This window comes from Dyella sp., assembly GCF_035277725.1.
GTDB lineage: Bacteria > Pseudomonadota > Gammaproteobacteria > Xanthomonadales > Rhodanobacteraceae > Dyella_B.
The window spans coordinates 1-47,511 of the sequence record NZ_DATEJY010000102.1 but is presented as its reverse complement, the minus strand read 5'-3'; the positions used below and the strand labels follow the sequence as shown (position 1 = coordinate 47,511).

Below are 47,511 nucleotides of genomic sequence, written 5' to 3'. Positions count from 1 at the left end.
AGCCTCCAATTTCATCCCAGCCCACGGGATATGACCCGGCTTGTTACAACCGGCCTTCGCTGGCGTTATCCTTGCCGGCCGTAGCCCTCCTGGGCATCCGTACTCCGCAGAACCCTCAAGGAATACCCATGGCCATCAATGTCACGATCACCACCAACCGCGGCCCCATCCACCTGCGCCTGCACGAAGACAAGACGCCGGTGACGGTGGCGAGTTTCGTCAACCTGGCGCGTCGCGGTTATTACGATGGCCTGTCGTTTCACCGCGTGATCCCCGACTTCATGATCCAGGGTGGTTGCCCCGAAGGCAGTGGCCGCGGCGGCCCGGGTTACCGCTTCGAAGACGAGTTCCATGCCAGCCTGAAGCACGACAAGCCGGGCATCCTGTCCATGGCCAACGCCGGTCCGCGCACCAATGGCAGCCAGTTCTTCATCACCCACGGTGCCACGCCCTGGCTGGACGGCAAGCACAGCGTGTTCGGCGAAGTGCTTGGCGGCGACGACCAGAAAGTGGTGGATGCGATCAAGCAGGGCGACACCATCGAGAAGGTGACGGTGGAAGGCGACGTGGACGCCCTACTGGCCGCGCAGGCCGAGCGCGTGAAAGAGTGGAATGCGGTGCTTGACCAGCGCGGCTGAGTGGCGCCCTTTGACCCTCTCCCGCAAGGGAGGGGGTTGGCTGCCCATGGCGTACTTTCACGCCACTGTTACGTTCGTGTAGCGCATGTCCACATAGAATTCGCGGACTTGGATTCATTCCCAAAGGAGAACAGCCATGTCGTTACTCGACAGCTTGGGTAGTTTGTTAGGTGGCAATCAGGGTGAGGGTGCCGGTTCGCTGATTTCGGTGGCCGGGCAGTTGATCCAGCAGGCCGGTGGCGTGCAGGGTCTGGCCGACAAGCTGCAGCAGCATGGCTTGGGTGATGCAGTGCAGTCCTGGATCGGCAGCGGTGCCAACCAGGCGATCTCCGGCGATCAGCTCAATCAGGTGTTGCAGAAGACCGGCCTGGATTCGGTGGTCAACAATGCGGCCGGCAAGCTTGGTGTCGACCCGGGCCAGTTGATCGGCCAGTTGGCGCAGGTGTTGCCGCATGCCGTGGATCACGCCACGCCGGATGGCCAGGTGCCTGCGAGCGGTGGCGGTTTCGACCTCTCGATGCTGGGTGGCCTCGCCGAAAAACTGCTCGCCCCGCGTACCGCCTGAGCGTTACGCACGGAACAAAAAAGCACGGCGGAAAACCGCCGTGCTTTTTTGTTGCCTGCAAGAAGTTGCCGGCCTTAGTGCTGAATGAAGCGCAGCAGATACAGCAGGATGATCGCGCCGATGATCGACATGATGAAGCCCGCCGTGTGGAATTTCTGACCCGGCTCCGGCTTCTTGAACAAGGTGCCGATAAAGCCGCCGATGATGGAGCCGACGATACCCACGATCGTGGTCATGATGAAGCCGTAATGCTCGGCGCCCGGCACGATCCAGCGTGCGATGAGGCCGACGATGAAGCCGACGATGATGGACCAGATGATATGGAACATGGACATCCCCTTGTCTTGAGCCGTGGTTGATTGCGACACCCCTCCGCCCGGTTCTGCAGCGGCCCGGCGACATGATGCCAGGGGAACAAGTCAGGGCAAAGGAAATTTCCGGCTACGCTCCCCGTCCCCGCGGGATGACGCATCGCCACATGCTAAAATCCGCTGGTTTGCTGTCCCGCACCCCACCGAGGAAAGCCATGCCCCAGCTCGCCCAGCGCATCGGCCGCGCCAAACCCAGCGCGATCATGGTCATCGCCGAAACGGCCAGGCAGCTGAAGGCCGCCGGCCGCGACATCATCAGCTTCTCGATCGGCGTGCCGAATTTTCTGCCTGGCGAACACGTGTACGCAGCAGCCCGCGAGGCGCTCTCGCATGACAGCGGCCAGTACGGCAGCAACCGCGGTTCGGATGCCTTGCTGGATGCTTTCCTGAAGCACATCGAGGCGCTGGGTTTTACCGGCTACGGGCGTTTGAACCTGTCGGTGGGCATCGGCGCCAAGCAGGTGCTGTACAACCTGGCCGAAGCGCTGCTCAACGACGGCGACGAGATCTGCTTCCCCGCACCGTACTGGACCACCTATCGCGACATCGCCGACATCGTCGGTGCGAAGGCCAACGTACTGCATTGTGGTCCCGACCAGAACTACAAGCTCACGCCGCAGCAGCTGGAAACAGCGCTGGCGCGCAAGCCGAAAGTGTTCCTGTTCAACAACCCGTCCAATCCAACCGGCATGGTGTATACGCGCGAGGAAATCGCCGCACTGGCGGACGTGCTGGTGAAATACCCGGATACATGGATCGTCACCGACGACATCTACAACTCGATGGTGTTCGATGGCATCGGCTATCACAACTTCGTGTTTGCGCGTCCCGAATTGCGCGATCGCTTGATCTTCGTCGATTCGATTTCCAAGACGTACGGCATGCCGGGTTGGCGCGTCGGCTTGATTGCCGGGCCGGAAAATGTGGCCAAGGCCGTCACCACACTCAATTCCAATCACATCACCAGCGTGCCGGAAGTGATCGCGGCTGCAGCCATTGCTGCCTTCAGCGGTCCGCAGGATGTGCCGCAAGCCAAGTGCAGGGAGTTCGCGCAGAAGCGCGACGTGGTGCTGGCGGCGCTGGCGAAGATTCCTGGGGTGGTGTGTCCGCGTCCGCAGGGTGCGTTCTATGCGTTCCCGGATATCTCGGTCGCGTTCGGCAAGAGCCACAACGGTACGCGCATCGAAACCGATGTGGATTTCTGTGCTGCATTGCTGGGCGCAAAAGGCGTAGCGTGCGTACCGGGCTCGGCCTTTGGCGAGCCGCGCGCCATGCGCATTTCCTACACCTGTCCCACGGCACAGTTGGAACCCGGCCTTGCACGTATTGCCGAGTTCTTCGCTGAGCTGAGTTGATCTCTTTTTACGGCCCGCGTCGTTACGATGCGGGCTTTGTCGTTTTATGCACCTGAAGGAGTTGCCACGATGAAAGCCCCCGTTCGTGTTGCCGTGACCGGCGCAGCCGGCCAGATCGGTTACGCCCTGCTGTTCCGTATTGCCGCCGGCGACATGCTCGGTCCGGATCAGCCGGTGATTCTGCACTTGCTCGAAATTACGCCCGCGCTGCCTGCGCTGCAAGGCGTGGTGATGGAGCTCAACGATTGCGCGTTCCCGCTGCTGGCCGGCGTGGTCGCCACCGACGACGTCAACGTGGCTTTCAAGGATGTCGACTATGCCCTGCTGGTTGGCGCGCGTCCGCGTGGCCCGGGCATGGAGCGCAAGGATCTGCTGGAAGCCAACGGCGCCATCTTTGCGCCGCAGGGCAAGGCGCTGAACGATCACGCCAAGCGCGACGTGCGCGTGCTGGTGGTCGGCAACCCGGCCAACACCAATTCGCTGATCGCGCAGCAGAACGCTCCTGATCTCGATCCGAAGTGCTTCACCGCGATGGTGCGCCTGGACCATAACCGTGCGTTGTCGCAGCTGGCCGAGAAGACCGGCAAGCACACCACCGACATCAAGAAGGTCACCATCTGGGGCAACCACAGCTCCACCCAGTATCCCGATCTGCATCACGCCACCGTCGGCGGCAAGCCGGCGCTGAGCCTGGTCGACCAGGCGTGGTACGAAAAGGAATTCATCCCCACCGTGCAGCAGCGCGGCGCGGCGATCATCAAGGCGCGTGGCGCTTCCTCGGCAGCTTCAGCCGCGTCCGCCGCGATCGATCACATGCGCACCTGGGCGCTCGGCACCGCGGAAGGTGACTGGGTGTCGATGGGCATTCCGTCCGATGGTTCCTATGGCATCAAGCCGGGCGTGATCTACGGCTATCCGGTGACGGTGAAGGGCGGCAAATACGAGATCGTGCAGGGCCTGGAGGTCAACGACTTCTCGCGTGCGCGCATGGATGCCACCGACAAGGAGCTGCGCGAGGAGCGTGCGGGTGTCGAGCATTTGTTTGCGAAGAAGTGAGCGCAGCTTACAGTGCTGAAGGAAAACGGCCATCCGTGAGGATGGCCGTTTTTATTTGGAGTGCACGAAATGCTCGGTGTGAATCATGCGCGCTTACGAAAACGGCATTCGACAAGTCATGCCGTGGTCGTCAATCCGAGCAAAGGGATGAAGGGTTCTGAAAACGGGTAGTGGGCACCCGCTTTTGTCGGCTTGCTTTATGGCGCCAACCCCTGCAGGGTGCGTTCGTGCGGCGTCACCCGCAGCACCGAACCCTGATCGTACCAATCGCCCAGCACGATGCGTTCGGCCGTCTGGCCGTCCAGATCGAAATGATGGATGGCGGGGCGGTGCGTGTGCCCGTGGATCAGGTGCAGCACGCCGGCGTGGCGCATCGCCTGGGCGACCGCATCGGCGTTGACGTCCATCAGCGCTTCGTCGGCGCCGCTGGTGTAGCTGCGGCTTTCGGCGCGCGCTTTCGCGGCGAGGGCGCGGCGTGCGTCCAGCGGCATCGCCAGCACCTGGGCTTTCCACTCCGGTGAACGCAGTTGGCGGCGCAATTGCTGATACGCCACGTCATCGGTACAGAGCACGTCGCCGTGCATCAATAGCGTGGGTGTGCCGTACAGGTCGTGCACGGCGCCGTCTTCGATCAGCGTCATGCCGGCGCGGGCGGCGTAGGTCTCGCCGAGCAGGAAATCACGATTGCCGACGATGAAATACACCGGCACGGCGGCATCGCGTACAGCGGTGGTGGCGCGGGCAATGCGATTGGGCAGCTCGGCATCATCATCGTCGCCGACCCATGCCTCGACCAGGTCGCCGAGGATGTACAGCGCGTCGGCGTGGCGGACTTCGTCGCTTGCGAGATATTGCTCAAACAGCGAGGTGATGTGCGGACGGCTATCGTCCAGGTGCAGGTCGGAAATGAACAGCGTGGTCATTTTTTCGATTTGCGCGGTGCCGGCGCCGGTGTCACCGGGGCCGGCTTGGCCACCGTGCCGGGTGCGGCCGGTGCTTCTTCGCCGACCACGTTCGCACTTTCGATCACCACCAGCGGGGTGGGCACGTCGGCGGCGAACGGCCCTTGAGCATGCGTGGGCAGCGCGGCGATCTTGTCGACCACATCCATGCCCTTGATCACCTTGCCGAACACGGTGTAGCCCCAGGTGAGACCGCTCTGGTTGCCGACGTAATCGAGGCGGCGGTCATCCACCAGGTTGACGAAGAACTGTGACGTGCCCGAATTCGGATCCGCGCCGCGCGCGACCGCCACGGTGCCGCGCAAGTTGGAAAGACCGTTGTCCGCTTCGCTAGGTACCGGTGAATGCGTGCGTCGCGGTTGCAACTCGGCGGTGTAGAGGCCGCCTTGAACGAGGTAGCCGGGGATGACGCGGTGGAACACCGTGCCGGCGTAAAAGCCTTCGTGCACGTAGCGCAGGAAATTCGCCACGCTCTTGGGCGATTTGTCCGCATACAGCTCCAGGGTGATGTCGCCTTGCGAGGTATGCAGCGTCACCTGCGGATTGGCCACGACGGGCGCCGGCGTGGCGGGAGCGGTAGCAGGTGGCTTGGCCGTCTGCGCAACAGCAAGCGGAGCAGCAAGCAGGAAGAGGGCGGTCAGCAGGTACTTGGGCATGATGGGGGCGGTACGGCTGAAATATCCGCGCATGATACGCGGGACAACGGGCTGGAACGAAATCCCGGTGTGGCGAGGCATGCGAAAGCTGGGATTTCACCCCCGCCTACGTGATCCTTCCTTATTCGTTTGCCGATATCGACAGCGCCAACCCAAGTTCCGCCATCGGCGTGATTTCCTGCTCCAGGTCCGCCTGCGTCAGCGGATGCTGTTCCACCCATGCGGCCGGCAAGCTCAGGCCCAGGCGCTGGGCGGTGGCCGACAGGCGCAGCGGCGGCAGCGATTCGGGGCGACGCGCGCGGCGGAACAACACCGCCAGGCGCAACAGGGCCGTGATGTAGCGGGCAAGCTGGCGATAGCGTTGCGGCAACGTGGAGAAGCTGGCCTTGTCCGGTTTGCGCCGGTGCGCCTGCACGATGGTGGCGAGCAGATGCTGTTCCTGCTTGGAGAAACCGGCCAGGTCGGCGTTGCGCAGGATGTAGGCACCATGCTGGTGATGCTGGCTGTGCGCGATGGCCAGGCCGATTTCGTGCACGCGTGCGATCCACGACAGCCATTCGCGTGCCTCGCCATCCAGTTTCCAGCTGGGCGCCACCTGATCGAACAGCATCAGGGCCGTGGACTCCACGCGTCGCGCCTGCGCACGATCGACGCCATAGCGATTGGCCAGTGCATCGATGCTGGAGGTACGCGGATCGGTGCCCCCGGCGCGGCCGATCAGGTCCCACAGCAGCCCTTCGCGCATCGAGCTTTCGCATACCTGCAAGCGTTCGATGCCGAGTGCGGCGAAGGCGGCTTCGAAAATCACCACCGCGCCGGCAAATACCGGCGCACGGTCTTCCGAAAGGCCCGGCAACTTCAGTGCGTTGATCTGGCCTTGCTCCAGCAGCGCATCGCGCAAGGTGGCGAGTGAAGCGGGGGTGACGCCGTGGTCGGAGAACTTCATCGCTTGCACCACCGCACCGATGGCCTTGGCGCTGCCGGACGAGCCGAACGCATCGGTCCAGCCGGACTCCAGGTATTCCTCCGCGAACTGCTGCAGCAGCACGCCGATCTCGCCACGCGCGCGCTGCCAACGCTTGCGCGTGAGCTTGCCGCCGGGAAAGAAGCGCTGCGTGGAGGCAATGCAGCCGACCTGCACGCTTTCGGTATGGAGCGGGGCAAGGCCGCGGCCGATGATGAACTCGGTACTGCCGCCGCCGATGTCGATCACCAGCCGGGGTTCGCGCGAGGTGGGCAAGTCATGCGACACGCCGAGGAAGATCAGGCGGCCTTCCTCGCGGCCGGATACCACTTCCACCGGATGCCCGAGCGCGGCTTCCGCCGCGGTGAGAAACGCCTGCGGCGAAGCAAGGCGGCGCACCGTATTGGTAGCCACCGCGCGCACGCGGGCAGTGGGAATGCCGGCGATGCGCTGGCCGAAGCGGGCAAGGCAGTTGAGCGCGCGGGCGCGGTGCTCGGCATCCAGGGTGCCGTCGGCACGCAGGCCGGCGGCCATGCGCACGGTTTCGCGCAGACGGTCGATCACCCGCGGCTCGCCATGCTCCATGCGCGCGACCACCATGTGAAAACTGTTTGAGCCGATGTCGACGGCGGCCATAAGCTCGCCATCCTTGATTTGCATCTGGTCACCGAGGCTCATATAGGTGCTCTGTCCAAACTGCGGGGATTCTCGCATGGATGCCAGCATCATCAACCCTGCGTTTGCAGGTTGGGGTGAGGCGCAGCCGAACCCCAATGTGGCGTGCAAGTAACGGAGACGTTGGGGTTCGCGTTCCGCTCACCCCAACCCACGCCATGGCAATTCGCTGGGATGACAATCCCAGCATCATCAACCCTGATAGGTTGAGGTGCGAACCCCAACATGGCCATCGACACGGGCATGGCGATGTTGGGGTTCGCACCCCAACCTACGTGTTAATGATCTTCCCGCAAGGTAGTGGGCAAGGAAGGGCGAACCGGCGCCACCACCGCGCTGCACAGCTTCGCCAGCAATGCCTCCTGCGCCGAATGCGGCGTGCCCTCGCCGGGCGTGGCGCGCGTGTAATGGCCGTTGCTGTCCAGCAACCACGCATGCGTGTTGTCGGCGAGGTAATTGGCCAGCGTTTCCTCATACACGCGTGCGGCAAGCTGTGGATCAAGGATGGGAAAGGCAACTTCGATGCGCCGCATCAGGTTGCGCTCCATCCAATCCGCACTGGCGCAATAAAGCTCCGGTTCGCCGTTGTTGCCGAACCAGTACACGCGGCTGTGTTCGAGAAAGCGCCCCACGATCGAGCGCACGCGGATGCGTTCGGATACGCCCGGCAGGCCAGGACGCAGCGTGCAGGCGCCGCGCACGATCAGATCGATTTCCACGCCTGCTTGTGCGGCAGCGTAGAGCGCCTCGATCACGTGCGGCTCGTTCATCGCGTTGAGCTTGGCGACGATGCGCGCCGGCTTGCCGTTGCGTGCATGGGCCGTTTCGCGCTCGATCTTCTCCACCACGTTCCTGTACAGCGTAAACGGCGAGTGCAGCAGGCGCTTGAGGTTGATCATCGGCCCCAAGCCAGAGAGCTGCTGGAAGATCTTGTGCAGGTCGTCGCCGAATTCCGGATTGGCGGTCATTAGCCCGATGTCGGTATACAGCCGGCTGTTGGCTTGATGGTAGTTGCCGGTGGACAGATGCACATAGCGGCGCAAGTGGCCATTCTCGCGCCGCACGATCAGCATCATCTTGGCGTGCGTCTTGAAGCCCACCACGCCATAGACCACCTGCACGCCGGCCTCCTGCAGCTGCGTGGCGAAGCGGATGTTGGCTTCTTCGTCGAAGCGTGCGCGCAGCTCGATCACCACCGTGACGTCCTTGCCGTTGCGCGCCGCTTCGATCAGCAGATCCACCAGCGGCGTGTCCTTGCCGGCGCGGTACAGCGTCTGCTTGATCGCCAGCACATCGGGATCCTGCACCGCTTCGCGCAGCAGGTCGACCACCGCGTTGAAGGACTCATACGGGTGATGCAGCAGGATGTCGCGCTGGTTGAGCACGTCGAAGATTTTCCGGCCGCCATTCAGCGCTGCCGGCAAGGAGGAGGTGAAGCGCGGGAATTTCAGTGCCGGATGATCGAGTTCGTCATACACCGATCCGGCGCGAATGATGTTGACCGGCCCGTTGCAACGATAGACGTCGCTCTCTTCCAGCTCGAAGTTGCTGATCAGCATCGACACGATCGATTGCGGACAATCGGCGCCGATTTCCAGGCGTACCGGCCGCGCATAGCCGCGGCCATGCAGTTCTTCTGCCAGGGCGCGGGCGAGGTTGTCGACTTCTTCCTCTTCCACGATCAGCTCGCTGTTGCGCGTGACGCGGAACTGATACGAACCGGCCACCTTGAAGCCGGGGAACATCATGTCGACGAAGGCCTGCAGCAACTCGGCCAGGAACACGTAGTGATCGCCGGGGCCGCACACCTCGTTGGGAATGCGGATGATGCGCGGCAAAGAACGTGGTGCGCGCACCAGCGCCATATGCCCCTCGTGGCCGAATGCATCGCGGCCTTGCAGTACGACGGCGATGTTGAGCGTCTTGTTGAGGATGCGCGGGAACGGATGCGCGGGATCAAGCCCCAGCGGCGACAGCACCGGCAGCACTTCGTTTTCGAAGTAGCCATGCAGCCAGCGGCGCTGACGCGGTGTCCACTGCGCACGCGTGAGGAAGTGGATGTTTTCGGCGGCGAGCGCGGGACCCAGTTCGTCCTGCCAGGTGGTGTATTGCGCGCTGACCAGGTCGAGCACGCGTTCGCGGATGCGTGCGAGCAGTTCACCGGATGGGATGCCATCCGGGCCCGGCGCGGCCGAACCGAACTGATGATGATGCTTGAGCATCGCTACGCGCACCTCGAAGAATTCATCGAGGTTGTTGGCGACGATGCTGAGGTAGCGCAGGCGTTCCAGCAGCGGAATGCGCACGTCGCGCGCTTGCGCCAGTACGCGGAAATTGAACTCGAGCGTGGCCAACTCGCGGCTCAGGAACAGCTCGGGCTGGGATGTTTCGGCGATGGCCGATTGAGTAGCAGGGCGGCGTGGCATCCGTGCATTCTTACTCATGAGGCGGCGTTGCGCCTATGCGTTTGTAAGAAGGCGTTCAACGTTCTGTAATGGGTGCGAACCCCAACGCAAAAATCGGCATCGTGATGTTGGGGTCGCACCCCAACCTACGTCAGTCGGGGCGGGGTTCGTGCGTTTCTGGCCCCATCAGGCGCTCGCGGCCGAAGCAGCAAGTGAAGGTGGAACCCTGGCCGGGCATGCTGCGGATATCCAGGCGTGCCTGATGCAAGCCGAGCACGTGCTTGACGATGGATAGTCCCAGGCCCGTGCCGCCGCTGTCGCGCGAGCGGCTGGAGGAGACGCGATAGAAGCGCTCGGTAAGGCGCGACAAATGGTCGGCGGGAATGCCGTAGCCGGTGTCGGTGACCGAATAGTTGGCGCCTTCCGCGGTGCGTTCCCAGCGAATGGTGATGCGGCCGCCGGTGGGCGTGTAGCGCACGGCATTGCTGACCAGGTTGGATAGCGCGCTGTGCAAGTCTTTCGGCGAGCCGAGCAGGTCGATGTTCGCCATGTTTTCCACGGTGATGCTGTGGCGCCCCTGGCTCAGCGCCTCGGCTTCCTTGCGCAGCGTGGCGAGCAGCGGTGCCATCGGCACGCGCTCTTCGTTGACGTGGTCCTGCGTTTCCAGGCGCGACAACGTGAGCAGGTCTTCCACGATCTGGCCCATACGCTTGGATTGCGCGCGCATCTCGTTGAGCACCGGCGCCAGGTGCGGCACGTCTTCCGGATCGAGCAATTCCAGGTAGCCGTGAATTACGGTGAGTGGCGTGCGCAGTTCGTGCGACACGTTGGCCACGAAGTCGCGGCGAATCTGTTCCAGCCGCGACATGTGGCTGATGTCGCGCGCCAGCAGCAGGCGCTGGCGTGTCCCGAACGGCAGCAAGGTCACGTTGATGTGGCGGCTGGGTGCGCCCGGGGCGCTCACGTCGTTGAGCGGCTCGGGCGAGGGCTCTTCCAGCCAGCCGGCCAGCTCGGAGTTGTGCAGGCGCTCTCTCAGCACCACGCCGCGGTCTTGCGGGCGGCGCAGGCCGAGCAGGCTTTCGGCAGCGTGGTTGAACCAGCGCACGTGCTGCTCCTGGTCGAGCAGCACGATCGCGTCCGGCAGGCTGCCTGCGGCACGGCGTAGATCATGCAGGTTGGCGGCTAGGCGTCGGGAGCGCATCATGAATCGGTCATGGCGGGAGGAGTCCGTGGTACCCACCGGGGAATCGGACGGTAAGCTCATGATGGGCTTAGGAATGTGACGCAAATGCGTCAACAACAAGACAATCTCTGCTACCGCGATGAGCGCCACACCGGTCGCGACGTGACCGCCCACTAGCCAGCCGCCCACACCGCCCACACACCATCCCCCGGCCAGCGCGAGCGGAAGTTTCCAGGCGCTTGCGACCGGGGTTGTCATGGGGATGCTTGCCTCAAGGGCTCGCCGAGAAGCGATAGCCGGCACCGCGGACGGTCTGCACCATGTCCTCCAGCTTCCATGGCTCGAGCGTCTTGCGCAGGCGGCGGATGTGCACGTCGACGGTGCGCTCCTCCACGTACACGCTGCCGCCCCACACATGATCGAGTAACTGCGCACGCGAGTAGACGCGTTCCGGATGGGTCATGAAGAAGTACAGCAGGCGGTATTCGGTGGGACCGATCGGCACCGGCTCGTCACCGGCAAAGACGCGGTGCGCGGGGCCGTCGATGCGCAGCCGGCCCAGTTCCACCATGCCCGAGCCGTCATCGCCCTGGCTGCGGCGCAGCACGGCCTTGATGCGGGCGATCAGCTCGCGGGTGGAGAAGGGTTTGACGACGTAGTCGTCCACACCGGCTTCCAGGCCGTTGACGCGATCCATTTCCTCGCCGCGCGCGGTGAGCATGATGATCGGGATCTCGCGGCTCAGTTCTTCCTTGCGCAGGCGGCGGGCCAGATCCAGGCCGCTGGTGCCGGGCAGCATCCAGTCGAGCAGGATCAGGTCGGGCACCTGTTCGGCAATGGACATTTGCGCGGTGCGTGCGTCGGCCGCTTGGGCGGTATCCATGCCAGCCTTGCGCAGGGCGAAGGCGACCATGTCGCGGATGGAGGCTTCGTCTTCAACAATCAGGATGCGTTTGTGCACGCTAAGGTCCGGAGGGGTGGCCTATGACGCAAATATTGCAGCGGTGCAATGTTACGAGCCAATGACAGCCTGTGAAAACAGTGCCTTGGCGAGGTAGGTTGGGGTGCGAACCCCACCATTGCATGTTCGGCGGCCAACATGTTGGGGTTCGCACCCCAACCTACGGCTTGGTGGCCCGGAGGGACATCCGCGGCGATCCGAACTGCTGCTGGCTGGTGCCATCCGGATTGTCATCCGTGGAGATTCGCCGTTTGCGCAGCTCCATCACCAGCGGGGTGAGTTCGGCAATGTGGGCCTGGATGCGGGCGCGGGCGTAGTAGTCCAGATCGTTGCGCTTGAGCAGGCCCTTCAGCTGTTCCATGGCGTCGAACGGCCGCCCGGACAGGTAACTGGCCTGGGCGTAGGCCTCGCCTGCGCGCACCTTGTCGCCGGCTCTTTCCGCCGCGCGGGCATAGGCGGTGAACAGGCTGGGCTCGTCCGTGTCTTCCAGCATCGGGCGCAGCAATTCGGCGGCGTGGGCAGCCTGTTCCTTGCTACCGCCGAAGTTGAGCGCATTGGCGTAGGCCAGGCCAATGGCCTTGTTGCGCGGAGACTCTGTGTTGAGGGCGGCGTAGATGCCGAGCGCGGCGGCGCGTTCACCGGCCTGCAGGCGCGCATCGGCCATTGCCAGCCGCACGATGAGGTTGTCCGGTGATTTGTCCAGCAGCGGCTGCAATTGCCCGACGGCCTTGGCGCCCTGGCCGCTGCGCGTGAGCGCCAGTGCGTAACCGTAGTGATTCTCCGGCGTGTTGTAGCGGCCATCCTGGCGACCAAGCAGGCCGGCGTAATAATTGCTCATGCGATAGGCATCATCGGACAGCACGCGCACGCGTTCGCGCATCAGCAGAAAAGTGCTTGGGCCTGGACCTGCGCTTCGCTTTGCGGGAAGGAGAGTGGTCGGGTCTTTGACGTAGGCGATCGGAGCGGTTTGCTGTACCCAGCGATTCTTGTCGAGCAGGTTGCCGCCGGGCTGCAATTTTTGCGCAGCAATCAGCGCACTGGCACGTGATTTGGCGTCGCTGATGCGCTCGGCGGTAACCGGGTGGTCCAGCAGCAGGGAGGGCACCTGGTAGCCGCCGGAGTCGGCGCTCATTTCGTCTTCCATGCGCTGGAAAAAGCCGGCCAGTGCGTTGGGGTCATAGCCGGACTTGGCCAGCGTTTCGATGCCGGTGCGATCGGCTTCGGCTTCGTCCTTGCGGGTGAAGTTGATCTGCTTCTGCATCAGCACGCCCTGGCCACCCAGCAACGCGGCTGCCGCGGCCTGGCCGCCGGCGGCGCCGCCCGCGGCGATCGCGCCGAGGGCAACCAGCGCCATCAGCGGCGTGTCCTTCTTGGCCGCCTCATAGGCGCGTTGCAGATGGTTTTGCGTGATGTGGCCGATTTCGTGCGCCATCACGCCAGCCAGTTCATCTTCGTTGCGCGTGATGACGATCAGGCCCGAATCGATGCCGATGTAGCCGCCCGGCGCCGAGAACGCATTGATGACCGGATCTTTGGCAATAAAGAACGCGAAGTGATCTTTGGGCTTGGCCGAGTTGGCGACCAGGCGGAAGCCGAGGTTGTTGATGTAGTCGTCCAACAGCGGGTCGTCCACCACCATGTCCAGCGCACGCATCTGCTGCAGCATCATGGCGCCGTAATCCTGCGCTTCCTGCGGCGAGATCAATGCGTTGGCCGAACTGCCAAGGTCGGGCAGGCGGACGTCGTCGGGCTTGTCCTGCGCGCCTGCGCCAAAGGCGACGCCAGCGGCGGCCAGCGTCATTAGCAAGCGGTAGCGGAAGGGTGAATGCGGCATGGTCATAGATGAACGACAATATCACTCAGACCGTTCGGCAGTGTGGCAGTTCAGCTTGCTTTCGACACCGCTGCCGCCATTTTATGGCGCAAGTTATTCCGGAGTTTTCGCGATGCCCAAGATCGAAGTTTATTCCACTGCGGTATGCCCGTACTGCGTGGCCGCCAAGAACCTGCTGAAGGCCAAGGGTCTGTCGTGGGAAGAGGTGCGGGTGGACACCGATCCGGCCCAGCGCGACCTGATGCTCCAGCGCAGCGGTGGCCGCCGCACGGTGCCGCAGATCTTCGTCAACAACCAGCACGTGGGCGGTTACGACGACCTGGTCGCCGCCGACCGTAGTGGCAAGCTCGCCCAGTTGCTGGGAGCGGCCGCATGAGCGCCGAGAAGGATCGCCTCGCCGAATTCACCGCTTTTCGCCAACGCATGAACGAACGCATCCTGGCCGAGGACAACCAGGTGGTTCGCCGTTTCTTCGCACTGGATACGCAGACCTACAAGCCCGGCGCGCTGGATGTGAAGACCAAGGAAATGCTTGGCCTGGTCGCTTCGATGGTGCTGCGTTGCGACGACTGCATCAGCTATCACGTGGCACAGTGCAAGGAAGCAGGCGTGACGCGCGATGAATTCTTTGAAGTGTTCAGCGTGGGCCTGGTGGTGGGCGGGTCGATTGTGATTCCGCATTTGCGCCGCGCGGTGGATTTTCTGGATCAGTTGGAAGCGGGTGCGGCAGCCGGGCAGGCGGAGGGCTGCGGCGAACACGCGTAGGTTGGGGTGCGAACCCCAACATGGCGCGGGAATGGGATGACGATGTTGGGGTTCGCACCCCAGCCTACGCGGCTGCGCTAGACCTTGAATCGTCGTTCCGGCTTTCGCCGGGACGACGGGTTTTGATTCGTTGCATTCGAATTGAAGCAACGCTCCATACGAGCATTTGCAACACCTCCCAGCCGCACCCAGGCTGTTCGCCGACAAGCCCATCAGGGATAATTACGCGGTTTTCAGCCAGGCGCCTCCCCTCAGCGCGCCGGCATCCCCGCTTCATTCCCCCAAGGAGTTTCCCCCATGAGCAAGACCATTGCGGTGATCCCGGGCGATGGCATTGGCCCGGAGATCATGGCCGCCACGCTGCACGTGCTCGACGCGCTCGATTGCGGTCTCACCTATGACACCGTCGAGGCCGGCATGATCGCGCTCGAAAAGCACGGCGATCTGCTGCCCAAGCCCACGATCGATGCCATCGCCAGGCACAAGGTGGCGCTGAAGGGGCCGCTGACCACGCCGGTCGGCGGCGGCTTCACCTCGATCAACGTGACGCTGCGCCGTCATTTCGATCTCTACGCCAACGTGCGTCCGGCGATCAGCTTTCCCGGCACCAAGGCGCGCTACGACAACATCGACATCATCACGGTCCGCGAGAACACCGAAGGCGCGTATCTCTCCGAAGGACAGACGTTGTCGGAAGACGGCGAACTGGCTACCTCGATGATCCGCGTCACGCGCAAGGGCTGCGCGCGCATTGTGCGCTATGCCTTCGACATGGCAGTGAAGAAAGGCCGCAAGAAAGTCACGGCGGTGCACAAGGCCAACATCATCAAGACTGCGTCGGGCCTGTTCCTCAATGTGGCGCGCGAGATTGCGAAGGATTTCCCGCAGATCGAGTTCAACGAGATGATCGTGGACAACGCCTGCATGCAGCTGGTGATGCGTCCGGAGCAGTTCGACGTGATCGTCACCACCAATCTGTTCGGTGACATCCTTTCCGACCTGTGTGCCGGCCTGGTTGGCGGTCTCGGTCTTGCCCCGGGCGACAACATCGGCGAGCACGCGGCGATCTTCGAAGCGGTGCATGGTTCCGCGCCGGACATCGCCGGCAAGGGCATTGCCAATCCGTGCGCGTTGCTGCTTGCCGCTGCCGATATGATCGATCACCTCGGCATGGTGGAGAAGGGCACCAAGCTGCGCGAGGCGATCCGCGACACCATGGCGAACGATCGTGACCACGTCACGCCGGATATCGGCGGCAAGGGTTCGACGCAGAGCTTTGGCGAGGCGATTGCGAAGCGGGTGAAGGCTGCTTGATGGCTTTCCGTTCCCTCTCTCGTTTGAGAGAGGGAACCCGTAGGCTGGGATGACAATCCCAGCGTTCCGGCGGCGGGCAGATGCTGGGATTGCATCCCAGCCTACAATCAAGCGACCTTGCGCTCCGGCAATTGATAATTCGGCTCCGTCTTCGACGGTATCGCGATGCGATTCCAGCCGTTGATCATGATCACCAGCAGATTCAGATCCATCAGTTCCTTCTCGCTGAACTGCGCACGTGCCTGCTCGTAGACCTCATCCGGCACGCCGTGCACGGGATCGAGCCGCGTCACGGCTTCGCACCATGCCAGGGCTGCGCGTTCGCGGTCGCTGTAGAACGGCGCTTCGCGCCATGCCTGCAATACATACAGGCGCTGCTCGATTTCACCCTCGGCGCGGGCTTCCTTGCTGTGCATGTCCATGCAATAGGCGCAGCCGTTGAGTTGCGAGGCGCGCATCATCACCAAGTGCGTGAGGCTCTTTTCGAGGCCGGATTTGTCGATGTGCGCCTTCATCGCAAACAGCGGCTTCAAGGCTTCGGGATAGGTGTAATAGGAAAAACGTGACATGGCTTGAGTCCTCATGTGGACGGCCGTTATGGGCCGTTTCAATGCAAGGACGAAGCACCGGGTGATTTCGTGACATAGGAGCCTATCCAATACCTCCACGCAGCCCGCGTTGCGCCCAAGCGGCTGCCAGGCGGCAACGCGCGGCTTGACTTGACCACCAGTCAAGCGCTGCGCCACGCGCTACCGCCTGGCAGCCGCTTGAACACAACGCGAACTACGCTGAGGCATTGGAGAGGCTCCAGGCCAACCGCGCCAGTTTTTCCGGGTTGCGCAAGGCATGCACGGCGACGATGCGCTCGCCATCGCACTCGATCCAGCATGCCGTGACCAGCTGTCCGTCCGCCCAGGTCAGCAGCACCGGGGCACCGTTCAAGGTGCGCAGCTGACGGCGTACCGCATGGCCGTCTTCGTGCTTGGCCACTTGCAGATACAGGCGGGCAATGCGTTCGCTGCCCAGCAGCGGGCGCAATGCCGCCGTCACGATGCCGCCGCCGTCGGAAATATGCACGGCATCTTCGGCAAACAGCGCCCGCAGGTTTTCTTCCGTCGGCTGTTGCAAGGCTTGTGCAAATCGCTCGAGCAGGCGCCGTTGCGTTTCCAGATTGGTGGTGAAGCGAGCACGCTCATCGTGCAGGCGCTGCTTGGCGCGATGCGCGCGCTGACGGCAGGATTCTTCGGTAATGCCCAGGATGGAGGCGGCTTCCGCGTGGCTATAGTCGAACACCTCGCGCAGCAGGAAGGCAGCGCGCTCTTCCGGGTTCAACCGTTCAAGCAGCATCAGGAACGACAGGGTGAGCGTTTCGGCTTGCTCAGCCTGTGTGTCGGGCTGTTCCTGCGTTTCGATCAGCGGCTCGGGCAGCCAAGGGCCGGTGTAATGCGCGCGCTCGACCTTGGCGCGGCGCAGCCGGTCCAGCGCCAGGCGCGTGGTGACGGTGACCAGCCAGGCTTCCGGATCGTCGAGGCTGGCTTTGTCCTGTACGTGCCAGCGCAGCCAGGCATCGTGCAAGACGTCTTCGGCATCCGCTTGCGTACCAAGCATGCGATAAGCCAAGCCCAACAGGCGCGGGCGGTATTTCTGGAAGAGTTCGGTAGATGCGTCCATGGTCGTTTCCGATGAAGGCCTAGAGCCAGGACGCGCGTGCCACCGAAAACGTGACAGCCTCAGTGCACGAACGGCCAGGGGGCGAGAAACACCAGCCAGATGAAGATCAGCATGCCGATGTACTTCACCGTGCGGAACAGTCGCGGGAACTTCTTTTTGAACGCACGGCTGCGTTCGCGGCTGCGCGCATTGAGTGCGAACACGCGATTGACGAAACCGGTTTTTTCTTCCGGCGATTCGGTATTTGGTGAGGCGGTGATCTTGCCCATAAAGGCCCCCACGCGATGGTTGATGGCGCCCATCGCCCGTGTGCGCAGCGGGCGCTCGACGTCGGCAAACAGGATCACGCGCGTCTGGTCGGTCTTGTTTTCCACCCAGTGCACATAAGTTTCGTCGAACACCACATCTTTGCCATCGCCCCAGGCGTGTTCTTCGCCGTCGACGAAGATGCGGCAGTCGCGCGAGTTCGGCGTGATCAGGCCCAGGTGATAGCGCAGCGAGCCGGCGAAGGGATCGCGATGTGGATTGAGCTTGCTGTTCGGGGCGAGCGTGGCGAACATCGCCGCCTTGATGGTGGGGATCGAATTGAGCAAGGCCACGGTTTTCGGGCACAGCGTTTCGGCCGAGGCCAGCGGCTCGCCGTACCACTTCAGATAAAAGCGCTTCCAACCCTGCTTGAAGAAGCTGTTGAAGCTGGCGTCGTTGTGTTTTTCGGCCGCGCGGATATGGCCGTCGTCGAACAACTGCAGCGCTTCATCGCGAATGGTTTGCCAGTTGTCTTTCAGCAGATCCAATTGCGGAAAGCCGTTGCGATCCAGGATCGGCCGCGCCGGTACCGCCGAGAAGGCGTACATCAGCAAGTTGTACGGCGCGAAGATCGCGGAGTGATCCACCAGCTGGCGGTCAAAACGCAGGCGCGTACGGCCGCGCAGATGGACCAGCAGCACGCACAGCACGAAGGCCAGCAGCACGTAGAGGATGATGAAGCGGGGGCTGAGGAAATCCATCGTGAAGGCGGCTTAGGGGATGGCCTGGATATGGGGCCGGATGGCCGCCAGGCAATTTTACGGCAAATCCGTTCAGTGCCGGAGCACGTAGGCCGAGCCGCCACCCGGCTGATAGCCGTTTTTCAGCGCGCGTTGCACATAGGCGATGGCGCGACGCACCGCCGGGCGCGGCGTGGCGCCTTTGGCCAGCTCCGCGGCGATGGCTGATGCCAGCGTGCAGCCGGTGCCATGGCCTTCGCGTGCAAGACGAGGGTGGCGGATGTCCATGATTCCGCGCGCATCGACATAGCGATCGATCACGTCGTTGCCACGGCCGTGACCGCCTTTGAGTAATACTCCGCGCGCGCCGAGTGCGCGCAGGGCTTGCCCGGCTTCCGCAAGTTGTTTCGCAGTACGCAGTGGATAGCCGAGCAGGGCTTCGGCTTCGGGCAGGTTCGGCGTGAGTACGTCGGCTAGCGGAATGAGGTGTTCGATCACCGCTGCGATTGCGTCTTCATCCAGCAAGCGCGATCCAGTGGTCGAGATCATCACCGGATCGATCACCACCCACTTCGGCTTATGTTGGCGCAGTGCTTTGGCTACAAGGCGCACAGTGGCCGCATTGCCCAGCATGCCGGTCTTTACCGCGGCGATGGGGAAATCACCGAACACTGCATCGAGCTGGCTGCGGATATGCGCGAGCGGTACCGGATGCACGGCGGTGACACCACGCGTGTTTTGCGAGGTGATGGCGGCGATGGCGGACAAACCATGCACGCCGTACGCGTGGAAGGTTTTCAGATCGGCCTGGATGCCCGCACCGCCGCCGGAGTCGGAGCCGGCGATGGTGAGGGCGATGGGGATGATTTGGTTCTTCATGTTGGCGTAGGTTGGGGTGCGAACCCCAACATTGTCGTGCACGCGGTGGGCGGTGTTGGGGTTCGCACCCCAACCTACAACGCCTCCGATGCAAAATCAGCCAACCGCGAGCGCTCGCCGCGCCGCAGCGTGATATGCGCCGAATGCGCCCAATGCTTGAAGCGATCGACCGCATACGTCAAGCCGGAGGTTGTTTCGGTGAGGTAAGGCGTGTCGATCTGCTCCACGTTGCCCAGGCACACGATCTTGGTGCCGGGGCCCGCGCGCGTGATCAGGGTTTTCATCTGCTTGGGCGTGAGGTTCTGCGCTTCGTCGATGATCAGATAGCGCGACAGGAAGGTGCGTCCACGCATGAAGTTGAGCGAGCGGATCTTGATGCGCGAGGCCAACAGATCATTGGTGGCCTGGCGTCCCCAGCTGCCGCCTTCTTCCGGATTGGCCAGCACCTCCAGATTATCGGTAAGCGCACCCATCCACGGCGTCATCTTTTCTTCTTCGGTGCCAGGCAGGAAACCGATGTCTTCGCCGACCGACACCGTCGCACGCGTCATGATGATTTCGCGATAGCGCTGTTGATCCATCACCTGCGCCAAGCCAGCCGCCAGCGCCAGCAGCGTCTTGCCGGTGCCGGCGGTGCCGAGCAGGGTGACGAAATCCACGTCCGGATCCATCAGCACGTTCAGTGCGAAATTCTGTTCCCGATTGCGCGAAGCGATGCCCCATACGCTGTGATTGGTGTGGCTGTGATCGTCGAGCAGTACCAGCGTGGCGCGTACTTCATCAACATGCAGCACGCGCAATTCCACGCTGTTGTCGCCGGGCAGGAACAAGCATTGTTGCGGATGCCAGTCTTCGTCTTCGCGGCGATCGACTTTGTAGAACGTGCGACCACGTTCGTTCCACGATTGCACTTCCGGATGGCGGTCCCAGAAATCCTCCGGCAGTTCGGTCGAGCCGGTGTAGAGCAGGGCGAAATCGTCCAGTGCGCGGTCGTTTTCATAGTCTTCTGCATCGATGCCGTAGATCTTGGCCTTGATGCGCAGGTTGATGTCCTTGGTGACAAGGATTACCGAACGACCCGGGTTTTCTTCCTTCAGCTCGATCACCGCCGAAAGAATCAGGTTGTCGGCCTTGCCATGCCCGTTGGTGGTGCGCTGCTGAAAATACAGCCGGCCAACCGCGGCGCCGCGCCGCAGCGAAATGCCTTCGGGGCTTTGCAATTCCAGGCCGTTGCTGATGCCGTGGCCGTTGCCGCGTTCGATCAATTCATTGAGAAAACGGCTGACCTGGCGGCCATTGCGCGAGACTTCCGAGGCGCCTTTCTTTTTTTCGTCCAGTTCCTCCAGAACGGTCATCGGGATGAAGACGTCGTGCTCCTCGAAGCGGAACAGCGAGGTCGGGTCATGCAACAGCACGTTGGTGTCGAGAGCGTAGATGCGCTTGCTTCCGGTCATGCGGAAGTAACCTCACGAGGCAGGAAGTGGGAGGAACGTGTCACGTTGGCGAGAGCGTGCGACGTGGAAATCACCGAGTTGGAATGGCGCCGAGCACCGCCTGCGCATGGCCGGGCACTTTCACGCCCCGCCATTGTGCGGCGAGCTTGCCGTCGGGATCGATCAGGAAAGTACTGCGCACCACGCCCATGTGACGTTTGCCGTACAGCACTTTTTCGTGGATCACGTCGAAAGTGCTGCACCAGGTTTCGTCCGCATCGGATACCAGCGGGAACGGCAGTTCCTGCTTGGTGGCGAAGTTGACGTGGGATTTCACCGAGTCGCGCGAGACGCCGATGATCTCGGCATGGCGCTTTTTGAACTTCGGGTAGAGGTCGCGGAAGTCTTTGGCTTCGGTGGTGCAACCAGGGGTGCTGTCCTTGGGGTAGAAGTAGACGACTACCCATTGGCCTTTCAGTGAATCGAGTTTCAGCGTACTGCCGTCGCCGGTGACGCCTTGCAGCTTGGGGACTTTCTTGCCTAGTTCGGGCATGGGCTCTCCGGTAGCCAGACTTACGTTTAGCAACTGCTGGAGCGGAGACTAGCGCGTGTTATGTGACGGAAACAGCCTTGTCAGATGGCAAAAGGCGGAGCATCCTAGATTTTCGCCGGAGCCATCCGTAGGTTGGGGTGCGAACCCCAACATCGTTATGCATGCAGGCATCCGGATGTTGGGGTTCGCACCCCAACCTGCGCAGCTAGAACTTCACCGGATCCATGATGGCGTCGAGATTCAAGCCGTCGCAGAACTCGAGAAAGTCATCGCGCAACGCGGCGATGTGCAGCTTGTCCGGCACCCCGATCGTGAACTGCGCCTGGAACATCGCGGCACCCGTTTGCATGGCCTGATAGCGCATGGAGCTCAGCTGCTCCACGCTGATGTCGTGGCGGCTGAAAAAATCGACGATCTTGACCAGGATGCCCGGGCGATCGGACGAGACCACTTCCACCAGATACGGCAACAGATGGCCGCTCGGTTCGCGCAGGCTGGTGCGGTAATGTGTAAGCCGCAGTTCTTCCTCGCGCGCCAGTTTGGCCAGTGCGGTTTCCAGCTTGGCCACCGCGTCCCACGCGCCGCTGGCAAGCAGGGTAAGCGACGTATCGGCGCCGATGGTCGATACGCGTGCATCGGATAGATTGCAGCCGGCATCGGCAATGCGTCGCGCCAGTGCGAGCAGCGGCGTGCGCGTGGCCGGCGTCAGTGTCTGGATCAGCAGTTGATGGTCGTTGCTGGATCGCGCGGAAAAAGGGTTGGTGGACATGGATGGCAAGCGACCCCGCGTCGTGCGGGATGACGACGAACGATACGCCAGCTTACTTGCCCGTCCCGCGAGGCCGCAAGTAAGATGCCATGTCCATTTTTTGTTGTGCGGATCGCGCCATGAAGATTCACGGAAGCGTCTGCGCGCTGGTCACTCCATTCGGCTCGGATGGGGCTCTCGACCTGGCGGCATTCGGCCGCCTGCTCGATTTCCAGATCGCGGGCGGCACCCAGGCGGTGGTCGTCGCTGGTTCCACCGGCGAAGCCCACATGCTCGAACACGATGAATACGATCGACTGCTGGCCTTCGCGGTCGAGCATGTCGCTGGTCGTATTCCGGTAGTCGCCGGAACCGGTGAAGCCGGTACCGCCAAAACCGTGGCGCTGACGCAACGCGCCCGCGCGCTCGGCGCACATGCTGCGTTGGTGGTGGCGCCGTATTACGTGCGTCCCACGCAGGAAGGTCTGCGCCGCCATTTCCTGGAAGTGGCCGATCGCGGTGGCTTGCCGGTGATTCTCTACAACGTGCCCAGCCGCACGGCATGCGATCTGGCGCCGGAAACCACGGCAGTATTGCGCGATCATCCGGCCATCATCGGCATCAAGGAAGCGCGCGGCGACGCCGAGCGCATCCAGCGCACCGCGGAACTTGTGCGGTCGGATTTCGTCTATCTGTCCGGCGACGATGGCAGCGGGGCGCAAGCCATGCTGGCCGGCGCCGCTGGCGTCATCTCGGTGGTAGCCAACCTGGCGCCCAGGGCTTTCCGTGCGTTGTGCGATGCGGCCACCTCGGGTGATCGTGCTGCCACCGCACGCTGCAACGCCGCGCTCGACCCGCTGGTGCAGGCGCTCAACTGCGCGCCCAATCCGATCGCGGTGAAGGCCGGCCTGCCGGAGCTGGACCTGGGCACGGCCGCGCCGCGCCTGCCGCTGGTGGAGCTGGAACAAGGGCCGGCGCGCGAGCAGCTACGCAAGGCCTTGGCGACTCTGGCATCCTTGGCGGATGCCGCTTAGTCTGGCCGGCTACTCACACTCATTTCGGAACACAACGGAATCCATTACATGAAGAAATCTTCCCTCGCCGTCGCCCTGCCGGCCTTGGTTTTGACTGGCTTGCTCCTCTCGGGCTGCGGCATCTTCCGTTCCGAAAAAGCCTGGCAGACGGCCAAGCAGGAATCGCCGCTGGAGATTCCGCCGGGCATGGACACCCCTAACGCCAGCGCCGCACTGGTGATTCCGCCGACCGGCAGCAACCAGCCGACGGCCAATGGCGCTACGGCGCGCATAGGCAACAACGCCGGTACCATTACCGACGGCTTCATTCTGGCCGATACCGTGGACAACACCTATCGCCGTGTCGGCGAGGCGCTGAGCAACGGCGAAATCGGCACGCTGAAGAACCACGATGACGCCGCGCACAGCTACAGCTTGAGCGTGATGGCCTCCGACCAGCCGGCCGAAAAGCAGGGCTTCTTGAGCCGCATGTTTGGCCGCAGCAACAGCGGCTCGGGTGGTCCGAACGTGGCGCCGCGCCAGGTGGTGGTTACCGTCAACAGCAGTGGCCAGGGTTCCGCCGAGGTTCGTGCACAGGGCGAAGCCGCGGCCGTGGCCAAGGTGGTCGACAGCCTGAAATCGCGCCTGGGCGGCAAGGGCTGAGCGATACGCTCAGCCTTAAAGGCCCAAACAAAAACGCCGCTCATGGAGCGGCGTTTTTTTGTGTGCCGGATCGGCGTGCTCAGCGTTCGAGCAGCTTGAGCTTATCCGGCTTGTTCTCCCACTCTTTTGCATCCGGCAAGGCATCCTTGCGCACGGTGATGACCGGCCAGTCTTTGGCAAGCTCTTTGTTCAGAGCGGTGAAGCCTTCCTGGCCGGCGGGCACGTCATCTTCCGGATAGATCGCATTGATCGGGCACTCCGGCTCGCACAAGGTGCAGTCGATGCACTCGTCCGGATTGATCGCCAGGAAGTTGGGGCCTTCGTGGAACGCATCGACGGGACAGACTTCGACGCAATCGGTGTATTTGCACTTGATGCAGTTGTCAGTGACGACGAAGGTCATGCTGCCGTGTGCCTGCTGCTGAAATGGGCGGTGGCGCTCCCAACGAGGTTCGAACTCGTGTTCCCGCCTTGAGAGGGCGGTGTCCTAGGCCACTAGACGATGGGAGCGGATTGTTGCGAAGCGCGCTAGTATAGCTGAATTGTCTCGTCCGGCAACGCCTTGAGACAGTGCCCTCGCATTAGCGGTAACGCTTGCAGGACAATGCCTTAAGACCGGCTCAGGATGGTTCGACGCATGCCGGACATGCTCGGCCACACCGCCCCGGATTTGGAAACCCGCAAGGATTTCGATCGCTTGAATCCCACAGCCGCCAAGCTCGCCCTGCGCATCTTTCCGCGCGAACAGCACACGATTTCCCGCAAGAACATCAGCAAGGCCGCCTTGCGCGTGCTCTATCGCCTTAACGAGGCCGGCTACAACGCCTACCTGGTTGGCGGCGCCGTCCGCGACCTGTTGCTGGGCGGGCATCCGAAGGATTTCGACGTGGCCACCAACGCCACGCCGGAAGAGGTGAAGAAGCTGTTCCGCAATTGCCGCCTGATCGGCCGCCGCTTCCGCCTCGCGCACGTGGTGTATGGCACCGAGATCATCGAAGTGGCCACCTTCCGCGGCACCAGCGATGAAGAGAGCGAGGGCGATCGGCACATCGTGGATGGCCGCATCGTGCGTGACAACGTGTGGGGCAGCATCGAAGAAGATGCCATGCGCCGCGACTTCCGCGTCAACGCGATGTACTACGACATCAGCGATTTCTCCGTGCGCGACTACGTCGGTGGCATGCAGGATCTGCAGAATCATGCGCTGCACCTGATCGGCGATCCGGCCACGCGCTATCGCGAAGATCCGGTACGCATGCTGCGCGCGGTGCGCCTGGCGGCCAAACTGGATTTCCGCATCGATCCGTCCGCCTCCGAGCCGTTTGCGGAACTCGGCCCGTTGCTCAGCAGCGTGGCGCCGGCGCGATTGTTCGACGAATCGCTGAAGATGTTCCTGGCCGGCTATGGCCGCAAGAGTTTCCGCATGCTCGAAGAATGCGGGCTGCTCAAGTTCATGTTCCCGGCCACGGCGCGTGCGCTCAAGCGTGGCGACAAGGCGCTGCGTGCGCTGATCGAGCAGGGCCTGGAAAACACTGATGCGCGCGTAGCGGAAGGCAAGTCCGTCACGCCGGCATTCCTGTTTGCCGTGTTGCTGTGGGGCGAAGTGCGCGATCTGGCCCACACCTGGAGCACACAGGGCAAAGACATCAACGAAGCCTGGGCACGCGCCGCCGTGCACGTGGTGAGCGAGCAATGCCAGCGCGTGGCGATCCCGCGCCGCTTCACCATCACGATGGAAGAAATCTGGTCGCTGCAACCGCGTTTCGAGCAGATCCAGCGCAAGAAAGTATTTCGCTTGCTGACCCATCCGCGGTTCCGCGCCGCGTTCGATTTCCTGCTGCTGCGCGCGGCAGAATCACCGGCGATGGGCGAGCTCGGTCAATGGTGGGCGCACGCGCAGCAACTGCCGCACGAAACGCTGGCTGCCGCGCTGCCGCTGCATCAAGCCAACGCTCCGGGCGATGCCGAACCGGTGCGCGCGAGCGCACCACGCAAGCGCAAGCGGCGCCGCAAACCTGCTGCCGGTAAATCAGGGACTGCCTGATGCGCGCTTACGTCGCGCTGGGCAGCAACCTTGGCGATTCGAAACAACACGTACTGGAGGCCATCGAGGCGCTCGCAGCGTTGCCTGGCACGCAAGTGATGGCGCGTTCGCGCATCTATCGCACACCGCCATGGGGCAAGCTGGATCAACCGGATTTCCTCAATGCGGTGGTGGCGCTTGAAACGGCGCTAGAACCGCCTGCGCTGCTCGATGCGTTGCTGAGCATCGAGCGCGCAGCCGGACGTGAACGCAACGGCGAACGCTGGGGTCCGCGCACGCTTGATCTTGATCTGCTGCACGTCGCCGGCAAAACCGTGAACACCGAGCGCTTGACCTTGCCTCACCCGCACATTGCCGATCGTGCCTTTGTGCTGCTGCCGTTGCACGACGTCGCGCCGGAGTTGGACATTCCGGGGCAGGGCAAGGTGGTCGATCTTCTACAGAACGTTGATGTGCAGGGCTGTAACGCCCTGTAGGCTGGGATGAAATCCCAGCATGTGTTGTGGATGGTGATGCTGGGATTTCATCCCAGCCTACAGGGCTACGAACCGTTGATACACAAGGCTGTGCACGCTTCGCTTGAGCCTCGCCCGTTCCGCGCCCGATAATTGTTCACCGCAACATCAAAGGAACCACCGTGTACGTGGAAAACGCCAGCGCTCCTGCCCGCAAGCCGGTCACGGTACCCAGCCTGCATGCGATGAAGGCGGAAGGGCGCAAGATCGTGATGCTCACCGCGTACGATGCAAGCTTCGCCACGCAACTGGAAATCGCCGGCGTCGATGTCGCGCTGGTCGGTGATTCGCTAGGCATGGTGGTACAAGGCCAGCGCAGCACGCTGCCGGTCACGCTTGATCAGATGGTCTACCACACCAGCATGGTGGCGCGCGGCTTGTCTGCCACCTTGCTGGTGACCGACATGCCGTTCATGGCCGATCGCAACGTCGACTACGCGCTGGAAGCCGGCGCGCGACTGGTCGGCGAAGCCGGCGCGGCGATGGTGAAAATCGAAGGCGCCGCGCCGCATATTCTTGAATCGATCCATGCGCTGACCGAGCGCGCCATTCCGGTGTGTGCGCATCTCGGGCTTACGCCGCAATCCGTGCACAAGTTCGGCGGCTACAAGGTGCAAGGCCGCGAGCACGAAGCCGCCGAGCGCGTACTGAGCGAAGCCTTGGCCGTGCAGCAGGCTGGTGCCAACATCCTCGTGCTGGAAGGTGTGCCGACGCCGTTGGGTGAACGCGTCACCAAGGCGCTGGACATTCCTGTCATCGGGATCGGCGCTGGCCCGCATTGCGATGGCCAAGTGCTGGTGATTTACGACATGCTGGGCATCACGCCCGGCAAGCGGCCGAAGTTCAGCAAGGATTTCCTTGCCGGCCGCAGCTCGGTGCAGGAAGCCATTGCCGCTTATGCAGCCGATGTGCGCAGCGGTGCGTTCCCCGCGGCCGAACACAGTTACAACTGAAGAAGACGTCCACATGCAAACGCTTCAAGACGCAGCAGGCCTGCGCGCCACCATTCGCGGTTGGCGTGCGCAAGGGCACACGATCGGCTTCGTGCCAACCATGGGCAACCTGCATGCAGGGCATCATTCACTGGTGAAACTGGCGCGCGCCCGTACCGATCGCGTGGTGGCCAGCGTGTTCGTCAACCCCACGCAGTTCGGGCCGAGCGAGGATTTCGAGCGCTATCCGCGCACGCTCGCGCAGGATCAGGTGGGCCTGGCCGAATCGGGCTGCGACGTGCTGTTCGCGCCGGACGTGGCGACGATGTATCCGTTCGGCGCGGACAAGAGCGTAAGCCTGCGCGTGCCGGAAATTACCGACACGCTGGAAGGCGCGCATCGCCCCGGTCATTTCGATGGCGTGGCGACGGTGGTGTGCAAGCTGTTCAATCTGGTGCAGCCCGATATCGCGATCTTCGGCCAGAAGGATTTCCAGCAGCTGAAGGTGATCGAGCGCCTGGTGCGCGATTTATCCCTGCCGGTGAAGGTGATGAGCGCGCCCACCCAGCGCGCGGAAGACGGGCTGGCGTTGAGTTCGCGCAACCAGTACCTGTCGCCGGACGAGCGGACAACCGCACCGCTGATCTACGAAACCCTGCAGCAGATGCGCGACCTGATCGCCAAGGGCCATGCGCGCAAGGTGGTGGAGCAGGCGGCGGCATCCAAGCTGGAACGTGCAGGTTTCGTCCCCGATTACGCCGCCATCCGCCGCGCGGACGACCTGGCCGAGCCGGTCGACGGCGAGCACGAAGGCCTGGTGGCGCTGATCGCGGCCCGCCTGGGCACCACCCGGTTGATCGATAACCTGGTGTTTGATTGAAACATGACGGGTATTGAATGACCCTTCGCTATCCCCATGTACGGGCCTGTGCCGTTGCGGCCATGGCCGCGGCGGCGGGATAATAACGGGCTACGCAGGCAGTTCCTGCTGGAAAAAGTCATGCACCTGAACATGCTCAAGGCGAAAATCCATCGTGCCACCGTGACCCACGCGGAGCTGCACTATGAAGGTTCGATCGCCATCGACGGCCTGCTGCTCGACGCATCAGGCATTCGCGAATACGAACAGATCCACGCCTGGAACATCAACAACGGCAAGCGCTTCGTCACCTATGCGCTGCGCGCCGAAGAAGGCTCCGGCATCATCTCCGTGAACGGCAGCGCCGCGCATCGCGCACAGCCGGGTGACCTCGTCATCATCGCGGCCTTCGTCCATCTCGATCAGGCGGAAGTGGAGAAATTCCAGCCGACGCTGGTGTACGTGGACAAGGACAACCGCATCAGCCATACGAATCGCTCGATTCCCAAGCAGATGGCTGCGGCGTAACCCGTAGGTTGGGGTGCGAACCCCGACATCGCCATGCATGAAGATGACGATGTCGGGGTTCGCACCCCAACCTACATGTGCCGCGCAAGCGCCCACGCCACGTGCTCGCGCACCAACTCCGAAGGATGATCCGCACGCGCCTGCAATGCCGCGCGCACTTCCGCTGACGACGGCGCATTCCCCAGCGCCACCGCAATATTGCGCAACCAGCCTTCATAACCCGTGCGGCGAATCGCCATGCCTTCCGTGCGCTTGAGAAATTCCTCTTCGCTCCAGGCGAACAGTTCCACCAGCCTGGCGCCATCCAGGCTGTGCCGTGGTGCGAAATCCGGCTCGGTTGCATCCTGCGCGAACTTGTTCCAAGGGCAGATCAGCTGGCAATCGTCGCAACCAAAAATACGGTTGCCCATCGGCGCGCGCAGTTCCTCCGGAATCGAGCCTTTCAGCTCGATCGTGAGATAGGAAATACAGCGGCGCGCATCCAGGCGATACGGTCCAACGATGGCCTGCGTGGGGCAAATGTCGATGCATTTGCGGCATGTGCCGCAATGCGCCGTGGCTGCTTCATCGAGCGGCAGCGGCAGATTGGTATATAGCTCGCCAAGAAAGAAATACGACCCGGCCTGACGATGGATCAGCACCGTGTGCTTGCCGATCCATCCCAACCCCGCATTGCGTGCAAGCGCCTTTTCCAGCACAGGCGCGGAATCGACATAGGCGCGATAACCAAACTCACCGACTGCTTCGCGGATGCGCTCGGCCAGCTTCTGCAGACGATTTCGCATCAGTTTGTGGTAATCGCGTCCCAGCGCATAGCGCGCCACGTAGCCGGCTTCGGCATCGCGCACTACATCCCACGCATGCTGTGTGCCAGGCGGCAGGTAATCCATGCGCACGGAAATCACTCGCTGCGTGCCTGGCTCAAGTTCATCCGGCCGGCTGCGCTTGGTGCCATGGCGTGCCATGTAGTCCATGTCGCCGTGGTAGCCGTCCTCCAGCCAGCTCTGCAGATGCTGCTCGTCCTGTTCCAGTGCCACCCCGCTGATGCCGGCATCGGCAAAGCCAAGTTCGCGCGCCCAGCGCTTGATGTCGCGGGCGAGGGCGGTGTAGTCGGGGGCGGTGTGCGGGGACGTGCGCATAGATATGCGCATAGTGTAGTCGTGCTCCCTATAATCCGCCGATGCACGCAGACCGGCACCTCCACGACCTCTACACCGTCGAACAAGTGCGCGCCATCGACCGGCGCGCCATCGACGATCTGGGCGTCAGCGGCTTCGAGCTGATGAACCGAGCGGCCACCGCGGCCTTTGCCTGCTTGTGCCGCCAATGGCCGCATGCGCGTCGCATCGTGGTGTTCTGCGGTCCGGGCAACAACGGCGGCGACGGTTATCTGCTCGCCAGCCTTGCCTATGGCTCGGGCGTGAGCGCCGAAGTGGTGGAGCTGAGCGATAGCGTGCGCGGCGATGCGGTGCCGGCGCGTGAAACCTGGTTGCGCAACGGCGGTATCACGCATCGCTGGCATCAGGATGCCTCGCTGCCACATGCGGACGTCTATGTCGATGCGTTGTATGGCACCGGTTTGAATCGCGCGCCGGAAGCGGCTGCAAGCACCCTGATCGAGCGCATCAACGCATCCGGCATTCCGGTGCTGGCGCTGGATATCCCGTCCGGCTTGGATGCGGATACCGGGCATTGCCCAGGCGCGGCGATTCGCGCGCAAGCCACGGTGAGCTTTATCGCCGCCAAGCGCGGCATGTATACCGGGCAGGCAGCAACGAAGACCGGTGTGCTGCATATCGACACGCTCCGCTTGCCGGACATTCTGTGGCAAGGCATGCCCGCCGACGCCACGTTGCTTGATGCCATGCACCTGGGCCCGCGCGCACGTGATGCGCACAAGGGCGATGCAGGGCATGTGCTGGCGATTGGCGGCGATCACGGCACCGCAGGCGCCATTCGCCTGTGCGGCGAGGCGGCGTTGCGTTGCGGCGCCGGCCTGGTGAGTGTTGCGACACGCGGCGACAATCTCACCGCATTGAACAGCGCGCGTCCGGAATTGATGCCGCACGGCGTGCACGGCCCGCAGGAACTGCAACCCATGCTGGAACGTGCCACCGTGCTGGCTGTCGGTCCGGGCCTGGGGCAGGGCGCGTGGGGCCATGCCTTGTGGCTCACGGCTCTGGATAGCGGCAAACCGCTGGTGCTGGATGCCGACGGCTTGAACCTGCTGGCCCGCGAGCCGCGCCGTTTCACCACGCCTGCCGTGCTGACGCCGCATCCCGGTGAAGCGGGGCGACTGCTCGAAAAAAGCACGGCCGATGTACAAACCGATCGATTCGCCGTCGCGCGCGAGCTGGCGCAACGCTACGGCGCCGTCGTCGTCTTGAAAGGCGCCGGCAGCCTGATTGCCAATCCGGATGGACGTCTAGACGTCTGTATCTGGGGCAATCCCGGCATGGCCAGCGGCGGCATGGGCGATCTGTTGACTGGCGTGATCGCCGCACTGATGGCCCAGGGTTGTTCAGCCTGGGATGCCGCGCGCATCGGCGTCGGCTTGCATGCCCGCGCTGGCGACGTCGCTGCGCGAAAAGGCGAGCGCGGCTTGCTGGCCAGTGATCTACTCGATCCGCTGCATGCATTGGGCAACGGGTTAGGGGTGCTCTGATCCATTTTGCGTAGGCGGCATGATGTCCAGAAGGCACGCAGAGTGGGCTGCGTGGCGCAGGGAAGGCTGGTTGCCTTTTCAAGCCGTGCAGCGCAGTCTGCGTGCCTTCTGGACATCACCCTTCGGGCCGCCCCTGTCTGTTCGCATGCCTTCGGTCCATCGTCTCGACAGACGGCCAGTCTGCCTTCGCCGATGGCCCTGTGGCCTGCGAACAGACAGGGGCGGTGACGCCTACGCAAAATGAATCAGATCACCCCAAGCATGACTGAAGAACATTGGGAGCTGCCCGACGAAGACGCGACCCGTACGCTCGGCGCACAACTCGCCTCCGTCTTGGACAGCGGCCTGGTCATTTACCTGCGCGGCGAACTCGGCGCCGGCAAGACCAGTTTTGCGCGCGCCCTGCTGACGGCGCTGGGCGTGGGCGAACGCATAAAGAGCCCCACCTACAGCCTGGTCGAGGGCTACCAGACCCGGGATGGCCGACCGGCCTGGCATCTGGACCTCTATCGCATCGCCGATCCCGGCGAACTCGAATGGCTGGGGTTGGATGCGCTGGCCGAACCGTCGGCCGTGGTGCTGGTGGAGTGGCCCGAGCGCGGGCAGGGCGCATTGCCCGCGCCGGATCTGGAAGTGCATCTCGGGTACTTCGGCACCGGCCGGCATGCGCGCCTGCAACCCAAGACGCCACGCGGCGAGCTGGCGCTAAGTAGGGTGGGATGACAATCCCGGCTTTTTCTGGACATGGCGATGCTGGGATTGTCATCCAGCCTATGTAAACGTCCGTATTCATTGGGGAAAACGGACCAAGTGCCCCATTTCGCTGGATCGCAAAACGCGCCGTTTAGGGTCAACACCTTGACCTAATCTGACAAAAGCGTCGCAGGTCATGGAAATTTAAAGGAAAACCTCTTGCATTCAGGAATGTGGTGAGCTTCAATGCGCCACCATGAGGGGCTATCTCACTCGCATTTATTGCCTGACTGCTACCGCGCTGCTTGCCGCGGCGCCCAGCTTTGGCCTGCAGGCTGCAGAAGTGAAGAGCGCCCGCGTCTGGGCCGGCCCCGAATACACCCGCGTGGTGTTCGATCTTTCCGGCCCGGCCAAGTACAAGCTCAGCCAGCAAGGCGACCAGGTGGTGCTTGAGCTGGCCGACAGCAGCGCCAGTGGCAAGCTCGCGCCTTCCGCACAAGGCCTGTTCAAGGGGTTGAGCAGCGCCTCGCAGGGTGATGCGCTGCGCCTTGCTGCCGCCGTGACGCCCAATAGCCAACCCAAGACTTTTGTGCTCGGCCCGTCCGGCCAGGCCGGTTATCGGCTGGTGCTGGACCTTTATCCCGGTAGCAGCAAGTCATTGGCTAAATCCGCCTCCGACAAGGACGACGACACGGCGGTGGCGTCGAGCAAACCGGCGCCAGCCAGTGCCAGCTCCACCGCCCTCGCCGACAAAGCCGATGCGCCGGCACCGGTAGTGATCAACGCGAGCAGCAAGCTGACCTCTCACAAGGGCGTCACCACGCGCCAGGCAGCCGTGCTGCTCAACAGCCAGCGCCAGGTGGTGGTGGCGGTCGACGCCGGCCACGGTGGCAAGGACCAGGGCGCACACGGCCCGGACGGCACGCTGGAGAAGAACGTCACGCTGGCCGTGGCGCGCAACCTCGCCGCCTTGATCAACCGCCAGCCCGGCATGAAGGCTGTGCTCACCCGCGATGGCGATTACTTCATTCCGCTCAAGCAACGCTACGAGATCGCCCGCCAGAACCAGGCCGACCTGTTCGTCTCGGTCCACGCCGATTCCTACACCAGCAGCGACGCCAAGGGCTCCTCCGTGTGGGTGCTGTCGCCGCGCGGCAAGAGCTCGGTCGCCGCGCAGATGCTGGCCGATCGCGAAAACAGCTCTGACCTGATCGGCGGCGTATCGCTGGCGGCTGAAAACGACAGCCTTGCTTCCGTGCTGCTCGACATGCAGCAGGGCTGGGCGGTGCAGGCCAGCGAAACGGTGGCGCAGAACGTGCTGAACGCACTTTCCGCACTCGGCCCCACCCATCGCGGCTACGTCGAGCGCGCCAACTTCGTGGTGCTGCGTTCGCCGGACGTGCCGTCGATCCTGGTCGAAACGGCGTTCATCAGCAATCCGAGCGAAGAGCGCAGGCTGCGCGATCCCAGCCATCAGCAGCAGTTGGCCACGGCGATCATGGATGGCGTGAAGGGCTATTTCCTGAGCAACCCGCCACAAGGCACCTGGTTTGCAATGGAAGCCGCGCGCCGCAAAGGCGTGCTGCCGAATGATGCCAAGACCGATGCGGTGGCCAGCACGGATCAGCCCGCCGATGCCGACGTGCGCGACATGCATCGCGTCGTCACTGGCGAAACCTTGCGCAGCATCGCCAAGCAATATGGCGTGAGCGTGGATACGCTCAAGAGTGCCAACGGCATCAACAGCAACAGCGTGCGCACCGGCACCATGCTGGTCATACCAAACAGCTGAGCCACGTAGGTTGGGGTGCGAACCCCAACATTTGCCATGCCCGCATGCAGCACGATGTTGGGGTTCGCACCCCAACCTACGAATCTGAGCGCACGTAGGCTGGGTTGGCGCAGCGTAACCCAGCAAGTCTGACGAAGCCCGGTACGCTGTTGGGTTACGCTACGCCAACCCAATCTACCTTGCGCCCATGTCCCGTATCCGTCCCCTCCCGCCCGAGCTCATCAACCAGATCGCAGCCGGTGAAGTGATCGAACGGCCATCCTCGGTCGTGAAGGAACTGGTCGAAAACAGCCTTGATGCCGGCGCCGGGCGCGTCGAAGTCGATATCGAACTGGGCGGCGCGCGCCTGATTCGCGTGCGTGATGATGGCGATGGTATCGCCGCCGACGATCTGCCGCTGGCCGTCGCCTCGCACGCCACCAGCAAGATCGGCAGTTTCGATGATCTCGAACACGTGGCCAGCATGGGCTTTCGTGGCGAGGCGCTGGCGTCGATGGCGTCGGTCGGCCGTTTCGCCATGACTTCGCGCTTGCGCGGTGCGGACAACGCCTTTCGCATCGAGGTCGATAGCGGCCGCATGCAGGACGTGCGGCCCGCGCAGCATCCGCAAGGCACCAGCGTGGAAGTGCGCGATCTCTTCTACAACGTGCCGGCACGCCGGAAGTTCCTGCGCGCGGAACGCACTGAATTCGCGCACATCGACGATCTGCTCAAATCACTTGCACTGGCGCGTGGCGCTGTCGAATTCCGATTGAGCCATAACGGCAAATCGGTGCGCGTGTGGAAAGCCGCGCGCGATGACAACGCCATGCTGATGCGTGTGGCGGAAATGCTCGGAGAAACCTTTCCGCAGCAGAGCCTGCGTATCGATCATGCGTCGGCAGGCATGCGTTTGTCGGGATGGGTGGGCTTGCCGACCGCGTCGCGTCCGCAGGCCGATGCGCAATATTTCTACGTCAACGGTCGCCTGGTGCGCGATCGCGTGGTGGCGCATGCGGTAAGGCAAGCGTATGCCGACGTGCTGTTCCATGGCCGTCATCCGGCGTTCGTGCTTTACCTGGAATTGGATCCCGCCGGCGTCGATGTGAATGTGCATCCGGCCAAGAGCGAAGTACGTTTTCGCGAACAGCGTCTCGTGCACGATTTCCTGTTCCGCACCTTGCATGAAGCACTCGCGGAAACGCGTGCCGGCCAACATGTGCCCACCGAGGCGCCGGCGTGGAACGCTGCGTCGAACGTCGCCACGACGGTGGTGCAAGAGGCGAGCCGGCAGGTGAGTCATTGGCCGGTAAGTGCATCGCAAAGCCGTCTTCATCTGGGTGTTCGCGACGAGCCATTGATCGAGTACGCCACCTTGCTTGGCGAGCCCGCAGCGGCACTGGCGAACATCGCGCCGCAACCGATGCCCGCAGCGGACCAGGGCGAGGCGCCGCCGCTGGGATATGCCATCGCGCAGCTGAAGACCATCTACATCCTGGCCGAAAACACGCATGGTTTGATCCTGGTCGACATGCACGCCGCGCACGAACGCATCACCTATGAAAAACTGAAAAGCGGCCGCGCCTGCAGCAATCTTCGTTCGCAGATGCTGCTGGTGCCCTTGTCGGTGCCGGTCAGCGCCAAGGAAGCCGCTGCCGCCGAAGAACACGGCGATGCGTTGGCCGATTGGGGCCTGGAGCTTTCGCGCAGCGGCCCTTCGGCTGTTGTGGTACGTCGCATCCCTGCCTTGCTGGAAGGCGCGGACGTGGCGGAGCTGACCCGCAGCGTGCTTGGCGAGTTGGCGCAGCACGGCAGTTCGCGTCAGCTGCAGGAATTGGAAAACGAACTGTTATCCACCATGGCGTGTCATGGCTCCGTGCGCGCAGGCCGCCGGCTCACCCTTCCAGAAATGAACGCCTTGCTGCGCGACATGGAAGCCACCGAGCGCTCTGGTCAATGCAATCATGGCCGGCCAACCTGGGTGCAGTTGGGTATGACGGAGCTGGATAAATTGTTTCTGCGCGGGAGGTAGGCGTAGGTTGGGTCGGCGCCAATGAGACTAAGTTGAGCATCGTCGCCCCGGCGAAGGCCGGGGCCCAGTGATTTTAAGGATCTAAAAAGCCACTGGGTCCCGGCCTTCGCCGGGACGACGGTTCTCAGTTTTTCCAGCCTTTCAGCGGTGTATGGATTCCGGTATGACCTAACCGGATAAGCTTGTTCCTCGATGTCGCCAGGCGCTGCTTGTTTCCCCTGCAAATAGACGTCCATACTCGGCCTTTCTTGCATCGAGCGGAGCAAACCCCATGTGGCGCAGTGTCCTGGCCGGAATGATCTTAAGTACTGGAGTAGCCCTCGTGCATGCCGATACCCCTCAACACGCCGCAACCTCCGATGCCTATCAGCAAAGCATCGAGCAGTGGCGCGCCCAACGCGTCGCGCGACTGACCGCACCAGATGGCTGGCTCAGCCTGATCGGCCTGGAATGGATTCAGGAAGGCGCCAACAAGGTCGGCACCGCGTCCGACAACGACATCGTGCTGCAGGCTGGCCCTGCGCATCTGGGTGTGATCACGCTGGACAAGTCGGGGCAGGTGCAGATCAAGCTGGACAAGAACAGTGGTGCGACGGTGGATGGCAAGCCAGTCGAACAGGCCACGCTGATCGACGACGTGCACGTTACCGGCAATGCAGCCCCTACCAAGGTGACTTTCGGGACGGCGAGCTTCTACGTGATCGATCGCGAAGGCCGCAAGGCATTGCGCGTCAAGGATCCCGATGCTGCCACGCGCAAGCATTTCCTTGGCATCGATTACTTCCCGATCGATCCGTCGTGGCACATCGTCGCCGATTGGGTGCCGTTCGATCCGCCGCATGATTTGAAGATGGGTTCGGTGATCGGCACCACCGACACGGTGAAGGTGCCGGGCAAAGCCGTGTTCACCCGCGATGGCCACACCTACGAACTGCTGCCGTACCAGGAAGAGCCAGGAGGCGAATTGTTCTTCGTGCTGGCCGATCGCACGTCAGGCCATGAAACCTATGGCGCGGCGCGTTTCCTTTACGCCGCGCTGCCGCAGAACGGCAAGGTGGTGCTGGATTTCAACAAGGCTTACAACCCGCCTTGCTCGTTTACGCCGTTTGCCACCTGCCCACTCGCGCCACCGGAAAACCGGTTGGATTTGCGCATTACCGCGGGCGAAAAGAAATACCGCGGCGGGCATTGATGATCGCGTAGGTTATTGTAGGTTGGGGTGAGCGAAGCGAACCCCAACATCGCGAATCATCAGGCATGGCGATGTTGGGGTTCGCGTTCGCTCACCCCAACCTACGATTCACTTCCCTTGAAACACTGCCTTGCGCTTCTCCAGAAACGCGCGTGTTCCTTCCTGCATGTCTTCTGTCGCAAACATCAACGCGAACGCCTTGGTTTCAAACTCCAAGCCTTGATCCAGCGACGTCTCGCCGCCTTGCAGCACGGTATCCAGAATGCTGGCCGCAGCTACCGGTGCGGCGGCAGCGAGCTGGTCGGCCAGCGCATGGACCGCGTCATCCAACGTTTCGGGTGCCACCACGCGAGTGACGATGCCCAGTTCGTAAGCGCGCTGCGCGGTGATGGTGCCGCCGGTCAGGCATAGCTCCAGCGCCGCGCCACGGCCGGCCAGCCGCAGCAGGCGCTGGGTGCCGCCAAAGCCGGGGATCAGGCCCAGGTTGATTTCCGGCTGGCCGAACCTGGCTTTCTCGCTGGCAATGCGCAGATGGCAGCACATCGCCAGTTCCATGCCGCCGCCCAGGGCAAAGCCTTGAATGCGCGCGATCACCGGCTTGCCCAATCGTTCCACGCTGCTCATCAGCCGCTGGCCGGTGCGCGAAAAACTTTGCGCCTGCATCGGCGTGTAGCCGCTCATCTCACTGATGTCCGCGCCGGCTACGAACGCCTTGTCGCCGGCGCCGGCCAGCACGATCGCCCGTACCGCGTCGTCCTGCGCGGCCTGGCTGAAGGCGAGGGTCAGCTCGTTCAAGGTTTCGCGATTGAGCGCATTGAGCTTGTCTGGCCGGTTGACGGTGATGGTGCGCACGGCACCACGATTGCCGATCTCGAGATTGCGGTAGGCCATGCGTTGGCTCCCTTGGAAACGGTAAAGCACTGATTTTAGCAGCGGGAACCTTTGCCGCTCCTGGCTTTCTCATTGCCAGTTCGATGTCTGTGCCATGCCGTTCCGGGCCATCCCTCGTTGCGCTGAGCGTTACGGTGTAGCTGCATCGAGCCACCGATCTGCCTACGATGACGGCTTTCGCCGTATGCTTAGAGCCCGCCCCATGCCTCCAAGTCGTACTCACCAGTTCTGTTTGCCCGGATCGCGGCCGCTCAGGGATGCCGGCTGCACAGAGGCGTTGGGCGGTTTTGCAGCCTGGAGAATGTAATGACACCTACGCGTTGGTTGCTTCCGGTTCCGCTGCTGCTTGCCGCTTGCGCGGTCCAGGCGCAGGGAACGAACGCGTCCGGCTCGTCACAACCGCAGGCTCCGGCAGCGAAGCTCGACAAGCACAAGCTTTCCTACGCCATCGGCTATCGCATCGGCACGCAGTTTTCCGACGGCGATATCCCGGTGGACATGGCTGTGCTGCAGAAAGCCATCGAAGACGCCTACGCCAAGCGCGCACCCGCCGTATCCAGGCAGGACATGTACAACCAGCTGGTGAGCCTTGGCGAACGCATGCACGACCAGGCGATGGCCGAGTTCCATCGCATCGCCACCGAGAACGCCAAGAAAAGCGCCGACTACATGACGCACAACGCGACCCTTCCGGGCGTGGTGCAGCTGCCTTCCGGCATCCAGTATTCGGTGATCAAGAAAGGCGACGGCTCGGTCAGTCCGGGCATCGACAGCCAGGTCACCGTCAACTACCGCGGCATGCTGATCGACGGCACCGAATTCGACAGCACGTGGGCGCATGGCAACCCGGTCACGTTTACCGTGGACAAGGTGATCCGCGGCTGGCAATACGTGATCCCGCGCATGCACGTGGGCGATCGTTGGAAGGTGGTGATCCCGCCTGCACTCGCCTACGGCGATCAGGGCGCACTGCCACGCATCGGCCCAAACCAGGCGCTGGTGTTCGACATCGAGTTGCTGGACATCAAGCCGCCAAATCCGCAGGCAGCAGGCCCCTGACGCCGGTACGGCATGTGCGTTAGCATGTCCGGCGCATGCCGAACCCATCCCCGCTTACTCCTCAAGCCATTCTCAGTCCCTGTGTCGGCATCTGCCGGCTGGACGCACGCGGCTATTGCGAAGGTTGCTACCGCACCGGCGATGAAATCGCCCGCTGGCGCAGCATGAGCGAACTCGAACGTTCACACTTCATGGACGTGGTGCTGCCCGCACGCGAACCCGCATGATGGAAGCCCTGCAGCGCGTCCTGCGTCCGCTGTCGCAACCGCCGCTGCCGCCGGGTTGGAATCACGCCGAGATGACCGAGCTGATCGGTGAAGTGGAGCGCCGCCCCGCCGCGGTGCTGATCGGCGTGCGCGACGAGCAGCCACTGCGCATGGTTTTCACGGTGCGCACGGATCATCTCAGCTCGCACGCGGGACAAGTCGCGTTTCCCGGCGGCAGTGCCGATCCCACCGACGCCGATGCGCTGACCACCGCGCTACGCGAAACGGAAGAGGAGATCGGCTTGCCGCGCGCATTGGTCACGCCGCTGGGCTATCTGGATTGCTTTGAAACCATCAGTGGTTTCTGCATCACGCCGGTCGTGGCGCGCATCGATGCCGCAGCGCGCTTTGTGCCGGCGCCCGACGAGGTGGCCGAAGTTTTCGAAGTGCCGCTGGCATTCTTCCTCGACCCGTCGAACCTGAAACGCTACGCCATGAACTACCGCGGCCATCAACGCGAGATGGTGGAATTCCACTACCAGGGCCACCGCATCTGGGGCGCCACCGCCGCCATCTTGATGAATCTTCTGCAAAGGATGGAACAGTCATGAAAAGCACATTGATCGCCGCCGAAGAACTCGCGGCCCTGTCGCCGGATGGCGTGCTGATCGTCGATTGCCGTTTCGATCTCGCCGATGCCAAAAAGGGCGAGCGCGATTACCACGCCGAGCACATTCCTGGCGCCGTCTTTGCCGATCTGGATCATGATCTTTCCGATCTCAGCCGCATTCCGCTCGGGCTTGGCCGGCATCCGCTGCCGTCCGAACAAGCATTCTCTGCCGTGCTGTCGCGCCTGGGCTGGCGCCCCGGTTTGCAGGTAGCGAGTTATGACGCCGGCAACGGTTCGCTTGCGGCAGCGCGCTTGTGGTGGCTGCTGCGCTTGTGCGGCATACGCGAAGCAGCAGTGCTCGATGGCGGCTATGCAGCGTGGAAGGCGGCGAATTTACCGGTATCGCAAGAAATGCCAAAGCGGACGCCAACGCAGGTGAGTGTGCATTACGAAAGTAGCCAGGTGGTCATCGATCACACTGCCATTGGCAACATGCAAGACGACTTGCTTATCGATGCGCGCGCTACACCGCGTTACCGTGGCGAAGTGGAACCGATCGATCGCGTTGCCGGCCACGTTCCCGGTGCGGCGAACCGGCCGTTTACCGATAACCTGCAGGCGGACGGGCGTTTCAAATCACCGGCGGCGTTGCGCGAGGAGTTTCGCGCGGTGATCGGCAACCACGCGCCGGAACAGGTCGTGCATATGTGCGGCTCCGGCGTTACCGCCTGCCACAATCTGCTGGCCATGGAGCACGCCGGCTTGGCCGGCTCGCGCTTGTATGCGCCATCGTGGAGTGGATGGATCAGCGACGCCTCCCGCCCCATCGCAACCGGGAACACGTAACCCCATGGTCGTCATTCCCGCTTTCGCGGGAATGACGACCATACGTAGGTTGGGGTGCGAACCCCAACATGGCGCTCATGTGCCGGCAATGTTGGGATCCGCGTTCCGCTCACCCCAGCCTACGTCACGTGCGAATCACTTCGCCTTGCTCTTCAACCTCTCCACCAACGCCTGCAACGTCGCCTGGGTCTGCGGGTGGAAGAACGCATCCACAAATGCATCGATCGGCAACGCGTCCACATTCGCAAACGTGGTCATGAGATCCGCGCGCGCGATCAACCGCGTCCGGAGCATGGCATGCGAGGGCAGGGCGAGCGTTTCGTTGAGCCAATGCAAGGCACGCGTGGCAACCTGATCCACCGCAACCAATTCGTCCACAAATCCAAACGCCAACGCCTGCTCCGCATCGATCAACGCACCGGACACCAACAAGCGTTCCGCCCGATACGCACCCACTACGCGACGCAGCGCCATCTGTATGCAATCCGGTGCAATCAACCCTACCTGCACCTCGTTCAAGCCGATGCGATACGGGCCTTGCGCCATCACACGGTAATCGCAGAACAGCGAAAGCACCGCGCCACCGGCAGGGCTGTGACCGGTGATCGCCGCCACGACCGGTATCGGCAAGTTGGCAAGGGCTGCGCAAGTGACGAAGAACTCGCGCCAGAACTCACGCACGCCGAGACGATCTCGCGTGAGCAACGCCGGCACATCCACTCCGGCGGAGAACATACCTTGCGCACCGGACAACACCACACCGCGTGCCTCCTCGCGCACCGCATCGGCCAGCGCCTGTTGCAACGCGCGCAGCAAATCCAGGTTCAGCGCATTCACGGGCGGACGCGCCAGCTGGATCTCCACAACGGCATCGTGCTTGATGATGTTGAGCATGAAATATTCCCCTGATGGCGGCTGCGCGTGGATGCGTAGACATGTACGTTGGGTTAGCGCAGCGTAACCCAACGAATCGCTCCGAACATGTTGGATTACGCTGCGCTAACCCAACCTACGACTGCGGCTGCACGTCGGCCGTCCAGCTGTAGCGTACGCCATAGTCGAGCACGGCTTTGCCGTTCGCCGGCACATCGACCTTGAACTCCAGCGTATCGGTGGTCTGCTTGCTCGGCTTCACCGTCGAGGATGTCACCGCCCACTGCCGCCAGCGGTTCGGATGCTCGCGCACCGTCACTGTCCTTGCACTTTCGCCGGCATTGGTCAGCGTGATGCGGAAGGCTTCATCCATCGTGCGGCCGGCCTTGTCGACATGAAAACTCGTGCGCTCGCGCTGGCCGCGCAGATCGAAGGCGGTGCCCAGCGTGATCATGGCATCGCTGCCCTTGGGCGTGTCGTTGATACGCCCTTCGCCGATGAATTGCGGCACGCCGGTGCGATCGGCGGTAAGCACGCGCAGGTAGCCGGCCGGCAGGCTGTCGAAGGCGGTGAAGCGCAATGTACTGATGACGCTGGTGTTGCCATCGGTATTGAACGTGTCATTGAGCATCGGCTGCGGCGGCATCCAGTTGCCGCCGTTCTCATACAGCGACGTGCGTTCGCAGCTCACCGTGCGCGCGGCATAGAGCGGCACCTGGCTGATGCTGCCATCGGGCAGGTCCACCGGCGCCGGCAGTGTGTAGCTGCGGTAATCGCCGACTGAGGATTGCTCGGGCAAGGCTTCGGCCGCCACGGGTGCGGCCATGGCGCGCATCATCATGGGCCGCGGTCCGCTGCTTTTGGCGAAGTTGGGCTCGCCGGCGATCAAGGTAAGGCTGGTATCGCGCCAGTCGCGACCGCTGCGATTGGCGATGCTGGCGTGCGATTCAAACTGCATGCTGCACGCATTGCCCGGTTGCAGCGTCGCAACATAGGCCGCGCGCCAGCCGATGCCGGCGGTGGGATAGCTCAACACTGCATTGGCTTGCCCGCTGCGCGAAGCATCCACGCGCAGGCGCAGGCTGGAGCCGGTAGGAAAATCGCCGCCTTGCGTATTTACCGCCGCATACTGGCGGATCAACGTGGTGCCGTTGCCAGTGCGTACCACCAGCCCATCGTCGCCCGCGCGAAGCAGCGTGCCGCTCGCCAGCGTCTGCCCGCTGTCACCCAGCACGCTGATGCTGCTGCCGGTCAAGCCGGTCAACGCCGCGTTAGGCCCTTGGCCCAGCAGCAGGCGCTGGGAGATCACCTTGGCCTCGCCGCCGGGAAAGCCCAGCGCCATCGACTCGGCATCCAGGTGATTGGGCAGGTCACCCACCACCACGTCGTGCACCCCCGACTCCAACGCCATGCTGCGTCGCTCCCGCACCACGGCGTAACCGCTGTTGACGTCGGTATCGCCACTGCTTGTGTACAAAGCGGGGTTGTCGCTGCGATACAGGGTCATCGATGCACCATCGGCGGCTTCGGCCCGTGAAACGCCTCCCAGCGCCGCGATGGCAACGGCCAGAACAGTTCGATAGTTGATCGGCATGGCGCACTCCTTTGGCGATGAATGGGCCGATCATAGCGAGCACGCCGCCATGGCGTACCTACTGCATCGCCAGTCGTTCCCATCCGCTTCAGGGCGGCGGCCTGCCATGCATGCATGGCACGGTCGAACCGGCGTACCATCGGCGCCAGTTCACGTTTGCCGGTGCGGCACTCCCGGCTGCTTCACTTGAATGCGCAACGGACCCAAGAGGCGCAGATGGATGGCTTCTCGCTACGCGTGGTGATTGCGGACGATCACCCGGGGATGATCGCCGGTGTCGAACACAGCCTGTCTTCCGTCGGTACCATCCGGTTGACCGGCACCGCGCTCAACTCCACCGCATTGATCCGCATTCTGGATACGGATGGCTGCGATGTGCTGGTTTCAGACTACGCCATGCCCGGCAACGAGCATGGCGACGGCATTGCGTTCCTTGCGTTTCTTCAGCGGCGTTACCCTTCGCTGAAGCTGGTCGTGTTGACCATGCTGGACAGTCCCGCCGTGCTGCGTGCACTGCGGGCGCAAGGTATCCGCTGCATCGTCAGCAAGTCCGATGCGCTCAGCCATCTGGTCCCCGCCATCCATGCCGCGGCGACGGACGGCACCTACTGTTCGCCATCCATCCAGACCAGCCTCCGCGTGCATCAGCTGGACGTGAACACGGGCCTGGCCCTGCAACCATTGAGCAAACGCGAACTTGAGGTGGTGCGTCTTTACGCCAGCGGCATGACCGTCAACGAAATCGCCGAACGGGTCAGCCGCAGCAAGAAAACCATCAGCACGCAGAAAGCGCGCGCCATGCAGAAGCTCGGCATCGAGCGCGATGTGGATCTGCTGCGGTATGCGATTGAACACGGCATGGTCGCATCAGCATCACAGCCGGGCAGCCCGGACGTGTAGGTTGGGGTGCAAACCCAACATCGCCATGCCTGCATGCATCCTCATGTTGGGGTTCGCACCCCAACCTACGATGGCATCTTGGCGCGCCGCTGCAATACGAAGGGCGCATGCGCGGCAAACTCCCGCATGGCCACCGCCAAGGCGGCACGGTCACCGGCAACGGCCATGGCTTCCATGTTCCCGACTTTATCCGCCGTTTCCATCTCGCCAATCATGGCAAACGATCCGCGCAAGGCATGCAGATGGTCGCGCACGCTTTTCAAATCGCCAGCGCTCAATGACGCATGGATGGCATCCACCGACTGCCGCAAGCTCTGCTGCAGCAGCGCATGAATGTTGGCCGGCAGCGGGCCTTCGGCTAGGTGGGTGATGGCGTGGGGTTCGGCCGATGAACCTGCAAGCTCCAGCACCATGCGCTCGATCGTATCGAGCAGAATCGGCCTGACCAGCACGGCATTCATTCCCGCTTCGGCGCAACGCTCATGTTCGGTGACGCTCGCGCTGGCCGTCACGGCGATGATGGGAAGACGCATGCCCTGCGATCGCAACAGCCGCGCAAGCGTGTAGCCATCCATGCCCGGCATGTTGAGGTCGGTCAGCACCATGTCATAGCGCGCCTGGGCAATGAGCTGCAGGGCCTGCGCGCCATCGGCGGCGACATCGGCCTGGTAGCCGAGGGTGTTCATTTGCGCCTGCACCAGCGCGCGATTGGCCGGATGGTCGTCGACCACCAGTATTCGTACGGGCTGCGCGTGAGCAGCGGGCGATTGCTCGCGCGTATCCACGTCACCAGCGTCAGGGGCCGTCGCCACCGGCAACGGCAGCGTGACGATGAACGTGCTCCCCACGCCGATCTCGCTTTTCACGCCGATCGTGCCATGCATCAGTTCGGCCAGGCGCTTGCACAGCGCCAGCCCAAGACCGGTACCGCCGAAGCGCCGCGCAATGCTCGAATCGGCTTGTGCAAACGGATGGAACAGTTGTTGCTGCTGCGCGGGCGTCATGCCCACGCCACTATCGCTGACGCCGATGACGACCGGCGAATGCGGGTCTGCATCGTTGCGCGGGTAAACCTCCAGCGTGATCTCACCCTGTGCCGTGAACTTCACCGCATTGCTGAGCAGGTTCGTCACGATCTGGCGGATGCGCGTGGGGTCGCCCATGTAGTGCGCGGCCAATGCATCGTCCACCACGCAATCGAACTGAATGCCCTTCGCCGCCAAGATCGGCGTAAACATGTCGCCAACCTGACGGATCACCTCGGCCAGATCGAAACGGATGGTTTCGATCGGCATCTGCCCGGACTCGATCTTGGAGAAATCCAGCACGCTGCTGATGGTGTCCAGCAGTGCATGCGATGATGACGTGACCGTGTGCAAGCGCTCGCTCTGCTCGGGCAGCAGCGGCGATCGGTCCAGCAGCTCCAGGTTGCCGAGAATGGCGTTGAGCGGCGTGCGTATCTCGTGGCTCATGGTGGCCAGAAAAACCGATTTCGCCTCATTGGCTGCATTGGCCGCCCGGCGTGCTTCATCCAGCTTACGCTCGGTGTGCTTGCGCGCGGTGATGTCCGTGAAATTGCACAGCACCACGTCGTTGCCCTGGTAGCGGGTACGCATCAAGCTCACCAGCAGATTGCAGGTGCTGCCGTCTTTCATCGCGACGGCTGTTTCCAGATCATGCTGCCATTCGGGTGCGGCAGGATCAGGGTCAAACAGACGCATCAGCTTGCGATGCAGCGGCTCGTCACCTTGCATCCGCGCATCGTAAGCACGCATCACGTCGTTCTGCAGCAGCACCGCCTTGTCGTGCAAACCCATCAACGCAAAGCCGAACGGTGCGGTGGTGATCATGGTGCGATTGAGGTTCTCGCTTTCCACGATGCGTTGCGAGCGGCGCCACGCGGGTATGAACACTTTGCGGTCCAGCCATGCCAGTGCAATCCAGATAAGGCCGATCACAAGCAGCGAGGTGGCTACGTAGGCAATCAGCTTCGGCCACAGTGCAACGATGATGGTGCTCAGCGCAAAGGTATGGATCAGTGTCCAGTCGGTGCCTTGGATGCCCTGGCTGATGATGAACATACCGTCATGGAACATTGCAACCGGCTGCTCGCTGTGCAGTGCAGGCCGAGTGCGCAGTGCCAAGTAAATGATATTTTCTGACGGCAGGCCATGCCGGGTGTGCAAAATGACTCGGCCATGGCCGTCAACCATGAACGACACCGTGTCGTACTGGTCTACAGGAAGCTTCGCCAGCACCGAACGCGTAGGCAAATTGCTGATGAGGGTGGCGAATGGCTTGCCGTTATCGAAGGCTGTGGCGGCCAGACGTATCACTTGCTGGTGCTGAATGGGATCAAGCGCAGGCACAAGCCAGTTCGAACGGGAAATGGCCGGTACATCCGATGCCGTCGATTGACCGGGTTCGTTGTCACCCGGTGCGATCATCCCGATCAGGTGCCGCACATCGGTGGCGCCATCGGTTTGAAGTGTGCTGTCTGACCCGGGAGCCGGAATGAAAACGATGAAATCGTGATTCGGGCTGTACAAATAACCGGACATCGCTTGCGATTGTGATTGCAATTTGAAATAAGCGCCGGCCCGATAGCTCATCTCATTGGCCAGTGCGAGATAGCGGCCGAAGGTGTCGGAGGGCTGTTGCGGCGTCACCTCACCCAGTGCCAGGACCGGAGCGAACTGCGGATTGCCCTGCAATACGACACGTCCATGCTGTGCTGTGAAAGTGGCGACCAAGGCGGGGGAAGCCGATTCCCTCGTGGACCATACGGCTTCCTCATGGGCAATAAACGTACGCACCGCGAAGTCACGCGCCTGGAATTCGAGCTGGACGAGCAGCTTTCGAACCGCGAAGTCGGCATAGCGCCGCGCTATCTCGTCCCTGGCCATCGAATACAACAAGACACAGGTGGCGGCGGCAAGCACGATCGAGATGAGCATGCCTCCGCCATAGAGCAGCCGTCGCTGATAACGGTTCACCGTGTCTTCCATTGGGCGTAAGAACCTAATAGGGAAGTGAGAAGCGAAGTATTCGCCATGCGATAGTGTGCACGCTGGCTTTATCGCAACTTGCCATGCCCTTCACAAGGGATTATCGGGATACGTGTCATGTTTCACATGCCATGCATGTTTGCGATGCATGGGTGACCGTTAATCGTTTTGACATGCGGTACGGCCGCCGTTTCACCCGGCGGCCACATCTTTAGCGAATCCTCGTCGCGTTGCCAGTGCATGGCATGTGGTAAGGCGCGGTGCGCCGCATATTTGCTTCACGGAGGAAGTCTTTCGATCGATTGCTCCATCGCGCCAACCTTCGGTTCCTGTGCGGAGCCTCCTCTCGTTTCGCCGGAGGTTTTTCAGCGCAAGGCTGAAGCGTGTTCAAGAAACTGTTCCAACCTTTCCGTAAGCCAGCAGCAAGCGTGCATGCGCCGTCATGTTGAGTGCCGAAAGCGTTGCGGTTTTATGAAACCGTGTGTGGATGTGACGCTGAAACGACATGTGGCTGCGTGACGTAAACCTCCTTATCCCCATCGCTGAAAGGATGCGTCGCCATGAAAAAACACAACGGTCACTCTACTGATCATGGCCAATCGAAGGCCCGCCACGTGCCAAGCGGCCTTCAGGCCACTCTGGC

At 62.7% G+C, this 47,511-nt stretch carries 43 protein-coding genes, 1 tRNA gene and 1 pseudogene; 23 read left to right on the top strand and 22 right to left on the bottom strand.

The annotated features are described in order from the left end of the window. The first annotated feature begins 128 nt into the window (after positions 1 to 128). Together VJR68_RS09245 and VJR68_RS09240 are read left to right on the top strand one after the other, a co-directional pair. Positions 129 to 638 carry a peptidylprolyl isomerase gene (locus VJR68_RS09245; protein ID WP_324147379.1) on the top strand — a complete coding sequence of 170 codons (510 nt, stop codon included), beginning with the start codon at positions 129 to 131 and terminating at the stop codon, positions 636 to 638. Positions 639 to 774: 136 nt separating this feature from the next. Next, positions 775 to 1,203, top strand: coding sequence for a YidB family protein (locus VJR68_RS09240; protein ID WP_324147378.1), 429 nt, complete (start codon positions 775 to 777; stop codon positions 1,201 to 1,203). A gap of 74 nt (positions 1,204 to 1,277) precedes the next feature. Here the strand turns inward: VJR68_RS09240 and VJR68_RS09235 are convergent, their stop codons facing one another. Continuing rightward, entirely contained in the window at positions 1,278 to 1,532 is a 255-nt protein-coding gene (locus VJR68_RS09235) for a GlsB/YeaQ/YmgE family stress response membrane protein (protein WP_324147377.1), read from the bottom strand. Positions 1,533 to 1,729: 197 nt separating this feature from the next. On the opposite strand from VJR68_RS09235, the gene VJR68_RS09230 reads away from it, so the two are divergent. Together VJR68_RS09230 and VJR68_RS09225 are read left to right on the top strand one after the other, a co-directional pair. Continuing rightward, a complete protein-coding gene (locus VJR68_RS09230) occupies positions 1,730 to 2,929 on the top strand; it encodes an aminotransferase class I/II-fold pyridoxal phosphate-dependent enzyme (RefSeq protein ID WP_324147376.1) in 1,200 nt (399 codons plus the stop codon). 69 nt (positions 2,930 to 2,998) lie between these two features. Continuing rightward, on the top strand, positions 2,999 to 3,985 hold the full coding sequence (locus tag VJR68_RS09225; protein ID WP_324147375.1) for a malate dehydrogenase: 987 nt from the start codon (positions 2,999 to 3,001) through the stop codon (positions 3,983 to 3,985). A gap of 197 nt (positions 3,986 to 4,182) precedes the next feature. Here VJR68_RS09225 and lpxH read toward each other — a convergent pair whose 3' ends face one another. The 7 genes from lpxH to VJR68_RS09190 all read right to left on the bottom strand — a co-directional run bounded on the left by lpxH (position 4,183) and on the right by VJR68_RS09190 (position 13,625). Next, a complete protein-coding gene (gene lpxH, locus VJR68_RS09220) occupies positions 4,183 to 4,908 on the bottom strand; it encodes a UDP-2,3-diacylglucosamine diphosphatase (protein WP_324147374.1) in 726 nt (241 codons plus the stop codon). Further along, the gene (locus tag VJR68_RS09215; RefSeq protein ID WP_324147373.1) at positions 4,905 to 5,603 is read right to left on the bottom strand and encodes a peptidylprolyl isomerase; all 699 of its coding nucleotides are present in this window, start codon (positions 5,601 to 5,603) and stop codon (positions 4,905 to 4,907) included. Before VJR68_RS09215 ends, lpxH begins: the two co-directional genes overlap by 4 nt. Positions 5,604 to 5,724: 121 nt before the next feature. Next, positions 5,725 to 7,245, bottom strand: coding sequence for a Ppx/GppA phosphatase family protein (locus VJR68_RS09210; RefSeq protein ID WP_324147384.1), 1,521 nt, complete (start codon positions 7,243 to 7,245; stop codon positions 5,725 to 5,727). Between the two features lie 275 nt (positions 7,246 to 7,520). Continuing rightward, the gene (ppk1, locus tag VJR68_RS09205; RefSeq protein WP_324147372.1) at positions 7,521 to 9,668 is read right to left on the bottom strand and encodes a polyphosphate kinase 1; all 2,148 of its coding nucleotides are present in this window, start codon (positions 9,666 to 9,668) and stop codon (positions 7,521 to 7,523) included. 130 nt (positions 9,669 to 9,798) lie between these two features. Further along, positions 9,799 to 11,088, bottom strand: coding sequence for a phosphate regulon sensor histidine kinase PhoR (gene phoR, locus VJR68_RS09200; protein ID WP_414647760.1), 1,290 nt, complete (start codon positions 11,086 to 11,088; stop codon positions 9,799 to 9,801). A 13-nt stretch (positions 11,089 to 11,101) separates the two neighbouring features. Next, entirely contained in the window at positions 11,102 to 11,791 is a 690-nt protein-coding gene (gene phoB / locus VJR68_RS09195; RefSeq protein WP_188792565.1) for a phosphate regulon transcriptional regulator PhoB, read from the bottom strand. A 160-nt stretch (positions 11,792 to 11,951) separates the two neighbouring features. Further along, positions 11,952 to 13,625: a M48 family metalloprotease gene (locus VJR68_RS09190; protein WP_324147370.1), complete on the bottom strand. Its 1,674-nt coding sequence runs from the start codon at positions 13,623 to 13,625 to the stop codon at positions 11,952 to 11,954. A gap of 112 nt (positions 13,626 to 13,737) precedes the next feature. Here VJR68_RS09190 and grxC point away from each other — a divergent pair, with 112 nt between their 5' ends. From grxC to VJR68_RS09175, 3 genes are all read left to right on the top strand, one after another. Continuing rightward, positions 13,738 to 14,001: a glutaredoxin 3 gene (grxC, locus tag VJR68_RS09185; protein ID WP_324147369.1), complete on the top strand. Its 264-nt coding sequence runs from the start codon at positions 13,738 to 13,740 to the stop codon at positions 13,999 to 14,001. Beyond that, positions 13,998 to 14,390 carry a carboxymuconolactone decarboxylase family protein gene (locus VJR68_RS09180; RefSeq protein WP_324147368.1) on the top strand — a complete coding sequence of 131 codons (393 nt, stop codon included), beginning with the start codon at positions 13,998 to 14,000 and terminating at the stop codon, positions 14,388 to 14,390. The genes grxC and VJR68_RS09180 overlap by 4 nt, the downstream gene beginning before the upstream one ends. 297 nt (positions 14,391 to 14,687) lie before the next feature. Beyond that, positions 14,688 to 15,704: an isocitrate dehydrogenase gene (locus VJR68_RS09175; protein WP_324147367.1), complete on the top strand. Its 1,017-nt coding sequence runs from the start codon at positions 14,688 to 14,690 to the stop codon at positions 15,702 to 15,704. A 107-nt stretch (positions 15,705 to 15,811) separates the two neighbouring features. Here the strand turns inward: VJR68_RS09175 and VJR68_RS09170 are convergent, their stop codons facing one another. The 7 genes from VJR68_RS09170 to VJR68_RS09140 all read right to left on the bottom strand — a co-directional run bounded on the left by VJR68_RS09170 (position 15,812) and on the right by VJR68_RS09140 (position 21,995). Then, positions 15,812 to 16,273 carry a carboxymuconolactone decarboxylase family protein gene (locus VJR68_RS09170; protein WP_324147366.1) on the bottom strand — a complete coding sequence of 154 codons (462 nt, stop codon included), beginning with the start codon at positions 16,271 to 16,273 and terminating at the stop codon, positions 15,812 to 15,814. A 214-nt stretch (positions 16,274 to 16,487) separates the two neighbouring features. Then, entirely contained in the window at positions 16,488 to 17,375 is an 888-nt protein-coding gene (gene sigJ / locus VJR68_RS09165) for an RNA polymerase sigma factor SigJ (protein WP_324147365.1), read from the bottom strand. A 59-nt stretch (positions 17,376 to 17,434) separates the two neighbouring features. Beyond that, positions 17,435 to 18,358 carry an aspartyl/asparaginyl beta-hydroxylase domain-containing protein gene (locus tag VJR68_RS09160; protein WP_324147383.1) on the bottom strand — a complete coding sequence of 308 codons (924 nt, stop codon included), beginning with the start codon at positions 18,356 to 18,358 and terminating at the stop codon, positions 17,435 to 17,437. A gap of 96 nt (positions 18,359 to 18,454) precedes the next feature. Beyond that, positions 18,455 to 19,240 carry a bifunctional hydroxymethylpyrimidine kinase/phosphomethylpyrimidine kinase gene (thiD, locus tag VJR68_RS09155; protein WP_324147364.1) on the bottom strand — a complete coding sequence of 262 codons (786 nt, stop codon included), beginning with the start codon at positions 19,238 to 19,240 and terminating at the stop codon, positions 18,455 to 18,457. 74 nt (positions 19,241 to 19,314) lie between these two features. Beyond that, complete coding sequence (locus tag VJR68_RS09150; protein ID WP_324147363.1) at positions 19,315 to 20,694, bottom strand: PhoH family protein; 1,380 nt, start codon at positions 20,692 to 20,694, stop codon at positions 19,315 to 19,317. Positions 20,695 to 20,764: 70 nt separating this feature from the next. After that, complete coding sequence (locus VJR68_RS09145; RefSeq protein WP_324147362.1) at positions 20,765 to 21,226, bottom strand: peroxiredoxin; 462 nt, start codon at positions 21,224 to 21,226, stop codon at positions 20,765 to 20,767. Between the two features lie 205 nt (positions 21,227 to 21,431). Beyond that, positions 21,432 to 21,995: a glycine cleavage system protein R gene (locus tag VJR68_RS09140; protein WP_324147361.1), complete on the bottom strand. Its 564-nt coding sequence runs from the start codon at positions 21,993 to 21,995 to the stop codon at positions 21,432 to 21,434. A 119-nt stretch (positions 21,996 to 22,114) separates the two neighbouring features. On the opposite strand from VJR68_RS09140, the gene dapA reads away from it, so the two are divergent. Both dapA and VJR68_RS09130 read left to right on the top strand, forming a co-directional pair. After that, positions 22,115 to 23,008, top strand: a complete 894-nt coding sequence (dapA, locus tag VJR68_RS09135; RefSeq protein ID WP_324147360.1) for a 4-hydroxy-tetrahydrodipicolinate synthase — start codon at positions 22,115 to 22,117, stop codon at positions 23,006 to 23,008. Between the two features lie 48 nt (positions 23,009 to 23,056). After that, positions 23,057 to 23,650 carry a hypothetical protein gene (locus VJR68_RS09130; RefSeq protein WP_324147359.1) on the top strand — a complete coding sequence of 198 codons (594 nt, stop codon included), beginning with the start codon at positions 23,057 to 23,059 and terminating at the stop codon, positions 23,648 to 23,650. A 79-nt stretch (positions 23,651 to 23,729) separates the two neighbouring features. Here the strand turns inward: VJR68_RS09130 and fdxA are convergent, their stop codons facing one another. After that, entirely contained in the window at positions 23,730 to 24,053 is a 324-nt protein-coding gene (gene fdxA / locus VJR68_RS09125; protein WP_324147358.1) for a ferredoxin FdxA, read from the bottom strand. A gap of 31 nt (positions 24,054 to 24,084) precedes the next feature. Next, positions 24,085 to 24,160, bottom strand: a tRNA-Glu gene (locus VJR68_RS09120). Positions 24,161 to 24,296: 136 nt separating this feature from the next. Between VJR68_RS09120 and pcnB the strand changes: the two genes are divergently transcribed. The 5 genes from pcnB (at position 24,297) to panD (ending at position 28,528) form a co-directional block, all read left to right on the top strand. Further along, the gene (pcnB, locus tag VJR68_RS09115) at positions 24,297 to 25,694 is read left to right on the top strand and encodes a polynucleotide adenylyltransferase PcnB (protein ID WP_324147382.1); all 1,398 of its coding nucleotides are present in this window, start codon (positions 24,297 to 24,299) and stop codon (positions 25,692 to 25,694) included. After that, positions 25,691 to 26,170, top strand: a complete 480-nt coding sequence (gene folK / locus VJR68_RS09110) for a 2-amino-4-hydroxy-6-hydroxymethyldihydropteridine diphosphokinase (RefSeq protein WP_324147381.1) — start codon at positions 25,691 to 25,693, stop codon at positions 26,168 to 26,170. The genes pcnB and folK overlap by 4 nt, the downstream gene beginning before the upstream one ends. Before the next feature lie 161 nt (positions 26,171 to 26,331). Then, positions 26,332 to 27,162, top strand: coding sequence for a 3-methyl-2-oxobutanoate hydroxymethyltransferase (panB, locus tag VJR68_RS09105; RefSeq protein WP_324147357.1), 831 nt, complete (start codon positions 26,332 to 26,334; stop codon positions 27,160 to 27,162). Positions 27,163 to 27,175: 13 nt separating this feature from the next. Continuing rightward, positions 27,176 to 28,021 carry a pantoate--beta-alanine ligase gene (panC, locus tag VJR68_RS09100; protein ID WP_324147356.1) on the top strand — a complete coding sequence of 282 codons (846 nt, stop codon included), beginning with the start codon at positions 27,176 to 27,178 and terminating at the stop codon, positions 28,019 to 28,021. Positions 28,022 to 28,141: 120 nt separating this feature from the next. Then, positions 28,142 to 28,528 carry an aspartate 1-decarboxylase gene (gene panD, locus VJR68_RS09095; RefSeq protein ID WP_188792548.1) on the top strand — a complete coding sequence of 129 codons (387 nt, stop codon included), beginning with the start codon at positions 28,142 to 28,144 and terminating at the stop codon, positions 28,526 to 28,528. A gap of 71 nt (positions 28,529 to 28,599) precedes the next feature. Here panD and queG read toward each other — a convergent pair whose 3' ends face one another. Next, positions 28,600 to 29,667, bottom strand: coding sequence for a tRNA epoxyqueuosine(34) reductase QueG (gene queG, locus VJR68_RS09090; protein WP_324147355.1), 1,068 nt, complete (start codon positions 29,665 to 29,667; stop codon positions 28,600 to 28,602). Positions 29,668 to 29,708: 41 nt separating this feature from the next. Here queG and VJR68_RS09085 point away from each other — a divergent pair, with 41 nt between their 5' ends. The 5 genes from VJR68_RS09085 (at position 29,709) to VJR68_RS09065 (ending at position 36,881) form a co-directional block, all read left to right on the top strand. Next, positions 29,709 to 31,193: an NAD(P)H-hydrate dehydratase gene (locus VJR68_RS09085; protein ID WP_324147354.1), complete on the top strand. Its 1,485-nt coding sequence runs from the start codon at positions 29,709 to 29,711 to the stop codon at positions 31,191 to 31,193. A 240-nt stretch (positions 31,194 to 31,433) separates the two neighbouring features. Beyond that, complete coding sequence (gene tsaE / locus VJR68_RS09080; protein ID WP_324147353.1) at positions 31,434 to 31,916, top strand: tRNA (adenosine(37)-N6)-threonylcarbamoyltransferase complex ATPase subunit type 1 TsaE; 483 nt, start codon at positions 31,434 to 31,436, stop codon at positions 31,914 to 31,916. Between the two features lie 226 nt (positions 31,917 to 32,142). Beyond that, positions 32,143 to 33,678, top strand: a complete 1,536-nt coding sequence (locus VJR68_RS09075; protein WP_324147352.1) for an N-acetylmuramoyl-L-alanine amidase — start codon at positions 32,143 to 32,145, stop codon at positions 33,676 to 33,678. Between the two features lie 187 nt (positions 33,679 to 33,865). Continuing rightward, on the top strand, positions 33,866 to 35,689 hold the full coding sequence (gene mutL / locus VJR68_RS09070) for a DNA mismatch repair endonuclease MutL (protein ID WP_324147351.1): 1,824 nt from the start codon (positions 33,866 to 33,868) through the stop codon (positions 35,687 to 35,689). 295 nt (positions 35,690 to 35,984) lie between these two features. Continuing rightward, the gene (locus VJR68_RS09065) at positions 35,985 to 36,881 is read left to right on the top strand and encodes a DUF1684 domain-containing protein (RefSeq protein WP_324147380.1); all 897 of its coding nucleotides are present in this window, start codon (positions 35,985 to 35,987) and stop codon (positions 36,879 to 36,881) included. Positions 36,882 to 36,989: 108 nt separating this feature from the next. On the opposite strand, the gene VJR68_RS09060 is transcribed toward VJR68_RS09065, so the two are convergent. Further along, positions 36,990 to 37,772, bottom strand: coding sequence for an enoyl-CoA hydratase/isomerase family protein (locus VJR68_RS09060; protein WP_324147350.1), 783 nt, complete (start codon positions 37,770 to 37,772; stop codon positions 36,990 to 36,992). Between the two features lie 306 nt (positions 37,773 to 38,078). Between VJR68_RS09060 and VJR68_RS09055 the strand changes: the two genes are divergently transcribed. The 3 genes and pseudogenes from VJR68_RS09055 to VJR68_RS09045 all read left to right on the top strand — a co-directional run bounded on the left by VJR68_RS09055 (position 38,079) and on the right by VJR68_RS09045 (position 40,493). After that, a complete protein-coding gene (locus VJR68_RS09055; protein WP_324147349.1) occupies positions 38,079 to 38,831 on the top strand; it encodes an FKBP-type peptidyl-prolyl cis-trans isomerase in 753 nt (250 codons plus the stop codon). Between the two features lie 35 nt (positions 38,832 to 38,866). Next, positions 38,867 to 39,648, top strand: a pseudogene (locus VJR68_RS09050) (CoA pyrophosphatase). Then, complete coding sequence (locus tag VJR68_RS09045) at positions 39,645 to 40,493, top strand: sulfurtransferase (RefSeq protein ID WP_324147348.1); 849 nt, start codon at positions 39,645 to 39,647, stop codon at positions 40,491 to 40,493. Before VJR68_RS09050 ends, VJR68_RS09045 begins: the two are co-directional and overlap by 4 nt. 135 nt (positions 40,494 to 40,628) lie before the next feature. Here the strand turns inward: VJR68_RS09045 and VJR68_RS09040 are convergent, their stop codons facing one another. Together VJR68_RS09040 and VJR68_RS09035 are read right to left on the bottom strand one after the other, a co-directional pair. Then, positions 40,629 to 41,387, bottom strand: coding sequence for an enoyl-CoA hydratase/isomerase family protein (locus VJR68_RS09040; RefSeq protein ID WP_324147347.1), 759 nt, complete (start codon positions 41,385 to 41,387; stop codon positions 40,629 to 40,631). Between the two features lie 115 nt (positions 41,388 to 41,502). After that, on the bottom strand, positions 41,503 to 42,960 hold the full coding sequence (locus tag VJR68_RS09035; protein WP_324147346.1) for a DUF4139 domain-containing protein: 1,458 nt from the start codon (positions 42,958 to 42,960) through the stop codon (positions 41,503 to 41,505). 186 nt (positions 42,961 to 43,146) lie between these two features. On the opposite strand from VJR68_RS09035, the gene VJR68_RS09030 reads away from it, so the two are divergent. Further along, positions 43,147 to 43,860, top strand: coding sequence for a response regulator transcription factor (locus VJR68_RS09030; protein WP_324147345.1), 714 nt, complete (start codon positions 43,147 to 43,149; stop codon positions 43,858 to 43,860). 65 nt (positions 43,861 to 43,925) lie between these two features. Here the strand turns inward: VJR68_RS09030 and VJR68_RS09025 are convergent, their stop codons facing one another. After that, the gene (locus VJR68_RS09025; RefSeq protein ID WP_324147344.1) at positions 43,926 to 46,856 is read right to left on the bottom strand and encodes a hybrid sensor histidine kinase/response regulator; all 2,931 of its coding nucleotides are present in this window, start codon (positions 46,854 to 46,856) and stop codon (positions 43,926 to 43,928) included. Between the last annotated feature and the right edge of the window lie 655 nt (positions 46,857 to 47,511).

What these genes read in the sequence shown, in the direction of transcription:
- VJR68_RS09245 (WP_324147379.1), top strand. Translation starts at nt 129, where the DNA reads ATGGCCATCAATGTCACGATCACCACCAACCGCGGCCCCATCCACCTG.
- VJR68_RS09240 (WP_324147378.1), top strand. Translation starts at nt 775, where the DNA reads ATGTCGTTACTCGACAGCTTGGGTAGTTTGTTAGGTGGCAATCAGGGT.
- VJR68_RS09235 (WP_324147377.1), bottom strand. Translation starts at nt 1,532, where the DNA reads ATGTTCCATATCATCTGGTCCATCATCGTCGGCTTCATCGTCGGCCTC.
- VJR68_RS09230 (WP_324147376.1), top strand. Translation starts at nt 1,730, where the DNA reads ATGCCCCAGCTCGCCCAGCGCATCGGCCGCGCCAAACCCAGCGCGATC.
- VJR68_RS09225 (WP_324147375.1), top strand. Translation starts at nt 2,999, where the DNA reads ATGAAAGCCCCCGTTCGTGTTGCCGTGACCGGCGCAGCCGGCCAGATC.
- lpxH (WP_324147374.1), bottom strand. Translation starts at nt 4,908, where the DNA reads ATGACCACGCTGTTCATTTCCGACCTGCACCTGGACGATAGCCGTCCG.
- VJR68_RS09215 (WP_324147373.1), bottom strand. Translation starts at nt 5,603, where the DNA reads ATGCCCAAGTACCTGCTGACCGCCCTCTTCCTGCTTGCTGCTCCGCTT.
- VJR68_RS09210 (WP_324147384.1), bottom strand. Translation starts at nt 7,245, where the DNA reads ATGAGCCTCGGTGACCAGATGCAAATCAAGGATGGCGAGCTTATGGCC.
- ppk1 (WP_324147372.1), bottom strand. Translation starts at nt 9,668, where the DNA reads ATGCCACGCCGCCCTGCTACTCAATCGGCCATCGCCGAAACATCCCAG.
- phoR (WP_414647760.1), bottom strand. Translation starts at nt 11,088, where the DNA reads ATGACAACCCCGGTCGCAAGCGCCTGGAAACTTCCGCTCGCGCTGGCC.
- VJR68_RS09190 (WP_324147370.1), bottom strand. Translation starts at nt 13,625, where the DNA reads ATGCCGCATTCACCCTTCCGCTACCGCTTGCTAATGACGCTGGCCGCC.
- grxC (WP_324147369.1), top strand. Translation starts at nt 13,738, where the DNA reads ATGCCCAAGATCGAAGTTTATTCCACTGCGGTATGCCCGTACTGCGTG.
- VJR68_RS09180 (WP_324147368.1), top strand. Translation starts at nt 13,998, where the DNA reads ATGAGCGCCGAGAAGGATCGCCTCGCCGAATTCACCGCTTTTCGCCAA.
- VJR68_RS09175 (WP_324147367.1), top strand. Translation starts at nt 14,688, where the DNA reads ATGAGCAAGACCATTGCGGTGATCCCGGGCGATGGCATTGGCCCGGAG.
- VJR68_RS09170 (WP_324147366.1), bottom strand. Translation starts at nt 16,273, where the DNA reads ATGTCACGTTTTTCCTATTACACCTATCCCGAAGCCTTGAAGCCGCTG.
- sigJ (WP_324147365.1), bottom strand. Translation starts at nt 17,375, where the DNA reads ATGGACGCATCTACCGAACTCTTCCAGAAATACCGCCCGCGCCTGTTG.
- thiD (WP_324147364.1), bottom strand. Translation starts at nt 19,240, where the DNA reads ATGAAGAACCAAATCATCCCCATCGCCCTCACCATCGCCGGCTCCGAC.
- VJR68_RS09150 (WP_324147363.1), bottom strand. Translation starts at nt 20,694, where the DNA reads ATGACCGGAAGCAAGCGCATCTACGCTCTCGACACCAACGTGCTGTTG.
- VJR68_RS09145 (WP_324147362.1), bottom strand. Translation starts at nt 21,226, where the DNA reads ATGCCCGAACTAGGCAAGAAAGTCCCCAAGCTGCAAGGCGTCACCGGC.
- VJR68_RS09140 (WP_324147361.1), bottom strand. Translation starts at nt 21,995, where the DNA reads ATGTCCACCAACCCTTTTTCCGCGCGATCCAGCAACGACCATCAACTG.
- dapA (WP_324147360.1), top strand. Translation starts at nt 22,115, where the DNA reads ATGAAGATTCACGGAAGCGTCTGCGCGCTGGTCACTCCATTCGGCTCG.
- VJR68_RS09130 (WP_324147359.1), top strand. Translation starts at nt 23,057, where the DNA reads ATGAAGAAATCTTCCCTCGCCGTCGCCCTGCCGGCCTTGGTTTTGACT.
- fdxA (WP_324147358.1), bottom strand. Translation starts at nt 24,053, where the DNA reads ATGACCTTCGTCGTCACTGACAACTGCATCAAGTGCAAATACACCGAT.
- pcnB (WP_324147382.1), top strand. Translation starts at nt 24,297, where the DNA reads ATGCTCGGCCACACCGCCCCGGATTTGGAAACCCGCAAGGATTTCGAT.
- panC (WP_324147356.1), top strand. Translation starts at nt 27,176, where the DNA reads ATGCAAACGCTTCAAGACGCAGCAGGCCTGCGCGCCACCATTCGCGGT.
- panD (WP_188792548.1), top strand. Translation starts at nt 28,142, where the DNA reads ATGCACCTGAACATGCTCAAGGCGAAAATCCATCGTGCCACCGTGACC.
- queG (WP_324147355.1), bottom strand. Translation starts at nt 29,667, where the DNA reads ATGCGCACGTCCCCGCACACCGCCCCCGACTACACCGCCCTCGCCCGC.
- VJR68_RS09085 (WP_324147354.1), top strand. Translation starts at nt 29,709, where the DNA reads ATGCACGCAGACCGGCACCTCCACGACCTCTACACCGTCGAACAAGTG.
- tsaE (WP_324147353.1), top strand. Translation starts at nt 31,434, where the DNA reads ATGAATCAGATCACCCCAAGCATGACTGAAGAACATTGGGAGCTGCCC.
- VJR68_RS09075 (WP_324147352.1), top strand. Translation starts at nt 32,143, where the DNA reads ATGAGGGGCTATCTCACTCGCATTTATTGCCTGACTGCTACCGCGCTG.
- mutL (WP_324147351.1), top strand. Translation starts at nt 33,866, where the DNA reads ATGTCCCGTATCCGTCCCCTCCCGCCCGAGCTCATCAACCAGATCGCA.
- VJR68_RS09065 (WP_324147380.1), top strand. Translation starts at nt 35,985, where the DNA reads ATGATCTTAAGTACTGGAGTAGCCCTCGTGCATGCCGATACCCCTCAA.
- VJR68_RS09060 (WP_324147350.1), bottom strand. Translation starts at nt 37,772, where the DNA reads ATGGCCTACCGCAATCTCGAGATCGGCAATCGTGGTGCCGTGCGCACC.
- VJR68_RS09055 (WP_324147349.1), top strand. Translation starts at nt 38,079, where the DNA reads ATGACACCTACGCGTTGGTTGCTTCCGGTTCCGCTGCTGCTTGCCGCT.
- VJR68_RS09045 (WP_324147348.1), top strand. Translation starts at nt 39,645, where the DNA reads ATGAAAAGCACATTGATCGCCGCCGAAGAACTCGCGGCCCTGTCGCCG.
- VJR68_RS09040 (WP_324147347.1), bottom strand. Translation starts at nt 41,387, where the DNA reads ATGCTCAACATCATCAAGCACGATGCCGTTGTGGAGATCCAGCTGGCG.
- VJR68_RS09035 (WP_324147346.1), bottom strand. Translation starts at nt 42,960, where the DNA reads ATGCCGATCAACTATCGAACTGTTCTGGCCGTTGCCATCGCGGCGCTG.